Source organism: Mesorhizobium sp. M0800 (assembly GCF_040320095.1).
GTDB lineage: Bacteria > Pseudomonadota > Alphaproteobacteria > Rhizobiales > Rhizobiaceae > Mesorhizobium.
In genome coordinates, this window is sequence record NZ_JAMYOZ010000030.1 from 1 (window position 1) to 56,672 (window position 56,672).

General features: G+C 60.9%; 52 protein-coding genes and 6 pseudogenes (1 of these 58 running past the window's edge). 39 read left to right on the top strand and 19 right to left on the bottom strand.

Annotated features, from left to right (window positions below):
* Nucleotides 1-103 (top strand): annotated as a pseudogene (locus NKI18_RS26525) (IS481 family transposase); the annotation flags it as partial.
* 33 nt (nt 104-136) lie between these two features.
* On the opposite strand, the gene NKI18_RS26530 reads toward NKI18_RS26525, so the two are convergent.
* Together NKI18_RS26530 and NKI18_RS26535 are read right to left on the bottom strand one after the other, a co-directional pair.
* Complete coding sequence (locus NKI18_RS26530; protein WP_198023621.1) at nt 137-304, bottom strand: hypothetical protein; 168 nt, start codon at nt 302-304, stop codon at nt 137-139.
* 99 nt (nt 305-403) lie between these two features.
* The gene (locus tag NKI18_RS26535) at nt 404-1,549 is read right to left on the bottom strand and encodes a trans-sulfuration enzyme family protein (protein WP_023679121.1); all 1,146 of its coding nucleotides are present in this window, start codon (nt 1,547-1,549) and stop codon (nt 404-406) included.
* Between the two features lie 92 nt (nt 1,550-1,641).
* On the opposite strand from NKI18_RS26535, the gene NKI18_RS26540 reads away from it, so the two are divergent.
* Together NKI18_RS26540 and NKI18_RS26545 are read left to right on the top strand one after the other, a co-directional pair.
* Nucleotides 1,642-2,304 (top strand): helix-turn-helix domain-containing protein, encoded by a 663-nt coding sequence (locus NKI18_RS26540; RefSeq protein ID WP_352572066.1) that lies wholly within the window; start codon nt 1,642-1,644, stop codon nt 2,302-2,304.
* 31 nt (nt 2,305-2,335) lie between these two features.
* The gene (locus tag NKI18_RS26545; protein WP_023679119.1) at nt 2,336-2,974 is read left to right on the top strand and encodes an FMN-binding negative transcriptional regulator; all 639 of its coding nucleotides are present in this window, start codon (nt 2,336-2,338) and stop codon (nt 2,972-2,974) included.
* A 983-nt stretch (nt 2,975-3,957) separates the two neighbouring features.
* Here the strand turns inward: NKI18_RS26545 and NKI18_RS26550 are convergent.
* Together NKI18_RS26550 and NKI18_RS26555 are read right to left on the bottom strand one after the other, a co-directional pair.
* Nucleotides 3,958-4,467: a GNAT family N-acetyltransferase gene (locus NKI18_RS26550; protein WP_023679117.1), complete on the bottom strand. Its 510-nt coding sequence runs from the start codon at nt 4,465-4,467 to the stop codon at nt 3,958-3,960.
* On the bottom strand, nt 4,468-4,752 hold the full coding sequence (locus NKI18_RS26555; RefSeq protein WP_023679116.1) for a type II toxin-antitoxin system TacA family antitoxin: 285 nt from the start codon (nt 4,750-4,752) through the stop codon (nt 4,468-4,470).
* A 1,006-nt stretch (nt 4,753-5,758) separates the two neighbouring features.
* Here NKI18_RS26555 and NKI18_RS26560 point away from each other — a divergent pair.
* From NKI18_RS26560 to NKI18_RS26670, 22 genes and pseudogenes are all read left to right on the top strand, one after another.
* Nucleotides 5,759-6,835, top strand: a complete 1,077-nt coding sequence (locus tag NKI18_RS26560; RefSeq protein WP_023679115.1) for a hydrogenase small subunit — start codon at nt 5,759-5,761, stop codon at nt 6,833-6,835.
* Nucleotides 6,835-8,631, top strand: coding sequence for a nickel-dependent hydrogenase large subunit (locus tag NKI18_RS26565; RefSeq protein WP_353021179.1), 1,797 nt, complete (start codon nt 6,835-6,837; stop codon nt 8,629-8,631). The genes NKI18_RS26560 and NKI18_RS26565 overlap by 1 nt, the downstream gene beginning before the upstream one ends.
* A gap of 13 nt (nt 8,632-8,644) precedes the next feature.
* Complete coding sequence (locus NKI18_RS26570; protein WP_051406206.1) at nt 8,645-8,869, top strand: HupE/UreJ family protein; 225 nt, start codon at nt 8,645-8,647, stop codon at nt 8,867-8,869.
* Nucleotides 8,866-9,219: a HupE/UreJ family protein gene (locus NKI18_RS26575; RefSeq protein ID WP_280952126.1), complete on the top strand. Its 354-nt coding sequence runs from the start codon at nt 8,866-8,868 to the stop codon at nt 9,217-9,219. The genes NKI18_RS26570 and NKI18_RS26575 overlap by 4 nt, the downstream gene beginning before the upstream one ends.
* A 9-nt stretch (nt 9,220-9,228) precedes the next feature.
* Entirely contained in the window at nt 9,229-9,939 is a 711-nt protein-coding gene (gene cybH, locus NKI18_RS26580) for a Ni/Fe-hydrogenase, b-type cytochrome subunit (protein ID WP_023679113.1), read from the top strand.
* A gap of 519 nt (nt 9,940-10,458) precedes the next feature.
* Nucleotides 10,459-11,145 (top strand): HyaD/HybD family hydrogenase maturation endopeptidase, encoded by a 687-nt coding sequence (locus NKI18_RS26585; protein WP_352572506.1) that lies wholly within the window; start codon nt 10,459-10,461, stop codon nt 11,143-11,145.
* Nucleotides 11,145-11,477 (top strand): HypC/HybG/HupF family hydrogenase formation chaperone, encoded by a 333-nt coding sequence (locus tag NKI18_RS26590; protein WP_023679110.1) that lies wholly within the window; start codon nt 11,145-11,147, stop codon nt 11,475-11,477. The genes NKI18_RS26585 and NKI18_RS26590 overlap by 1 nt, the downstream gene beginning before the upstream one ends.
* Nucleotides 11,478-11,481: 4 nt before the next feature.
* Nucleotides 11,482-11,925: a thioredoxin domain-containing protein gene (locus NKI18_RS26595; RefSeq protein WP_023679109.1), complete on the top strand. Its 444-nt coding sequence runs from the start codon at nt 11,482-11,484 to the stop codon at nt 11,923-11,925.
* Nucleotides 11,926-11,950: 25 nt separating this feature from the next.
* Nucleotides 11,951-12,796, top strand: a complete 846-nt coding sequence (locus NKI18_RS26600; protein WP_023679108.1) for a hydrogenase expression/formation protein — start codon at nt 11,951-11,953, stop codon at nt 12,794-12,796.
* Nucleotides 12,793-13,014: a rubredoxin gene (locus NKI18_RS26605; protein WP_023679107.1), complete on the top strand. Its 222-nt coding sequence runs from the start codon at nt 12,793-12,795 to the stop codon at nt 13,012-13,014. The genes NKI18_RS26600 and NKI18_RS26605 overlap by 4 nt, the downstream gene beginning before the upstream one ends.
* 1 nt (nt 13,015) lies before the next feature.
* Entirely contained in the window at nt 13,016-13,594 is a 579-nt protein-coding gene (gene hybE, locus NKI18_RS26610) for a [NiFe]-hydrogenase assembly chaperone HybE (protein ID WP_023679106.1), read from the top strand.
* Nucleotides 13,591-14,724 (top strand): hypothetical protein, encoded by a 1,134-nt coding sequence (locus NKI18_RS26615; RefSeq protein WP_023679105.1) that lies wholly within the window; start codon nt 13,591-13,593, stop codon nt 14,722-14,724. The genes hybE and NKI18_RS26615 overlap by 4 nt, the downstream gene beginning before the upstream one ends.
* Nucleotides 14,724-15,065 (top strand): hydrogenase maturation nickel metallochaperone HypA, encoded by a 342-nt coding sequence (gene hypA, locus NKI18_RS26620; protein WP_023679104.1) that lies wholly within the window; start codon nt 14,724-14,726, stop codon nt 15,063-15,065. The genes NKI18_RS26615 and hypA overlap by 1 nt, the downstream gene beginning before the upstream one ends.
* Complete coding sequence (hypB, locus tag NKI18_RS26625) at nt 15,065-15,943, top strand: hydrogenase nickel incorporation protein HypB (protein ID WP_023679103.1); 879 nt, start codon at nt 15,065-15,067, stop codon at nt 15,941-15,943. The genes hypA and hypB overlap by 1 nt, the downstream gene beginning before the upstream one ends.
* Complete coding sequence (locus NKI18_RS26630; protein ID WP_023679102.1) at nt 15,943-16,188, top strand: HypC/HybG/HupF family hydrogenase formation chaperone; 246 nt, start codon at nt 15,943-15,945, stop codon at nt 16,186-16,188. Before hypB ends, NKI18_RS26630 begins: the two co-directional genes overlap by 1 nt.
* The gene (gene hypD, locus NKI18_RS26635; RefSeq protein ID WP_023679101.1) at nt 16,185-17,330 is read left to right on the top strand and encodes a hydrogenase formation protein HypD; all 1,146 of its coding nucleotides are present in this window, start codon (nt 16,185-16,187) and stop codon (nt 17,328-17,330) included. The genes NKI18_RS26630 and hypD overlap by 4 nt, the downstream gene beginning before the upstream one ends.
* On the top strand, nt 17,330-18,379 hold the full coding sequence (hypE, locus tag NKI18_RS26640; RefSeq protein ID WP_023679100.1) for a hydrogenase expression/formation protein HypE: 1,050 nt from the start codon (nt 17,330-17,332) through the stop codon (nt 18,377-18,379). Before hypD ends, hypE begins: the two co-directional genes overlap by 1 nt.
* Before the next feature lie 2 nt (nt 18,380-18,381).
* Nucleotides 18,382-20,145, top strand: coding sequence for an enoyl-CoA hydratase-related protein (locus tag NKI18_RS26645; protein WP_023679099.1), 1,764 nt, complete (start codon nt 18,382-18,384; stop codon nt 20,143-20,145).
* Nucleotides 20,142-20,720, top strand: coding sequence for a response regulator (locus NKI18_RS33450; RefSeq protein WP_023679098.1), 579 nt, complete (start codon nt 20,142-20,144; stop codon nt 20,718-20,720). Before NKI18_RS26645 ends, NKI18_RS33450 begins: the two co-directional genes overlap by 4 nt.
* The gene (gene hypF / locus NKI18_RS26660; protein WP_352842711.1) at nt 20,720-23,056 is read left to right on the top strand and encodes a carbamoyltransferase HypF; all 2,337 of its coding nucleotides are present in this window, start codon (nt 20,720-20,722) and stop codon (nt 23,054-23,056) included. The genes NKI18_RS33450 and hypF overlap by 1 nt, the downstream gene beginning before the upstream one ends.
* A 268-nt stretch (nt 23,057-23,324) precedes the next feature.
* Nucleotides 23,325-25,006, top strand: a pseudogene (locus NKI18_RS26665) (ISL3 family transposase).
* Between the two features lie 283 nt (nt 25,007-25,289).
* The gene (locus NKI18_RS26670) at nt 25,290-26,255 is read left to right on the top strand and encodes a glycosyltransferase family 10 domain-containing protein (protein ID WP_198023618.1); all 966 of its coding nucleotides are present in this window, start codon (nt 25,290-25,292) and stop codon (nt 26,253-26,255) included.
* 137 nt (nt 26,256-26,392) lie between these two features.
* Here the strand turns inward: NKI18_RS26670 and NKI18_RS26675 are convergent, their stop codons facing one another.
* The 4 genes from NKI18_RS26675 to NKI18_RS26690 form a co-directional block, all read right to left on the bottom strand.
* Entirely contained in the window at nt 26,393-26,746 is a 354-nt protein-coding gene (locus NKI18_RS26675) for a hypothetical protein (protein ID WP_023679095.1), read from the bottom strand.
* 200 nt (nt 26,747-26,946) lie between these two features.
* Entirely contained in the window at nt 26,947-27,312 is a 366-nt protein-coding gene (locus NKI18_RS26680) for an ATP-binding protein (protein WP_352579643.1), read from the bottom strand.
* On the bottom strand, nt 27,200-27,433 hold the full coding sequence (locus NKI18_RS26685) for an ATP-binding protein (RefSeq protein ID WP_348625942.1): 234 nt from the start codon (nt 27,431-27,433) through the stop codon (nt 27,200-27,202). Before NKI18_RS26685 ends, NKI18_RS26680 begins: the two co-directional genes overlap by 113 nt.
* Nucleotides 27,434-27,676: 243 nt before the next feature.
* Complete coding sequence (locus NKI18_RS26690; protein WP_353021096.1) at nt 27,677-28,861, bottom strand: glycosyltransferase family 9 protein; 1,185 nt, start codon at nt 28,859-28,861, stop codon at nt 27,677-27,679.
* Between the two features lie 318 nt (nt 28,862-29,179).
* On the opposite strand from NKI18_RS26690, the gene NKI18_RS26695 reads away from it, so the two are divergent.
* On the top strand, nt 29,180-29,452 hold the full coding sequence (locus NKI18_RS26695; protein ID WP_353021098.1) for a hypothetical protein: 273 nt from the start codon (nt 29,180-29,182) through the stop codon (nt 29,450-29,452).
* Here NKI18_RS26695 and NKI18_RS26700 read toward each other — a convergent pair.
* From NKI18_RS26700 to NKI18_RS26710, 3 genes are all read right to left on the bottom strand, one after another.
* On the bottom strand, nt 29,444-31,510 hold the full coding sequence (locus NKI18_RS26700; protein WP_023679092.1) for a carbamoyltransferase family protein: 2,067 nt from the start codon (nt 31,508-31,510) through the stop codon (nt 29,444-29,446). The genes NKI18_RS26695 and NKI18_RS26700 overlap by 9 nt on opposite strands.
* 921 nt (nt 31,511-32,431) lie before the next feature.
* Nucleotides 32,432-32,854 carry a type II toxin-antitoxin system VapC family toxin gene (locus NKI18_RS26705; RefSeq protein WP_352480554.1) on the bottom strand — a complete coding sequence of 141 codons (423 nt, stop codon included), beginning with the start codon at nt 32,852-32,854 and terminating at the stop codon, nt 32,432-32,434.
* Nucleotides 32,851-33,117 carry a type II toxin-antitoxin system prevent-host-death family antitoxin gene (locus NKI18_RS26710; protein ID WP_023679089.1) on the bottom strand — a complete coding sequence of 89 codons (267 nt, stop codon included), beginning with the start codon at nt 33,115-33,117 and terminating at the stop codon, nt 32,851-32,853. The genes NKI18_RS26705 and NKI18_RS26710 overlap by 4 nt, the downstream gene beginning before the upstream one ends.
* A gap of 387 nt (nt 33,118-33,504) precedes the next feature.
* Here NKI18_RS26710 and tyrS point away from each other — a divergent pair, with 387 nt between their 5' ends.
* Nucleotides 33,505-34,764 (top strand): tyrosine--tRNA ligase, encoded by a 1,260-nt coding sequence (tyrS, locus tag NKI18_RS26715; RefSeq protein WP_352842709.1) that lies wholly within the window; start codon nt 33,505-33,507, stop codon nt 34,762-34,764.
* Between the two features lie 50 nt (nt 34,765-34,814).
* Here tyrS and NKI18_RS26720 read toward each other — a convergent pair.
* A pseudogene (locus NKI18_RS26720) lies at nt 34,815-35,192 on the bottom strand (IS30 family transposase); the annotation flags it as partial.
* 5 nt (nt 35,193-35,197) lie between these two features.
* Here NKI18_RS26720 and NKI18_RS26725 point away from each other — a divergent pair.
* A pseudogene (locus NKI18_RS26725) lies at nt 35,198-35,515 on the top strand (integrase core domain-containing protein); the annotation flags it as partial.
* Nucleotides 35,516-36,492: 977 nt separating this feature from the next.
* On the opposite strand, the pseudogene NKI18_RS26735 reads toward NKI18_RS26725, so the two are convergent.
* Both NKI18_RS26735 and NKI18_RS26740 read right to left on the bottom strand, forming a co-directional pair.
* Nucleotides 36,493-36,880 (bottom strand): annotated as a pseudogene (locus NKI18_RS26735) (Tn3 family transposase); the annotation flags it as partial.
* Nucleotides 36,874-37,089 (bottom strand): annotated as a pseudogene (locus NKI18_RS26740) (leucine zipper domain-containing protein); the annotation flags it as partial. The pseudogenes NKI18_RS26740 and NKI18_RS26735, both read right to left, overlap by 7 nt.
* 140 nt (nt 37,090-37,229) lie before the next feature.
* On the opposite strand from NKI18_RS26740, the gene NKI18_RS26745 reads away from it, so the two are divergent.
* Nucleotides 37,230-38,891: a tannase/feruloyl esterase family alpha/beta hydrolase gene (locus tag NKI18_RS26745; RefSeq protein WP_352480551.1), complete on the top strand. Its 1,662-nt coding sequence runs from the start codon at nt 37,230-37,232 to the stop codon at nt 38,889-38,891.
* A gap of 254 nt (nt 38,892-39,145) precedes the next feature.
* On the opposite strand, the gene NKI18_RS26750 is transcribed toward NKI18_RS26745, so the two are convergent.
* From NKI18_RS26750 to NKI18_RS26760, 3 genes are read right to left on the bottom strand one after another with little or no spacing between them, the layout of a single operon-like run.
* Nucleotides 39,146-40,294, bottom strand: a complete 1,149-nt coding sequence (locus NKI18_RS26750) for a site-specific integrase (RefSeq protein WP_352480550.1) — start codon at nt 40,292-40,294, stop codon at nt 39,146-39,148.
* Between the two features lie 2 nt (nt 40,295-40,296).
* Nucleotides 40,297-40,683 (bottom strand): type II toxin-antitoxin system VapC family toxin, encoded by a 387-nt coding sequence (locus NKI18_RS26755; protein WP_352480549.1) that lies wholly within the window; start codon nt 40,681-40,683, stop codon nt 40,297-40,299.
* A complete protein-coding gene (locus NKI18_RS26760) occupies nt 40,683-40,940 on the bottom strand; it encodes a type II toxin-antitoxin system VapB family antitoxin (protein WP_352480547.1) in 258 nt (85 codons plus the stop codon). The genes NKI18_RS26755 and NKI18_RS26760 overlap by 1 nt, the downstream gene beginning before the upstream one ends.
* 168 nt (nt 40,941-41,108) lie before the next feature.
* On the opposite strand from NKI18_RS26760, the gene NKI18_RS26765 reads away from it, so the two are divergent.
* Nucleotides 41,109-42,059: a DUF1403 family protein gene (locus tag NKI18_RS26765; protein ID WP_353021102.1), complete on the top strand. Its 951-nt coding sequence runs from the start codon at nt 41,109-41,111 to the stop codon at nt 42,057-42,059.
* Nucleotides 42,060-42,061: 2 nt separating this feature from the next.
* Nucleotides 42,062-42,760, top strand: coding sequence for an SMC-Scp complex subunit ScpB (scpB, locus tag NKI18_RS26770; protein WP_353021105.1), 699 nt, complete (start codon nt 42,062-42,064; stop codon nt 42,758-42,760).
* Between the two features lie 145 nt (nt 42,761-42,905).
* Here scpB and NKI18_RS33455 read toward each other — a convergent pair whose 3' ends face one another.
* Nucleotides 42,906-43,436, bottom strand: a complete 531-nt coding sequence (locus NKI18_RS33455; protein ID WP_502900763.1) for a hypothetical protein — start codon at nt 43,434-43,436, stop codon at nt 42,906-42,908.
* Between the two features lie 90 nt (nt 43,437-43,526).
* Here NKI18_RS33455 and NKI18_RS26785 point away from each other — a divergent pair, with 90 nt between their 5' ends.
* From NKI18_RS26785 to NKI18_RS26815, 7 genes are all read left to right on the top strand, one after another.
* A complete protein-coding gene (locus tag NKI18_RS26785; RefSeq protein WP_353021114.1) occupies nt 43,527-44,609 on the top strand; it encodes an AAA family ATPase in 1,083 nt (360 codons plus the stop codon).
* A 61-nt stretch (nt 44,610-44,670) separates the two neighbouring features.
* A complete protein-coding gene (locus tag NKI18_RS26790) occupies nt 44,671-46,950 on the top strand; it encodes a S8 family peptidase (protein WP_353021117.1) in 2,280 nt (759 codons plus the stop codon).
* A gap of 969 nt (nt 46,951-47,919) precedes the next feature.
* Nucleotides 47,920-48,189: a hypothetical protein gene (locus tag NKI18_RS26795; protein WP_353021119.1), complete on the top strand. Its 270-nt coding sequence runs from the start codon at nt 47,920-47,922 to the stop codon at nt 48,187-48,189.
* Nucleotides 48,190-48,208: 19 nt separating this feature from the next.
* The gene (locus NKI18_RS26800; protein WP_192250267.1) at nt 48,209-48,562 is read left to right on the top strand and encodes a HigA family addiction module antitoxin; all 354 of its coding nucleotides are present in this window, start codon (nt 48,209-48,211) and stop codon (nt 48,560-48,562) included.
* A gap of 775 nt (nt 48,563-49,337) precedes the next feature.
* Nucleotides 49,338-50,708, top strand: a complete 1,371-nt coding sequence (locus tag NKI18_RS26805) for a serine/threonine protein kinase (protein WP_353021121.1) — start codon at nt 49,338-49,340, stop codon at nt 50,706-50,708.
* A gap of 10 nt (nt 50,709-50,718) precedes the next feature.
* On the top strand, nt 50,719-51,873 hold the full coding sequence (locus tag NKI18_RS26810) for an ATP-binding domain-containing protein (RefSeq protein WP_352981427.1): 1,155 nt from the start codon (nt 50,719-50,721) through the stop codon (nt 51,871-51,873).
* 9 nt (nt 51,874-51,882) lie between these two features.
* Nucleotides 51,883-53,253: a hypothetical protein gene (locus tag NKI18_RS26815; RefSeq protein ID WP_353021125.1), complete on the top strand. Its 1,371-nt coding sequence runs from the start codon at nt 51,883-51,885 to the stop codon at nt 53,251-53,253.
* A gap of 334 nt (nt 53,254-53,587) precedes the next feature.
* Here NKI18_RS26815 and NKI18_RS26825 read toward each other — a convergent pair whose 3' ends face one another.
* Nucleotides 53,588-55,459, bottom strand: a complete 1,872-nt coding sequence (locus NKI18_RS26825) for a UvrD-helicase domain-containing protein (RefSeq protein ID WP_353021128.1) — start codon at nt 55,457-55,459, stop codon at nt 53,588-53,590.
* Between the two features lie 546 nt (nt 55,460-56,005).
* On the opposite strand from NKI18_RS26825, the gene NKI18_RS26830 reads away from it, so the two are divergent.
* Nucleotides 56,006-56,672: the 5' portion of a TrlF family AAA-like ATPase gene (locus NKI18_RS26830; protein ID WP_353021131.1), read on the top strand. It continues 1,991 nt past the right edge of the window; the window shows 667 of its 2,658 coding nt (coding positions 1-667); its start codon is at nt 56,006-56,008; its stop codon lies beyond the right edge, outside the window.

A 56,672-nucleotide genomic window follows, 5' to 3' on the forward strand; every position in this document is an offset into this window, starting at 1 on the left:
CAAGGGCCTCACGCCCTACGAGTTCATCTGCAAGGCGTGGGTCTCACAACCGGAACGCTTCAGGCTAAATCCGCTCCAGCAAATGCCGGGACCAAACATCTAGGCGGTCTGGGGCGAGCTCGACGGTCTCGACCGTTTAGTCGCGCACAAGAAGATCGCCGAGCTGATGCAGACCGGCGGTTTCCTCGAAAAGGTCGAGCCGCATCGCCAGGCCTGAAGCGGCGGTTGCGGCGATCCTGAACAAGGTGCGGTCTCTCCGCGCCAACGCATCCGACACCGAGATTTTCGATCGAAATCTAAGCATCGTCGAAGATGCTTTGCCTGATCTAGGCGCCCAACCGTAGCAGGCCGCATTGCTGCGCCAGCCGCCACGTAAAGCGCTGCCAGAGTTCTTGCACCCGCGTCATTCGGCTGCCGCTTTGAAGGTTCCGCCTAGGGCCTGCATCAGATCATCGACAATGTCCTGAGGATGCTCAAGTCCCACTGAGATTCGCAGTAATCCGCCTGGCGCCTTGGACTTGGCACCCTCGACGGATGCGCGATGCTCAATCAGAGAGTGCGTCCCGCCAAGGCTTGTCGCCCGGGCAACAACCTCGAGGCGGCCGGCCACAGCCATCGCAGCATCGGCTCCGCCTTTGACGATAAAGGATAGCATCGCTCCGTAATGGCTCATTTGCCGCTTAGCGAGATCGTGTCCCGGATCAGTTTGCAGGCCAGGAAAAAGTACTTTTTCGACACGCGGATGAGACGCCAAAGCCTCAGCAACCTTCTGGGCGCCTTCGCAATGCGCGCGCACGCGTACCGACAATGTCTGCAGGCCCCGCAATGCCAGCCAACAGTCGAATGGCGCTGCGACGCTGCCCTTGTGTCTCTGGACCATCCGCAGTGGGCGACCGAGGGGTGACGAGTGCGGGACAATGACGACGCCCGCCATCAAGTCCGAGTGGCCGCCGATGTACTTTGTCGCCGAGTGCATGACCGCGTCCGCCCCAACTTCGAGGGGCCGTTGAAGCACTGGAGTTGCCCACGTGTTGTCCACTACGGCCAAGGCGCCAGCCTCGTGCGCGATTTTGCAGATGGCCGAAATGTCGACAACGCGGATCATCGGGTTTGACGGCGTCTCGACCCAGACGAGGCCAGTCCGCTTCGACGTGACCGCGGCGCGCACGGCATCCAGATCGCGCATGTCGACGGCCGCAAAGTCGAAGCGAGATCCAATGTCGGTCTCGTCAATCAGCGAACGAATGCCGAAATACATGTCATCCGGCAGAACGATCCGACCCGTCGACGGATGGCTCTCAAAGACTGCAGCGATTGCAGCCATGCCCGACGCGAAGGCAATGCCATCTTCTCCGCCCTCGAGCGCGGCCATGGCCATTTCGAACGCGTTGCGCGTCGGATTTCCATCCCGCGTGTATTCGAATCCGGAAGGAAACGAGCCGTCGACGCTACGTCGGAACGTCGTGCTGGTGTGCAGCGGCAGGGACACCGCCCCTGTGGAAGCGTCGACAGCTCGGCCGCAATGGATCGCCTTTGTTTCAAAACGCATCGGTCATTTCCTCGCTAACGGGGCAGTTGCACAATTTCAGGCCGGTCATTATATTGACCGTAATAAGTGAGCCGAGGCACTAAGTCAATATAATGACCGATGTTACGACAGCGTTGGACCCCGAGCGGGTGCTTGGCCAAGCGATAGCGGTTCGGATCCGACAATTGAGGCGCGACCAAAACCTGACCCTGGATCGACTGGCAAAACTGAGCGGCTTATCCAAGGGAACCGTCGTCACGCTGGAGCAAGGCAAGGCGAACCCCAGCATCGGCATACTTTGCCGACTGGCGGCGGCGTTTTCGCTTTCGGTGGCCGATTTGTTGAATGACCATCCTTCCACAGTTCGCCTTCCTATTGAGCGGACAGAGACGAGGACGCTTTGGACAAGCGCTAAAGGAAGCTTTGCACAACTTCATTCATCGATCTCGGGACGAACGATGTTCGAACTGTGGAGCTGGGCCATTATGCCGGGCGACGTGTTTTCCGCAGATGCTCATAGTCCGGATACGCGCGAGCTGATCTCGGTGACTCAGGGGTCCCTAAGTGTCGTGGTGGGTACCCACGCAGTAATTTTGAGCCAAGGCGAGAGTGTGCGGCTTGTCACTGACCAACCGCACTCATACGCGGCGGCATCTGATCTGCCTGCCCACTTCTCGATGGCAGTTCTTGAGCATGGTGGACAGCGAGATCCGGGGCCCTCTTCGCCGGCAACGAAGATGCCCGGGCCCGTTCCGCAAGACACCGCCGCTCGCTAACGACCGCCCATTCGCGACAGGAGATCCACCGTTGTACGTTCCGCCCCATTTTGCCGTCCCCGATCACAACACCCTGCTTGACCTAATCGGGAGACATCCGCTCGGTATCCTGGTCACCCACAGCAAAGGCACACTCGACGCGAACCACATTCCCTTCGAGCTTGACCGCTCGAAGGGAGACAAAGGCGTCCTCAATTGCCATGTTGCACGCAAAAATCCAGTCTGGGAGGAAGTTGCCAATGGCGATGAAGTCCTCGTTATCTTCCGTGCGGCCGACGCTTACATCTCGCCGAACTGGTATCCAAGCAAGCATGAATTCCATAAGCAGGTGCCCACATGGAACTATCTCGTCGTCCACGCCCACGGACGCATCACTGTCCGGGATGATGAGCGCTATGTGCGCCGTAACGTGGCGAAGCTCACTCACATGCATGAAGCCTCGCAGCCTGCCCCGTGGAAGATGGGCGACGCGCCGAAGGACTTCATTGACACGATGGTTAAGGGGATCGTCGCCCTGGAAATCGAGATCACCGGCCTGGTTGGTAAATCAAAACTCAGCCAGAACAAAGAGGTGCGCGACATTCAGAACGCTGGTGAAATGCTGAATGCCCGAGGCGTCAATGGGATGGGAGAAGCGATGCTCGCGGCTGCGGCGGCCAAATCCCGATAGCATCTATCTTGTCCCGACAAGCCGCTGGTGCTGGATTTCCAAGGGGTGACCTTGAGAGACAAATGCTTCGGCCAGCACCTGACCACCCGCTATGCGGCAGATGGACAAGAACTCAGGCCGCCATCGCCAGCCACATCCGCAATGCCGCCGGATCGATGGAAGCTGCTTACCCCGCCAGCCTTTCCGGTCATGTCGCCTGGGTCGTCAATACCTCGAACAGCAGCCTGGCGCTTAAACCGAGTTGCGTGTTCGGTATGGCGGCGCAGCGGTTTCGAGATCGGAGCCGACTGGCAGCGAACGCCACCCCCACGGTGGCGATGCCTCGCAGCCAGGTTGGATGACCAAGCAGCCGGAATGTTCGGCAGGCTTGCACCCGCTTCAGATGCGAGACGGGTCAAGACGATCATCCTGCAAACGTCACGCGGCGGTGGGCCGGTTTCGAAAAGGGCCGGCCCCGGCCGTTCATACAAGTGGAGTTGGGGGCGGGGCCGGATCAAGCCTATCGGGTCGAACCCGCCGGGACCGCGCGTACATCATCCCGGCAACGCCAGGCGCTCGTCCGGGGCCATGCGGGCTTCGGCTTGGCGCGCCGAATGTCTGGACCGGCATCGCGGAGCATGGCGCACCAGTCTCCCACATTGTACGTAGTCGCCATGCTGCCCCTGGCCAGATCGCAAATGACGCACGGCTTGTTCGCGATGGCGAGCTGAAGCACGTTGACGGCCGTGCCGGGCGATGCGCCGTCCCAGACTATCATCCCAAAGTCCGCGCGTCGCGCCATCTCCCGGTCTTTGGCGGCTGGATCCAGTATCCTCTAGCGCCTTCACGAGACGGGACCTGGTAGGCAGCCCAGTCGCCCAGATTATTGCTAGCTTCCTCGCTCTGACCGCCGTCTCCCTCTGGCCCTGCGTGAGGGATCGTCATCCGGCTGCAGGCCGGCGCGCCCGGACGCTGCCGCTACGGGAGGCGCTACGCGCGTGGAGCTAGTGGCCTTTGTCGGCCAGCCAGAGGCCCACGTCCTGGATCGAGCGCATGAGCACCGACGGATTGTCCCGCGCGGGAATGAAGCCCCAGCTCTGCCAGTAGCGCTCGGCCTCGGCGTCGATCGCCCGCACCACCACTGCGCGGCCGCCGACGATGTCGGCGCCGGCGACGCAGCGATGCAGCGCGTCCTTGACCAGGCCGCTGCCGATGCCTTGTCCGGCATAGCGATGGTCGACGGCGAGTTGTCCAATCAACAGGCAGGGGATCGGATCGGGCGGGCGTCCGGTGCGGATGGCGCGCGGTGCGCTGTTTGGCTGGATCACGCCCGGCGCGAGGCCGTAATAGCCGACGACTGTTCCCTCATCGTGAACGACCAGGACCCGGGTAAAGCCGCGGACCTGGTTCGTTCGCGCGAAGCCGGCCAGCCAAGCGTTCAGCGCCGGCTTGCCGCAATCGAAGCTGTCGAGGCGGTGCGCGTCGTCGAGGAGTTCGATGCCTGAAAGCGCCACCTAGCGGTCCCAGGGCGGGGACCGACGCAGCCGCTCGGCCGCCTTCGGCGGGGGCGCAGCGGCGGGGGCTGAGATCGCCTGCATGAAGGCGTCATAAGCTTCCGGGGACACGCGGATGACGGTTTCGTTGAGGATGGCCGTCTGCGCCTCGTGCAGCGCGGCGCGCCGCATGAACTCCGTGCGCGACAGGCCGAGCAGCTCCGCGCCGCGGTCGATGATGGTGAGATCATCGTCGCGAAACCGCATCGAGACGGGTGTTTCCTTCCTGGTGGCTGTGGTGGCCATGGCGCGCTCCTGTGCTGCGGACGTATATACGGTAGTGTAACGCGGAACGCAATACTTCGTTCCCTGGTGACGTCTCGTGGACGGATGGCCTCAGGACTCCTCGCGGCATCGGTTCTTCTCGGCTTCTCGCCTGCAATCGCCATTGCCGCAACCCAGAGCAAGGTGGCTTTGGTCAGCTCCGGCGGATCAATTACGGCTTAGGACGCGCATGTGTTCTTATCGGCCGGATGAGCGGCTCCAGAAGCGAAGTCGCTGCCATGACTGTCGCCGGACGAGCCCCGGCTATGCCGAACCCTGATGAACATCTGACGCGATGGCGACTTTCGGGCCGTCACGCCACAAAGGAGGAACGGCTATGAAGGCTGGGCGGCCGGCACTTTCATTCTCAGGCGCCGCTCTATGCCACCTGCCGGCCAAGCGCAGTTGGCACAAATCTTGAACCTCTCTTTGCGCGGCGGCAGGAGCTGCAATCGCACGTTCGGCCTCACGCAATGAAAGACCGGTCACGACCGCGGCACGTGCAGCCTCAGACAAACCAGTCTGCATTTTATTCAACGGCTTAGCTGCGAGTGCGGCGGCGCGCGGCCGAACATCACCGTGTCGCGGATGCGACAAACCCGACAACAGCGGTTTCAACGCAAGCGGCGACGAGTAGATGGTGCAAATCCCGCGATTCCCAGTCTGCTGTAGCCGCGCAGGCCAAGCGCGATCTGCTCGGCCGTCCTGACAAGCCGCGCGTGGCTCTGGGCGAGGTCGGTCGAGGCCCGCCGAAATCCCGTCGGCACCCGCCGCCAGGCCTCTTCGCTCGTCTCGCCGCATCGCGGAAACTTTGTTCGAAATCTGCCAGCCCGGTTTCCACTCCTTTGCCGGCGACCGGAACAAGTCAACGCCTCGAAGAGCATCTGAGTTTTGAATTTATTCGGCTTTTTAACTCTGGCATCGGACTTGCTCCGCCTTCGCATGTCCGCGGCACCAGGAGACGCCGCCGCCTGTGGAGGAAGGCCTGATGCAACAAACATTCTACGAGGTCATGCGCCGACAGGGGATCACCCGCCGAAGTTTCCTGAAATTCTGCAGCCTGACGGCGGCTTCCCTCGGCCTTGGACCGGCCTTTGCGCCGAAAATAGCTTACGCGATGGAGTCCAAGCCGCGCATTCCGGTGCTGTGGCTGCACGGGCTTGAATGCACTTGCTGCTCCGAAAGCTTCATCCGCTCGGCGCACCCGCTCGCCAAGGACGTCGTGCTGTCGATGCTTTCACTCGATTATGACGACACGCTCATGGCGGCCGCCGGCCATCAGGCCGAGGCGATCGTCGACGAGGTCGTCGAACAGTACAAGGGCAACTACATCCTCGCGGTCGAAGGCAATGCGCCGCTCAACGAGGACGGCATGTTCTGCATCATCGGCGGCAAGCCCTTCGTCGACCAGCTCAACCATGCCGCCTCCAACGCCAAGGCGATCATCTCCTGGGGCTCCTGCGCCTCCTGGGGCTGCGTGCAGGCCGCGCGGCCGAACCCGACGCGGGCCACGCCCGTCCATAAGGTTCCGGGCCTGCCGGACAAGCCGATCATCAAGGTTCCCGGCTGCCCGCCGATCCCAGAAGTGATGACGGCCGTCATCACCTACATCCTGACCTTTGAAAAATTCCCAGAGCTCGACCGGCAGGGCCGGCCGAAGATGTTCTACAGCCAGCGCATCCACGACAAATGCTATCGGCGCCCGCATTTCGACGCCGGCCAGTTCGTCGAGTCCTTCGATGACGAGGGCGCGCGCAAGGGCTATTGCCTCTACAAGGTCGGCTGCAAGGGACCGACCACTTACAACGCCTGCTCGACGGTGGGCTGGAACGGCGGCCTCTCCTTCCCGATCCAGGCCGGCCATCCCTGCATCGGCTGCTCCGAGGACGGCTTCTGGGACAAGGGCGATTTCTACAGCCGCCTGACCCGCGTCCACGGCTTCGGCATCGAGGCCGATGCCGACAGGATCGGCACGACGGCCGCGACCCTCATCGGCGCCGCCGCGGCCGCGCATGCGGCGGCGAGCGTGGTCAAGCGGATGCGCGAAAAGGGAGGGAACAAGTGATGGTCATCCAGACGCCGAACGGCTTCAATCTCGACACCTCCGGCCAGCGCGTGGTCGTCGATCCGGTCACGCGGATCGAAGGCCATATGCGCTGCGAGGTGAACATCGACGAGAACAACATCATCCGCAACGCGGTCTCGACCGGCACCATGTGGCGCGGGCTCGAGGTCATCCTCAAGGGCCGCGACCCGCGCGACGCCTGGGCCTTCACCCAGCGCATCTGCGGCGTGTGCACCGGCACGCACGCGCTCACCTCGGTGCGTGCGGTCGAGGACGCACTGGGCATCATAATCCCGGAGAACGCCAATTCGATCCGCAACATCATGCAGCTCTCGTTGCAGGTGCACGATCATCTGGTCCACTTCTACCACCTGCACGCGCTCGACTGGGTCAATCCGGTTAACGCATTGAGAGCCGACCCGAAGGCGACGTCGGAGCTGCAGCAGGCGGTTTCGCCGAGCCACCCGATGTCCTCGCCGGGCTATTTCCGTGACATCCAGAACCGGCTGAAGAAGTTCGTCGAGAGCGGCCAGCTCGGGCCGTTCAAGAACGGCTACTGGACCAACCCGGCCTATCTGCTGCCGCCGGAGGCCAATCTGATGGCGGTGACGCACTATCTGGAAGCGCTTGACTTCCAGAAGGAGATCATGACGACGCGCACGATCTTCGGCGGCAAGGACATCCATCCCAACTGGCTGGTGGGGGGCGTGCCTTGTGCGATCAACATCGACGGTGAGATGGCGGCCGGCGCGCCGATCAACATGGAGCGGCTGAACTACGTCCGCAGCGTCATCGAGCGCGCCATCGCCTTCATCGACAACGTCTACATCCCCGACATCATCGCGATCGGAAGTCTCTACAAGGGCTGGCTCTATGGCGGCGGGCTGTCGGGCAAGAGCGTTCTTGCCTATGGCGACATCCCCGACAAAGCCAACGACTATTCGGCAGCCAACCTGATGATGCCCCAGGGCGCGATCATCGATGGCAACCTCAAAGAGGTGCTGCCCGTTGACGTGCGCGATCCCGAGCAGATCCAGGAGTTTGTGCCCCACTCTTGGTACAAATACCCGGACGAGGCGAAGGGCCTGCATCCATGGGATGGTATCACGGAGCCGAACTATCAGCTCGGGCCGAATGCCAAGGGCACGCGCACCGACATCCGCGAAATCGACGAGAGCGCGAAATATTCCTGGATCAAGGCGCCGCGCTGGCGCGGCCATGCGATGGAGGTAGGGCCGCTCGCCCGCTATGTCGTCGGCTACGTCCAGGGCCACGAGGAGATCAAGGAGCAGGTCGACTCGACGCTGCGGGCACTCGGCGTACCGCTGACGGGGCTGTTCTCGACGCTCGGCCGCACCGCTGCGCGCGCGCTGGAAGCACAGTGGGCGGCCCGCAAGCAGGTCTACTTCATGGACAAGCTGATCGCCACCATCAAGGCTGGAGACAGCTCGACGGCCAATACCCAGAAATGGGATCCGAAGTCCTGGCCCGCCGAAGTCAAGGGGGTCGGCTTCACCGAAGCGCCGCGCGGGGCGTTGGGCCACTGGATACGCATCAAGAACGGCCGGATCGAAAACTACCAATGCGTCGTGCCGACCACCTGGAACGGCTCGCCACGCGACCATGCCGGCAATATCGGCGCCTTCGAAGCGTCGCTGATGGAGACCAAGGTGGAGCGGCCGGAGGAGCCGGTCGAGATCCTGCGGACGATCCACAGCTTCGATCCGTGCCTTGCCTGTTCGACCCATGTCATGGGTCCGGACGGACAGGAACTTGCCAATGTCAAAGTGCGCTAGGGGAGGAATCGAAATGAGACACGCTATCCTGAAACTTGGCGCCGCAGCTTCGCTCGCGGTCCTTGCCAGCCCGGCGCTCGCCCATGTCGGCGCAGGGCATGCCGACGGGTTCGCCGCCGGCATCGCCCATCCGCTGATGGGACTCGACCACCTTCTCGCCATGGCGGCGGTCGGGGTCTGGTCGGCGGTGGCCATGCCGTCGCGGGTCCTGGTGGCCCAGCAACCTTCGTGGCGATGATGATGACGGGTGCGGCGTTGGCCTTTGCCGGCATCCGCCTGCCAGCGGTCGAAGGCATGATCGCGCTATCCGTGCTTGCTCTCGGCATCATGATCGTCGCCGGTGCCGGCCTTCCCGGCATGCTCGGCATCGGCCTTGCCGGGTTCTTCGCCCTCTTCCATGGCCATGCCCATGCGAGCGAGACGACCGGCGCGGCACTTGCCTATATTGCCGGCTTCACGCTCTCGACCGCGGCGCTGCATCTGGCCGGCACCGGCATCGGCCTCAGGCTCGCGTCGTCGCCTTGGGCGCGCGCCGGGCTCGGCATGGTCATTGCCGGCTCGGGCGCTACGCTCGTGTTCGGCGGCTAGGGGGCGGCCATGAGCGCGAGCCAAACTCCGCATGGCGAAGAAGGGGTCTATGTCTACGAGGCGCCGCTGCGCCTCTGGCACTGGGTCAATGCCTTCGCCATCCTCATGCTTGCCGGCACCGGCTACCTGATCGGCTCGCCGCCGCCGGCGGTTGGCGGCGAGGCGAGTTCCAGTTTCCTCTTCGGCTGGATACGCTACCTGCATTTCGTTGCGGGCTATGTCCTGATCGTCGGCTTCGCATTCCGCATCTACTGGGTCTTCGCCGGCAACGAGCATTCCCGGCAGATATTCCTCCCGCCTGTCTGGAACGGACGGTTCTGGAAGGAGCTCTGGCACGAGGTGCTCTGGTACGCCATGCTGGTGAGCGAGCCGATGAAGTGTTCCGGGCACAACCCGCTCGCGACGCTCGCCATGCACTTCCTGTTCGTCTGGTTCACCATCTTCATGATCGTGACCGGACTGGCGCTCTACGGCGAGGGGGCCGGCATGGGGTCCTGGCAGTACGACCTGTTCTCGAGCTGGGTCATCCCACTTCTCGGTCAGAGTCAGGACGTGCATACCTGGCACCATCTCGGCATGTGGGTGATCATCTGCTTCGTGATCATCCATATCTATGCCGCGGTGCGCGAGGACATCATGTCGAAGCAGTCGATCATCTCCTCGATGTTCTCCGGCTGGCGGACCTTTCGCGGCAACGGCGCGCCTCGTGATTCCCACTAGGACTTTCGCGACCTCACCTGCCGGGGGGGGGGGCGGCGCGATGGCGCCGTCCGGCGCCCCTACTCTCGCCCTTTCCCGCTGCCCCCCCCCCCCGCGGCGGGGGGGCGGCCCCCCGCCCCCGGCTCTTTTCTTCAAGACGGGTTGCCTTCAAGTCGATCCACACTTCGTCTCGGCTTGCCTCGACACCTCTCCTCCGTTCGACGGGGAGAGGAAGTGCCAACCGCAACGCCCGGCGCCCTTCCTCTATCCCTTTCAGGGCAAAGGTGCGGAGCGAGGCGGAGTGGGGAGGGCGAGTGAACGCAAACTTTCCATCGGCCTGGAATTCGGTTCTCAGTCCGGCCGTTGCCGTATCCGTCAATGGAAGGATACTTTCCGTTTGTGCGGTAAAATCGTCATCGCGCTTTCCATACGCGTCGTTCGCTATCCAGAGATCAACCTATTTCGCAACCATTTGCCGGCCCCCGGCCAATTGGCCCGCCTCTTGCTGCTGGAAGAAAAAGGTCGAAAGGAGGCTTCCCAATGAACGACGCGCCACGGGTGCTCGTGCTCGGCATCGGAAATCTGCTATGGGCCGACGAGGGCTTCGGCATCCGCGTGGTGGAGGAGTTCCACCGGCTCTGCGAAACGGCGGACAACGTCCGGGCCATGGATGGCGGCACGCAGGGCATCTACCTCCTCCAACATATCCGCGAGGCCGACATCCTCGTGGTGTTCGACGCGGTCGACTACGGCTTGGCGCCCGGCACGCTGAAGCTCGTCGAAGGCAGCGAGGTGCCGGCCTTCCTCGGTGTGAAGAAGATTTCGCTCCACCAGACTGGCTTTCAGGAAGTTCTCGCCATGGCCGAGATGATGGGTGACTATCCCGCCCATCTCCTTCTCGTCGGCGTGCAACCGGTCGAGCTGGACGACTACGGCGGCAGTCTCCGGCCCGCGGTGAAGGCTCAGATCGAGCCTGCAATCGAGATCGCCATCGAGTGGCTCGCCTGGCTCGGCGCGACGATCGCCAAGCGCACCGAACCGCTGGCCGAAGAAGAGACGCTCGCCTCGCGCGAAATGCGCATCGGCATCTACGAGAGCGGTCGACCCCGACCGGAAGAGGCCTGTCGTCACGGCGCGCGGCTTCTCGAGAATGGTGCCTTCGCTGGTCCGGCGAATTTCGAGTGCGAGGTCGACGCGCTTTTGCAATCGTCTGGAAGGCAGGGCTGATGTGTGTCGGCGTTCCCTTCCAGGTGGTTGAATGCAGCGGCGGCATTGCCCTGTGCACCGGTCGCAGCGGCACGCGGCGCCTCGATATGACCCTGGTGGGCGACCAGCCAGCGGGTACGTGGATACTCGCCTTCCTCGACACCGCGCGCGAGACTGTCACTGCCGAGACGGCGCGCCTGATCGCCGACGCGATCGAAGCGACGGAGCGTGCGCTCGCCGGCGACACCGACCTCGACCACCTCTTCGCCGACCTGGTCGGCCGCGAGCCGCAACTGCCGGAGCATTTGCGGCCGGGGCAAGCCCTTTCACCGCAAGGCACGGAGGACGCCTGAGTCCATGTTTTCACCCGTTCTCACCATGATGATGGAGCGCCACCGCATCCCGGTGGTTGACGAGGCGAACATCGACGCATTCGCCGAGGCCCACGACCTCACCGCGCTGTTTTTTCCCGGTGACTGGTTGCGGCTCGCCGAGAGCAACGATGTGGCGGTGATCCTCCCGGAGCTGGTGCAGGCCTTCCAGGGCGTGTTCAAGCCCGCCGTGGTATCGCGCGAGAGCGAACGCGAGCTGCAAAGCCGCTATCGCTTCGACGCCTTCCCGGCGCTTGTCTTCCTGAGGAACGGCGAATATCTCGGCGCCATAAAGCGCGTGCTCGACTGGGAAGACTACCTCACTGAGATCGACGGCAAACTGAGGCGCGGGCCGAGCGCGCCGCCGCGTTTCGAGCTTCCCGAAGCCTGCGCGACCCACGACCGTCACGACCACGATCATTTCCAGTGAGCGAAAGCGGCCGGGAGGGCGCATCATGGCAGCATCGCTATTCGGCGGCATCGGGCCGGGTTCACAGCCGAGCGAAGGGGACGGCAGCGACTTGCAGTATATGGAAATGCCGAAGGGCATGGCGACCTCTGCGTCACCCATGTTGCCGGAGAAGGAAAATGTCGCCGGGCTCGAAGCTGCTTTGGCGGTGCTCTCCGCGCTGGCTGAAAGCCTCGGCCGGTCCTCGCCGGATTGCGAAAACGCGGTGCATGATCTTTCCGGCCTCGACGACGCCAATCTTGCGCTGATCGACCAGGCGCTGGGCGAGGGCGAGGTCTTGATCATCTGCGGCGACGACCTGAAGGCTCAGGAGTCGGTGCTCGCCGGTATCTGGCGCGTGCGCCAGACCGGAACGGATGGCAGGCTCGTGCGCGATTTCGTCGAGGTCGGCGCCTTTCCCTCGGCCGTGCTGGAGAGGGCCTTCGCCGGCTGCCGCAATACGCTCGCTGCGCCGGCGACCTATCCGACGGGCGTCTTCAACGCGCCGCCGCTGATTTCGGAGCTCAATGGCCGCATCCCGCTCGTCGGGCCCGACGTCGGGCCGCACGCCATAAACCTGTCGCTGCTGCCGCACACTGAAGAGGACTTGACCTTCCTCGACGGCCTGCTTGGCCACGGGCCGGTGGTCGTGCTGTCGCGTGGCTACGGCAATTGCCGCGTGACCACGACGGGGACGCGCGGCGTCTGGTGGGTGCGCTTCTTCAATTCGACCGACGATCTCATCCTCAACACGATCGAGGTCACGGCCTTGCCGGGGGTGGTCCGCGCTGCGCCCGAGGATATTGCGGACAGCCGCCAGCGGCTCCTCGAAATCCTGGAGGTCTACCGGTGAACGACTCCTTCTTTGCCGGTTCATATGGCGGCGACAATGCCAAGATCGGCCCGATGTCGCGGCTCGAATGCAGGATTTGCTGGCATGTCTACGACCCGGCTGAGGGCGACGACTACTGGCAGATCCCGCCCGGCACGCCCTTCGCCGAACTGCCGGCCAACTGGAGCTGCCCCACCTGTGACGGCTCCAAGCAGGGCTTCATGGTCGTGAGCGATTGACATGGATCATTCGCAAGCCGTCGCTGCCCATCTAGAGTTCGTGTTTCAGCGGATCGAACGGACGGCCATGGCAGGAATTCCGATCCTCAATCCGGCGCTTTGCGTCAGCGCGGTGGGCGTGCGGCAGTGGCAGGGCAAATGGCTCGCGGTTCTTGTCACGCCCTGGTTCATGAACCTCGTGCTTCTACCATTTGGCGACGGGCAAGCGCGCCCGCGCGTGCCTACGGGCACGAAGGAGCATGCATCATTCCCGGCGGGCCGGTTCGAGTTCTTCCGGGCCTATGAAGAGGAGCTCGGCTGCTACCGCATGTGCTCGCTGTTCTCGCCGATGTTCGAATTCGCCGACCAGGAGAGTGCGCAAGAGGCCGCGCGGCAGGTGCTTGCGGAACTGTTCAACCGTGAGGCGGAAGAAGACGAAGACGGCGAGATGATCCGTGTCTGGGAAGGCCGGCTACCTGAGGAAGAGGCAAGCGCGTTGGACGAGGTTGAGACAGCCGGAACACCCGCGAGCTCCCAGCCGGCGAAATTGACCCGCCGCTGGCTGTTCGGTTTGGGCGACAAGGAGGAGACCGCTGCATGAGCGTTGATGGCCGCGTCTCCATCGATCTCGTCTGCGATGGCGGTCGCGTTATGGAAGCCATCGTCACGCCGCCGCGCCCGGTTGCGCTTGGCCCGATCGTGCGAGCCCGGCCGGTGACGGAGGTCATCTCGGCGATCGGTTCGCTGTTCAGTGTCTGTAGTATTGCGCAGTCCGCGGCGAGCGTTGAGGCAGCCGAGGCGGCCCTGGAGATCGGGACGGACCGGCGCACGAAGCAAGCGCGGCGGCTTCTTGTGCTTACCGAAACGCTGCGCGAGCACCTGCTGCGCATTGGCTTGGATACTGCCAGTCTCGCGGGCGAGCCTGCCGACGGTAAAACCCTGCGCCGGTCTATGCGCCTGCCGCAGCGCCTCAAGCAGGCACTTTTTCCAGGCGGGAATGCGTTCGTTCCCGGCGTGTGCGTGGGGATTCCGGGCGCGGACGCTGCCGAAACGGCCGCCGAAGCGAGCCATCTAACGCAGTCCGTGGTCTACGAAGGCGAAAAGCCGCTTGGCGAGATGGATCGCGATGCCTTCGCGCAGTGGGCTATGGAGCGCGGCACGATTGCGGCCCGTCTCATCGCCCCGGTCTTGGCAAGGGGCTGGGCCATGATAGGCCACCCCGAAACGACAAACGGGGGAAACGAACATTTGCCGAAGGAAACGTCGGCCGACACGAGCTGCCTCGCCAGGCAGGCTGGTGCGCCGCTCGTTCGCGCTTTCCTTTCCGAAAACGGTGGAGCCGGCCTGGCCGCGCGGCTGGCTGCCCGCGTGGTCGAGGCATCGACGCTGCCGGCGCAGATCGCCGGAGGGCTCGCGGCCCTGCGGGATGTCGCGGAGGGGTCCGAAGTGCCTACGCGCGAAGTCTTTCGCGACGAGAACGGGGGCCGCTCTGCTACTGCCTTCGCCGAGGCAGCACGCGGCCGGCTGGAACATCGGATTGTTTTGAACGACGACCGAATCGCCGACTACGCCATCACGGCTCCGACCAGCATTCATTTCGCCGAGAGCGGCATTGCCGCGAGCTCGCTTTCGGCGCTCGCTGCATCCAGACGTGAAGATCTGGCGGTCCAGGCCGATCTCCTGGTCCGGGCCATCGACCCCTGCGTCGGCTACGATATCAGGCTCCGCTGATGCACGAGATGGCGATATGCGAGAGCGTCCGTGGCATCATCGAGGAAGAGGCCGCGAGACAGGATTTTCGGAAGGTGGGCCGCGTCTGCATGGAAATCGGGCGGCTATCCGCTGTCGAGGTCGAGGCGCTGAAGTTCGGCTTCGATGTCGTCATGCGTGGCTCTCTGGCGCAAGACGCAAGGCTGGAAATCGTCGAGACGGAAGGCAGGGCCTGGTGCATGCCTTGCGGCCAGAGCGTGCCGATCGCGGCACGCTTTGATCCATGCCCGGACTGCGGAAGCCATCAGCTGCAGGTGACCGGCGGCCAAGAAATGAAGATCAGGGAATTGGAGGTGAGCTGATGTGCACTATTTGCGGATGCGGCGAGGGCGCCGTCCGGATCGAGGGCAAGGCGCATGGCCATCACCATCATCACGGCCACGATCATGATCACCACCACGATCATGATCACGGCCCCCATCATGACGATCATGTGCACGATTGTGGCTCGGGCCCCGGTGGCACCCGTGCGCCGGGCATGAGCCAGGCGCGGATGGTCAAGCTGGAAAAGGATATCCATTCCAAGAACAACGAGTATGCCGATGCGAACAGGAAAATGTTCGCCGAGCGCGGCGTGCTTGCGCTCAACCTCGTCTCCAGCCCCGGCTCTGGCAAAACGACGCTGCTTTGCCGCACGATCGAGGCACTGAAGGGCAAGTTGCCGATCGCCGTGATCGAGGGCGACCAGCAGACTTCCAATGATGCCGACCGCATCCGCGCCACCGGCGCGCCCGCGATCCAGGTCAACACCGGCAAGGGCTGCCACCTCGACGCGCATATGGTCGGCCATGCCGCAGATCACCTCGACCTTGCCGAAGGAGGCCTGCTCCTCGTCGAAAACGTGGGAAACCTCGTCTGTCCGGCGGGCTTCGACCTAGGCGAGGCACACAAGGTGGTGGTGCTCTCAGTCACCGAGGGAGAGGACAAGCCATTGAAATATCACGACATGTTCGCCGCCGCCGATCTCATGATCCTCAACAAGACTGACCTGTTGCCGCATCTCGACTTCGACGTGGAGGCCTGCATCGCCAACGCCCGAAAGGTGAACCCGCGGATCAAGGTGCTGAGGGTTTCCGCGCGCACGGGCGAGGGGATGTCGGACTGGACGGCCTGGATCGGCGCGGTCCGCGCCATGGCGCTAGTCGGCCATCGGCGGGCGGCCGAGCTCGGAGCAGCCTGATGTGCCTGGCCATTCCCGCCCGCGTCGTTGAACTGCTCGATGACGACATGGCCGTGGTCGCGTTCGACAGGGTCACGAAGCGCATCTCATTGGCTTTGGTGGCAGACGTTTCGCTTGGCGATTTCGTGCTCGTCCATGTCGGTTATGCGCTCCACAAGGTGAGCCCCGAGGAGGCCGAGCGCACGCTGCAGCTGATGGCCGAAGCGGGCGTGCTGGAGGAGGGGCTGGAGGAGATTTCGGCGTGAAATATGTCGACGAATATCGCGACCAGGAGCTTGCGAAGACCATCGCCGGCGCCATCGCGATCGAGGCTGATCCGGAAAAGAGCTACCATTTCATGGAGTTCTGCGGTGGGCACACGCATGCGATTTTTCGCCACGGCGTGCAGGACCTGATGCCGCAGAACGTGCATTTCGTGCACGGACCCGGATGCCCCGTTTGCGTGCTTCCCATCTCTCGCCTCGACGATGCGGTGGAGCTCGCCGAGCGGCACGGGGTCATCCTTTGCACCTACGGCGACATGATGCGCGTGCCGGGCACCAAGCAACGCAGCCTGATCCGCGCCAAGGCGGACGGAGCGGATGTCCGCATGGTCTATTCAACGCTCGATGCCCTAAAGATCGCGCGTGAAAACCCCGAGCGGCAAGTCGTCTTCTTCGCCATCGGTTTCGAAACCACGACGCCGCCGACGGCCGTCGCGATCAAGACGGCGCAAGCCGAGGGGTTCAAGAATTTCAGCGTGTTCTGCAACCATGTGCTCACGCCGGCCGCGATCTCTCACATTCTTGAATCGCCGGAAGTGCGGGAACTGGGCATCGTCAAGATTGACGGGTTTCTGGGACCTTCGCACGTCTCCTCCGTGATCGGCTCGCAGCCATATGAATTCTTTGCCGAGGAATTCCAGAAGCCGGTTGTCATCGCCGGCTTCGAACCGCTGGACGTCATGCAGTCCATCCTGATGCTGATCCGGCAGGTCAATGAAGACCGGCACGAGGTCGAGAACGAATATACCCGCGTCGTGACCGAGGAGGGCAACCTCAAGGCGCAGGCACTGGTGAGCGAGGTCTTCGAGCTGCGCAAGACCTTTGACTGGCGCGGCCTCGGCACCGTGCCCTACAGCGCCCTGCGCATCCGCGACGCTTATGCCGATTTCGACGCCGAGAAGCGTTTCGAGCTGTCGGTCAAGGCTTCGCGCCAGGTGAAGTCCTGCGAATGCCCTTCGATCCTGCGCGGGGTGAAGAAGCCGACCGACTGCAAGCTGTTCGGCACCGTGTGCACGCCGCAGAACCCGATTGGCTCATGCATGGTCTCCTCCGAAGGCGCCTGCGCGGCCTACTGGACCTATGGCCGTTTCCGCGAGCCGAAGCTGTTGGAGGCGGCGGAATAATGAGCGCGAACGATCCCAGCCTAGCCGTCACCACCTCGTCGGTCCGCGGCGCGGTGGACATGACGCATGGCGCGGGCGGCCGCGCGATGGCCGAGCTGATTCGGGATATTTTTCAAAGACATCTGGCCAACGAGTTCCTGGCCCAGGCTAACGACGCGGCCCTGCTCGGCACCGTCTGCGGACGCCTGGTGATGGCAACGGACGCGCATGTCATCTCGCCTCTGTTCTTTCCGGGCGGGGATATCGGAGCACTGGCGGTCCACGGCACGATTAACGACGTCGCCATGATGGGCGCGCGGCCGCTCTGGTTGTCCGCGTCCTTCATCCTGGAGGAAGGTTTTCCGTTGGCCGAACTGGAAAGAATAGTTGTTTCAATGGCTTTTGCCGCCCGGGAAGCAGGCGTACCCGTGGTTACGGGCGACACCAAGGTGGTGGAGAAGGGCAAAGGCGACGGCGTTTTCATCTCCGCGACCGCTGTTGGCGTGCTGGCGGACGGCACAGACATCTCCGGAAGCAATGCCCGGCCGGGCGATGCAATCCTTGTCTCCGGCACCATGGGCGACCACGGAGTCGCAATCCTGTCGAAGCGCGAACACCTTGATTTTGAAACGGAAATTATCTCCGACAGCCAAGCTCTGCACGATCTGGTGGCGGCGATGCTTGGCTCCGTTCCTGGTATCCGGGTGTTGCGTGACCCCACGCGCGGCGGACTGTCGGCGACGCTGAACGAAATCGCGCAGCAGTCCAAGGTCGGAATGGTAATCCGGGAAGCGGCGGTTCCGGTGAAGCCGGAGGTCGCGGCGGCGTGCGAACTGCTCGGCCTCGACCCGCTGAATGTTGCCAACGAAGGCAAGCTGATCGCCATCTGCGTGGCGCAAGACGCGAAGACTTTGCTCGCCGAGATACGCGCTCATCCCATGGGCCGGGATGCCGCAATCATTGGCGAAGTCGTCACAGACCAGCATGCGCTGGTGCGGATGAAAACGAGACTTGGCGGTATGCGCGTGGTCGACTGGATCGCCGGGGAACAGCTCCCGAGGATCTGCTGAAGATGCGCATTCTGCTTCTCGTCACCGCCTTCAACGCCTTGAGTCAGAGGATTTTCGTGGCGCTTGGCGAGCACGCACACGAGGTCTCGGTCGAGATGGACGTCAACGACGAGCGGACCATGGAGGCGGTAGATTTGTTTCGGCCGGACCTCGTTATTGCCCCGTTTCTGAAGCGGGCAATCCCGAAAGAAGTCTATGAAAATCGATGCTGTATGATCGTTCACCCAGGCATCGTCGGCGACCGCGGCCCCTCCGCGCTGGACTGGGCGATGGTGGACGGGGCGACGCAGTGGGGTGTCACGGTGCTGGAAGCGGCGGCCCAAATGGATGCGGGGCCGGTCTGGGCGAGCGCCACCTTCGCGATGCGAAAGGCGACGAAATCGAGCCTCTACAGCAACGAGGTGACCGACGCGGCGGTGACGGCGGTGCTCGAAGCGATCGCGCGGTTCGAGCAGGGCGAAAAGCCGATTGCCCTGGAAGAACAATCTGTAGCGCCGCTGGGCCGGTGGCGGGACGCGATCAAACAGGCGGACCGGCGGATCGATTGGGCTGCCGACACGACCGAAACGGTGCTGAAGAATATCGCAGCAGCCGACGGCGCGCCCGGCGTGCGGGACGAACTTTTCGGCGAAACGGTCTTCCTTTTCGACGCGCGAGACGCACGTGAACCAGGGGGTGACTTGCCTCTCGCGCGGGGTGAACGGGGCAAGATATCGCTCCCCGAGCCGGGAGTGGTCGCCGCCAGAAGCGGGCCGGCGATCGCCATCGTCACCGGCGACGGCGCGTTGTGGATCGGCCATGTCCGGCATCCCAATTCGCCACACCCGTTCAAGCTGCCGGCGACCATGGTCTTCGCGAAGGAAGTTGCAGACCTGCCGGAGATCCCGCTCAATTCACCGGGCGGTTATCAGGACATCATCTACGAAGAAGAAGCTGCGGTCGGCTATCTGCACTTCCCCTTCTATAACGGTGCAATGGGAAAGGACGCCTGTCGAAGACTTTTGGACGCTTATACAAAAGCGACGGAGCGTCCGACCAGGGCGATCGTGCTGTGCGGAGGGCCGCAGTTCTGGTCCAACGGGCTCGACCTCAACCGGATCGAGGCGGCCGACAGCGCGGCCGACGATTCCTGGGTCAACATCAATGCCATCGACGACCTCGCCGATGCGATCATCCGCACGACAAGCCACATCACCGTAGCAGCGCTTGCCGGAAATGCGGCAGCGGGCGGCGTGTTTCTCGCCCGCAGCACCGACCAGCTCTGGATGCGCTCGAGCGTCATCCTCAACCCGCATTACAAGGACATGGGCAATCTCTACGGCTCGGAGTTCTGGACCTATCTCCTGCCGAGCTGCTGCGGGACTGAGAATGCCCGCCGGATCGCGGCAGCGCGCCTGCCGATGGGCGCGAAGGAGGCGCTGAATCTGAATCTGGCCAACCGGGTGTTCGCGGGGGCAAGCGAGCTGTTCACGGCGCAAGTGAGGGCGTCGGCTGCCGCGCTGGCCGGGAGCGAAGAGTTTCCGGGGTTGCTCGCCGAAAAACAAGCCCGGCGCGCAGCCGACGAGGCGGCCAAGCCGCTTTGCGCCTATCGCGAGGAGGAGCTTTCGCGGATGCGCCGCAATTTCTATGGCTTCGACCCAAGCTACCACGTCGCGCGGCATAATTTCGTGCACAAGGTGCCGAAGTCGCGCACCCCAGTGACGATCGCCCGCCACCGCGACGTCGCCTGGCAGGCCGGCCGGGAGGGAAGGAAAAAGGCATCGTGAGCGACCTGCCGGGCATATTGATCGTCGACGACGAAATCCGCTCGCTGGAGGCGCAACGGCGCGTCCTGAGCGAGGATTTCGATGTCCACGTAGCCAGCGACACCAAGGCCGCCAGCTCGATCCTGGAGATGGAATGGATCCAGATCATCCTGTGTGACCAGCGCATAGCCGGCACCTGCCGCACCGAGTTCCTGAAGCAGGCGCGCACCCGCTGGCCGGACATCGTGCGCATGATCATCTCGGGCTACACCGACGCGCATGACACCATCGACGGCATCAACGAGGCCGGCATCTACCAGTACATCACCAAGCTCTGTCATCCGGAAAACCTCACGCTCACGCTGAAGAACGGGGTGCAGCTCTTTCTCCAGATCGCGGTTCGTCGCCGCCACCACGCGCAGATCGACCTGCTCTACGCATTGCAGAACTTTTCGCCACGCGACTGGGCCGGCAATCGTGGCCCGCTGGAGCTGGCGCTCGAAGGTGCGCCGGTGCGGCTCGGCGAGACCGAGCCGGTTGCAGTCCAGCACATCGTGCGGTCGTTGGACCCGTGCATAGTGTGCACGGTGCGCTGATGGGCCCGCCGCTCGCCGAGCCCGCAGTGGAGGGACGCCTGGTCCGGGTGACGGGGCTGGTGCAAGGCGTCGGCTTCCGGCCGACAGTGTGGCGCATCGCGACCGCTATGGGGCTATCGGGTCACGTCCGCAACGATGCTGCAGGCGTGGAGATCGCGCTGTGGTGCAGCGATGCCGAGTTCGAGACCTTCGCGGACAGGCTAAAGGCGCAATGCCCGCCGTTGGCGCGGATCGACGGGATCGAGACGGCGACGCTTGAGGGGCCGCGGCCGGCGGGCGGCTTCGCCATAGCGGCGAGCGCGGGCGGGCGGGTGAAGACCGGCATCGTGCCCGATGCCGCCTGCTGCCTGGAATGTCTTGCGGAAGTGCTCGACCCCAAGGACCGGCGCTATTTCTACCCGTTCGCCAATTGCACGCATTGCGGGCCGCGTCTGTCAATCGTCAAGGCTATCCCCTATGACCGCCGCTCGACCGCTATGGCACGATTTTCGACCTGCGAGGAATGCCGGGCCGAGTATGAAAATCCGGGCGACCGCCGCTATCACGCCCAGCCGATCGCCTGCCCGGCCTGCGGCCCGCGCGTCTGGTTGGAAGGTCCAGACCACGTCGTGGTCGGCGGCGGCCCGCAGGCGGTGATCCGCGAGGCGGCGGCGCTGATCGGGGAAGGGCGGATCGTCGCGATCAAGGGCATCGGCGGGTTCCACCTCGCCTGCGACGCGACGGACGAAGCGGCGGTGGCGCAGCTGCGCGCCCGCAAGAAGCGCGACGGTAAGCCGTTCGCGCTGATGGCGCGCGACTTGGAGCAGCTTGCCGAATTCGCGGAGCTGTCGGGCGAGGAGCGCGTGGCGCTTGCCGCCCGAGCGGCGCCGATCGTGCTGGTGAAGCGCCGTGACAGCTGCGGCGTTGCGGCGGGCGTGGCGCCGCAGCACGAGCGGCTCGGTTTCATGCTGCCCTACACGCCGTTGCATCATCTCTTGCTGCGGGCGCTGGACGGTCCGGTGGTGATGACCTCCGGCAATCGTTCGGGCGAGCCGCAATGCACGGACAATGACGAGGCGCGGCAGGAGCTTGCCGGGATCGCCGACTTCTGGCTGATGCACGACCGCGAGATTGTCAACCGGCTCGACGACAGCGTGGTGCGATTCGACGGGCACGGCATTTCGGTGTTGCGGCGCGCGCGCGGCTTCGCGCCGGAGCCGCTGGCGCTGCCGGCGGGCTTCGATGGCCCGGTCAGGGCGCTGGCTGCGGGCGGCGACCTAAAGGCCGCGTTCTGCCTGGCGGGCGACGGCAACGCGCTGCTGTCGCAGCATCTCGGCGACCTCGACGAGCTGAAGAACCAGAACGCGTGGAGGCAGGCGTTGGGGCTGTATCGAAGCCTGTTCGACACGAAGCCGGACCTCATTGTGGCCGACCGGAATCCGGGCTACCGTTCGACCCAGCTTGCCATGGAGCTTGCCCGTGAGACCGCGGCGAGGTTTGTGCAGGTCCAGCACCATCACGCGCATCTCGCCTCGTGCCTTGCCCAGCACGGCCGCGCAATCGACGCACCGCCGGTGCTGGGCATTATCCTCGACGGTCTCGGATACGGCGATGACGGCACGATCTGGGGCGGCGAGTTCCTGCTCGGCGGCTATCGAGGGTTCCGGAGGCTGGCATACTTCGAGCCGGTCGCCATGCCCGGCGGCGACAAGGCCAGCCTCGAGCCGTGGCGCAATGCCTATGCGCATCTGCGGGCAGCTTTCGGTCCGGATTTCCTGGCCAAGCTTCCTGCCGATCGGCCCTTCGTCCCCGCCTTGGCCGAAAAGCCGCTTCGGGTGCTGGACCGGATGATCGAGAGGGGCGTCAATGCTCCGCTTGCCTCCTCGGCGGGGCGGCTTTTCGATGCCTGCGCGGCAGTCCTCGGCATCTGTTTGGAGCGCCAGAGCTACGAGGGGCAAGCCGGCATGGAGATGGAGGCGCTCGCCAGCCCGTTCATGGATGCGGCCGAGGCTTGGCCAGCAACCTCGCGGAAGGGACCGGTTATCTCCTGGAAAGGTCTGTGGGAAGCGCTTCTTTGTGATCAGGCTTTGGGCGCCGAAACCGGGCTGATTGCTGCGCGCTTCCACAGGACGCTGATAGAGATCATCTCGCGGAAGGCCATCGGACTCACTAACGAAAACGGCGTCGGCACGGTCGCACTGTCCGGTGGCGCTTTCCAGAATCGGCTGCTGCTCAAAGGCGTACTTGCCGAGCTCACAGTCGCAGGATTGGAGGGGCTGGCGCACGTAAGCATTCCCGCAAACGACGGCGGTCTGGCGCTCGGCCAGGCAACGATCGGCCTAGCCCTTTCGCATTGAGACCAATCGTTGAAGAAAAAATATCAGCATCGTCCAAATAAGGCGCTGCGCATTGTGACGTGCGGCGGCCAGCTTTGCGCATTTCGTCCGGGCCGTGAGTGGCTGATCGCGTATGGCCGGGTAAAAGGACTAGCCAGGAATGATGCTCCGAGGGAATCGTCGAGGACGGGTACGCAGCCAAGGATCGTGTCGCTTGGCAGTTAATGGGGCTCTGCCTCACTTTGTGTGGTTCATTCGCCGTTGGCGAGGGATGCCGCTATGTGCGGGCATGCGAACGAAAACAAAATGGTCCCCCGGCCCAGGGGCTAAAATACGGGGTGTCGCGCTCACTGATGATGACAGTTGGCTTGTTTCCGCTGCCGGACCGGCGTTCGGCATTTTGCCCAGATTGCGGACGACGGACCCGAAGTCGGCATGGCTGGTCCAACCGCAGTCTTCAGAATCTGCCGGTCCAGGGCAAGACCGTGACGGTGAAGCCTCGGTTGAGCCGCTGGCGGTGCGCACATCAGAAATGTGAACGACAAACATTCACCGACCGTCTGCCGACGATTGCTTCCCCTTGGAGGGTCGCGGAGATTGTCGGTCTGCTCGGCCATAGCACCGGCGGCCGTCCCGGCGAGCGCTTGATGCGACGGCTCGGCATGCCGGTCTGCGACGACACTATCCTGTGGCAGCTGAAGCGAGATGCCGCGGTCGCTCACAGCAACTCCACCATTCGGGTCGTTGGCATCGATGACTGGAGCTGGCGGCGATCATGGCGCTACGGCACGATGATCGTGGACCTGGAGCGCCATTCGGTTGTCGACATCCTGGATGACAGAAGCGTGGCGAGTGCGTCGCAATGGCTAGAGCGGCACCCTTCCGTCGAGATCGTGAGCCGAGACCGATGCGGGCTCTATGCGCAAGCTGTTCGCGAGGGTGCACCGCAAGCGCGCCAGGTGGCTGATCGGTTCCATCTCATGTAGAATCTGCGGGTCGCAATCGAGGAGCAGATGAGCCTTTCGGGCCGCGCCACGGGGCCTGCATTGCTGCCCGATAAGGGTATCGGGAGCGCGCAAGTCGATCTGATGCAGGATGATCCGCACGTTGACGCAACGCATCGGCGCCGGGTGCGCCACGCTCATCGACAATCGCGGCAGACGGTGTTCGAAATGGTTCACGCCTTGCGCAAGGAAAGGGCTGTCCTGTTCCGAGATCGCCCGTCGTACCGGCTACGGCCGGCGCAGCATCGCCAAATGGCTGAATTTCGACACGCCACCCGACCGACGCAGGGCCGCGTCGAGCCGACGTCCCCCTTATATTTCGAGGCGTTTCTTAGCCAGTCCTGGAGAGACGGCAATCGCTGCGGACGACACCTGTTCCACGATATCAAACAGCGCGGCTACACGGGCAGTTTCTCGAATCTGGAGCGGCTTCTCCCAAGCTGGCGCCGCGCCGAGAGGACGGGCGAGGACAGTGCGTCGCCTGCTTCGATCATACGCCATCAACCAGCCCGCGATGCTGTCCCCATCCAGGATCCGGCGACCGGCCATGTGATCTCGCCGGTAGTCGCCGCGGCCCTCTGCATGAAGGCCCGGGGTATGCTGACGATCAACCAGGCGAGAAAGGTCGACGTCCTGAAGCAAGGATCACATGAGTTTGCCACGATGCGCAGGCTTGCCATGCGCTTCCGCGGCATTTTGCGGGGCCTGTGAATTGGACAAGCTCGACACTTGGATCGAGGATGCCGTCAACTCCGGGCTCGTCGCCATCACGCGTTTCGCTCGGGTCCTACGCCGTGACGTTGACGCCGTTCGCAATGCCATTGAATTACGGTGGAGCAACGGCCAGGCGGAAGGGCAGATCAACCGCCTGAAGACGATCAAGCGTGCGATGTACGGCAGAGCGGGCTCCGAACTCCTTAGGGCACGCATGCTGCCACTCAACCGGCCTGATCACCACACAAAGTGAGGAAGAACCTGGTTAAGTGCAAAGCGACAATTGCCTCGACGGCGGGTCCCGGCAGGTTTATGCTGCCCAATGTTACCGCAATCCGGAATGGCGATTGAGTACCTTCACGAGTGAAGGGATTCCCGCGGTCTTAGAGATGAGTTGTCGAATGGCGCGAAGTCGCACAGAATCGTGTGTTTGATATCGATCAGGATCGCGAGCTATTTCAGGCGCAGAGAGGTGTTGCGCCCGATGCACAAGTTGCTCCCGGTCCAACGGAAGTGAATGGGGTGGAACTGCTTTGTTGGCCAAATTGTTGACGGAACGTCCGGCGCCCATTGTTGCTACATGTCTGGATTCTTGGGGCGTTTTGGATGATGCAATCCACCATCTCACTCCAAAGGGCAGTGGAATCTGGAACAATGTCGCTTTTGTACGCACGACATCCTTCGTGCCCGATTGGCATATCGTCTTTAACTCTGCTTCTCTTTTTGGGCTCCCTGTTGATATCGAGGCGAGCCCAAACAGGACAATTTTTGCAATCGGCGAACCGCCGACGAAAGCTCATCGCGCATTTCATGAAGGGCAGGGGAAAAATACTATCGTCCTGACGTCTGACGCAGAGCTGGCTGCTCGGCAGAATGCAGGGCGCCGATTCGTTTTGGCTCCACCTATCACTCGGTCTTGGTCTGTAAACAAGACATATGACCAACTTCTGGTCAGCGAAGTCGTGGACAAGCCGCTTCGGCTCTCATGGATTACCAGTAACATCGCCCTGCTTAAAGGGCATCGATATCGGCTGGCGTTTCTGGAACGGCTGAGAGAGGAGCTCGATTTTGACCTGTTCGGCCGAGGTTTTCGGCTGATTGGAGATAAATGGAACGCACTCGCACCTTACCGTTACAGTATAGCTTTCGAGAATACTCGTGCTGATTACTATTTCACAGAGAAGCTTATGGACTGCTTCGTTGCTGAAACAATGCCGATCTATTACGGCAGCCCGGCAATCACGAGGTTCTTCCCTTCGGACTCAATGGTTCTGATTGACCCAGAGGACAAGAACGTAATCCAAAAAATTCAAGAAATCATCAACTCGGACCTCTGGAAGGAGCGTCGCGGCGCAATACGAGAGGCGAAGCGGTTGGTCCTCGAGAAATACAATACGTTTGCTTATCTCGCGGGCTTCATCGAAAGCGTTCAGGATAAACCCTTACCGCCAGAAATTATACACATCGATTCGCCTGAGGTCGATTTTGGAATAGACGAATGAAGTACTCCAACGCTCGCTTCGCGTGCCCGGCGGTTGGTGGTCTGGCGAGATCGGTACGGAAAGCTCGGCGGAGAATGCCTACTGCGCAGAACGGCCGGTACGGGCGCACGAGGTCATGCGCCCCCGGCTGCCGCTGATTAGACGAACTGGGGAAGGCCAGGAACTGAATTGAGGACCTCGTCCACGAGTTCGTCGCCGACACGTTCCTTGGTGAAGGCGATCGTCTCGTTGGCGAGGCCGGCGATCTTTGCCATGCTGAGACCCTCACTCATCAATTGCTGGCCGAGCCCCATAAGGCCGCCACCCTCTGGGTCGTCGCCATGATACTTCGCTACTAATTCCGAAGCTCCCGGAATGGCCTCGATCATGCGGGCAACGGGACCGTCGGCCGCGTGGCTTTGCAGGAAACCCAGCATTAACCCAACGGCCTTCTCTGCGAGAGCCGGGCCGATGCCGGCACCAGTGGCGATGCGCGGTAAGAATTCTTCCATGCAGGGTCTCTCTCTCTCTTTACACGGGGCCGGTCCGGCGCCCAGCGCCCTTGGCCGAACCACAATTGAACTCCACAAAAATAGGCCGAGCGGAAGTGCTATTGCGCGTAAAACCGCCTCTGTCAACGCAAGCTGCGTCGGACGTGCGTATTTCGCAAAAACGAGACAGTCGTTCCGCTAAATCGGGGACAGCAGTTTCACTAATTCGCGGACAGCAGGATGGGGTCGGCGCTCGGTTGCCTGGTTGAAGTCATTTGCGATTGATTTCGCCGTTTTCGGCGCCGGTCAAGGGCGGCGGTGTTTTTTGCTTTCTCATGCTCGCCGATCATGGCGTGCCACTGGGCGATCGGCAGTTGGGCGGTGATCAGCGTTGATTTCCGGCGATAGCGCTCCTCGAAGATTTCCAGCAGATCGAGACGCTGCTGGTCGGTCAGGCTGTGGGTGCCCCAGTCGTCAAGGATGAGCAGTTGCACCCGAGCCAGCTTGTCGATGAGACGGGGAAAGCGGCCGTCGCGACGCGCCAGGGCGAGATCTTCGAACAGACGCGGCATGCGCAGGTAGAGCACGGAATGATTCGAGCCGGGCGGCCTGACGTCCGAAGGCGCAGGCCAGCCAAGTCTTTCCGGTGCCGGTCTGCCCGGTGATGACGAGGTTTTCATGCGCCTTCAGCCAGGCGCCTTGGGCCAGCTGTCGCTTGGCACTTAATTGGGGTCTCCCTCACTTTGTGTGGTTCATCTGCTGTTAGTGGCGCTGTCGCTATGGACGGGCATGCGAACGAAAACGAAATGGTCGCCCGGCCCAGGGGGTGACATCGCCACTGCGGTCCTTCGACCAAGTCGATTCAATTCTGAATTTCGGCCTTTAGATGTTTGTAGCGATTGAATCAGCGACCAAGATCCGGGCAATCGCGGTTATGGTGACCGCGAGCCACTAAGCTTGTGCCGTACCCTTACAATGATTCATCAAGGCGTTTACCTCGGCAATCACGAGATCCGGCGTGATGTCGAACTTGCATCGGACTTTGACCGGACAATGCCGCACTTGGTCCAGACCACACCCGCGACATTCAATAACACTCATAAGCATGCTGACCAGGGGACCTCGAAACCCCCAAATCTCCGGTAGATGTGACGCCGTGAAAATGCCGATAGTAGGGCGGCCAAGCTGGGCAGCGACATGCCCGGTGCCTGAATTGTTCGAAACGACGAGCGCGGCCGAATTCACGAGATAATTGAATTCCAATTCCGACAAGTCGACAGCCGTCCGAATGTTCGCGGCTCCACGATCCCGAGCTATGTTCGCAACCTCCTCAAGCGCTTCCAGGCATTCGCCACGGGCAACGAGGACCACCTCACCACGGGTCGAAAGAGCAGCGACAACTTTGCCAAAACTTTCAATCGGCCAATCTCGCAGGCTGGAATTGGAGAACGGAGCCACGACAATCGGGGCATTGCCTGTAGTCGAATTCTGTGGGTGACCCGCTCCGCTTTCGAAATAGGCAGCTGCCTTTGCGACCAGAAAGAGGAGGATTTCTGACACATGCTGGAGACGCACCTGCTTGCGGTCAATGAACCAATCAAGCCATCTACGAGGGATTTTGTTAGCAAGCCCTATTTTTTGGACCAGCTTGTAGAGGATGGTTCTGCGCAGTTTCAGATTGAATGGCGCTATCGCAATATCGATCTGATGCATGCTGTACGGATCAACTATCGCCGCACGGTGCCTGGCGGGGACTTCAAGCAAGATGGGCCTTGTTTCTTCCGGAACACGCATATCAATGGCAAGATCAAACTCGCCGGTCAGCAGCGGCCTTATGTCGGCGGCTTTTTTGCGCGTTTTGACTGTTGGGTTGCGAGGAAAAAAGTCAAAAGCAATGTGATCGTCGGCGAGGTCGAACTGTTTTGCAGTAGCGATGTTCCAGCTTCCCACCACCAGCGTAATGTGGGCATGCGCAAAACGCTGACGAAGGTCCTTTAGGGGCCCTAGAGACATCCAAAAGTCGCCGACATGATCAAGCTTGAGGACCAAAATTCTCATCCTTGCGCTTGACTGTTCCGGCTCTTCCCAGCTGCGGTATATAATTTGATTGCGGTCGTGCTTTGTAAAATATGCCATTGCCATTCCGAAGATTATACGGTCAACACTGATAGCCAGTGACGCGTGTGTAGGGTTGGAGTGCTCCCCACTTGTCCGCGTCTCCGCAAGAATTCTGCCATCAGATCCAAGCCGCGCTCCAGCAGGAGCTGTCGGGCGAAGTCTGCATCTCTAGCGGTGGTAGCGCGCCAAGAAGCCAGCTATGTCCCGACCCGCAATGTGAAGGGCTTCGTCACGGTCTTGCATGCAGTGAGTTCGAGAAACGCCGAGTAGACGGCGATCGCCAAGCCGCCGTCCCCAGATCTCGAGCATAACGGCAGTGGCCTCGCTCTTTGGTCGATGCTGATCCTGAATGAGACCGTCGCCGCCGGCGACGACATCGCCGGCCGGATTGACCGTCTCCGGCACGCCCTGTCGCTGTGGTCCCGCATCATGGTGGTTAACAAAGGACCCGCCGCAGGCGCTTTTTTCTGCGCGTCCGGGTCGTCCAACATGAAGTGGACGAATCAACCCTGTGATGAAGTCGACCGCCAGCCCCCAGTGAGCTGGCAGGCGGCGTCGATGAACACGTTTATTCGCCGAGCTTGGATAGCGGCATCGCTATCACGCTGAGAGCCTGTTATGCTGGTCCAGCGTTTGATCGCAGTCTTGATCCGTGCGAGCAGCTTGTGAGGGATGCAACCGAACGAGGCGCTGCTCCCACAGTCGTCGCAGGCCCTCCATCACAGCGTCACGCTTAGCCTGATCCGGCGCAATTGTATTGAGGAGATCTCCCAACATGGCTTCGCCCTCAATCCGCATCAGCAGATTAAACAAGTCGTGTGAAATTCGCACACTGTCACTGTTGAAGTGGGTCGTGCTGATCTCGCAGTGAGTTTCCCGACGATCTGGCGCTTTGTAAGCGCGGGTTTGATGGAGGGACACATAGGGCGGCAACGAAACCGCAAGCGCAGTCCAATCCTGCAGCGTTGCAGCCCGCTTTTTTACCAGGAAGGGCCCGACCACAAGTCCATCCAGCTCTGTCGTCAGAAAGGTGGCAATCGCGTCTGCAACCGAATCCACGATCGGTTCGGCATTGTTGTTAAAGGACGTATTGAGCAGAATTGGAGTGCCTGTGCGCTTCTTGAACGCATTGATGACCTCCCAGTACGCGGGATTGGCGTTGTGCGATACTGTTTGCAGGCGAGCGGTACCGTCGACGTGCGTGATGGCACCGAGCAAGGCGCGCTTTGAGTCACGCACGCGAACGACGAAATTCATGAATGGAAATTCGTGCCTACCGTCCGGGAGGTCGAAAAATTCGCTCGCATCCTCCTCCAGCACAGATGGCGCGAAGGGCCGATAGCCTTCGCGCTTCTTGACCATCGCATTGATCCGGTCCTTGTTTGCGGCGGGCCGAGGGTCGGCAAGAATGCTGCGGTTGCCCAGCGCACGTGGCCCAAACTCCGAACGACCCTGCACCCAGCCGATCACGGCGCCGTTGGCGATCCAGTCGGCTGCACTGCTTGCCACGTCATCAGAGCGTTCAACCTCGAGATGTCCGGCCCATGCATTCAGTTCCTGTTGCACGGCGCGCTCGCTCCCGAGATCAGGACCCCAATAGACCTCCTGCAGTCGCTCACACGGCGCGGGGCGGCCCATCTCGTTAGAGACTATCAGCGCAGCTCCCAATGCGCAGCCAGCGTCGTGAGACGCGGGTTGCACGAAGATGTCTTCGAAAAGCCCTGAATACAGCAGCTTACCGTTCATCGTACAGTTGTGGGCCACCCCCCCCGCCAGGCACAACCGCTTCATGCCGGTGGCCTCACGGTGATGCCGGAGAATGTGGAACACGATCCGCTCAAGCGCTTCCTGCAGTGACGCACTCACATCTCGATGCTGCTGGGTGAAGGGCATTCCCTTTCGCCTGACCTCGATATTGCGGAGCAACGCCGGACCGATGCGGTCGAGGTGAACACGGTAGCCACCGCCGTTGGCGGAGAGCTCGTAGAACTGCTCGAAGAGCTCGCGATAGGGAGCGGGGTCGCCGTAGGGCGCGAGTCCCATTACCTTATACTCGTCGAACAAGCCGTAGCCGAGATAGCGGATCGTCTCGAGATAAAACAGCCCAAGAGAATTGTTCTCGGGGAAAGCCTCGAGTTGCGTAATTTCTGTGCCAGACCCTACCGCCAAGAGGCCCGATAGGAAATCACCAGAGCCATCAATCGCTAGAATGAGACTTTGTTCGAAGCCCGACATTGCAAAGGCGCTCACGGCGTGCGCCTGATGATGACTTACGAATGAAATACGCGAACTGTCCAACTTAGTGCCGAACTCACGCGTTAACAGATCCTGCACCAACGTTTTAGCATCCAACGGAATGGAGAGAATGTCCGGGTGGGATGCGGACATACCTTCAAGCATGGCGTTGGCATAGGGCTCGCTGGCGTAGAGCGCGACACGATCAATGTCGTTGAGCTGAACCCCCGCCGCTGACAGACAGTATTGAATCGAACGAATTGGGAGCTTGTTGGAGTGTTTCATCCGATTGAGGCGTTCCTCTTCGACGGCTGCTATCACCCGTCCGTCTCGGACGAGCACCGCGGCGCCATCGTGCATAAAGGCGTTCCGAAGCTCGAATCGGTTTTCATGGACTTGGTCAAGTCCGCCGCTAATTCCTAGACACAGCATTTCTTTCTCCACATAGTGACGGGCAAGCCAAATTGGCCTGCCTCCGTTTCCAACTAAATAGGCCGCATTGTCGCTTGCAGCTGCAACCGCCTGTCAGGCATCACCGGCATCAAAGAACGCCTCATAAGGGGTCCGCCTGAATCAACATGAGATGCTTCGATCGTGGCGCCTGCCGTTCCATGACGCCGAGAGCTTGGCTGGATCACCGCGCCGTGAACTGGCCCGATTTCATTCCCCGAAAGACCGTCGCACAGCGAGTGACACGTGCTGCACTGTCCACCTGCTTCCCGGTCGCACATCCGATAACGCCTTCGGCTGTGCAGGAGGCCGCATCGCGTCATGCGTCGGCCAAACATGGCACCGACTGGAAGCACGGCAATACCGCGTAGATGTAAAGTGCGCTGATGTTGTATGGTAGCGCTGCCGGCCGGGTCTCCAATCCGCTGCCCAGACGAGCCGACCGGATCTGCCTGCGGCAATAAGCCCGCCCACAAGCAGAATCGCGCTGGGCAGCGGGCTCGCCTGCAAGACTTCGCAGCTCAGGAACATTGGGGACGACTAGCGTCGAACCGCCGACATGGTCGGCCAGTTGCAACTCACTTCTCGGCACGACCTCCACTGCACGTCAGGGCGCATGGAAGATTTTCTCCTTGGATGGGTGATCGGTGCGGACGTGCTTTTGTCCATGCAAGATTTCCGAAGAGTTATGAAATCGTTTGTTTCGATCAAAGTCATCCACGCTATGAATAGCTGACGGACATGCGCTTCAAAGGGCTTCAGGCTTCCTGGATGGCTACTCCGATTTGAAGCGCGTGGCATTCCATGCGCTCTGTCACAACATTTCAGCAAAGGGTATGAGAGCAAACCCACACTTGTTTTTCGAAATTCGCTTCGAGCATTCGGGATGAGGTGCTGGGCGATTCACGCAGTCCACGGATCGAAGAGCTCTATTCCGAAGCCTTCGAAATCCTTCATATTACGCGTTGCCAGAGTGAGCTCCTGGGCAATCGCTGTGGCTGCGATCAATCCGTCCATTGACGTCAGCCCGCGGCCGCGGCGCTTCGCAAGACCCATCAGATCGCCCCAGGCCAGAGCAACCGGCTCGTCGACGGGGAGGACTCTCTGCTCGAAACGCTGAGGCAGGTCTCGGGCAAGCCATTCGGCCAGCGCCTCACGCTTCCGACCCTCGCCCATGAGAGCAACGCCGCGCCGGATTTCCGCGATCGACACCACGCTGATGAACGAGCGATCCTCGTCGAGCTTGTCCAGCCATTCCAGAACGCGTGCGTCCGGCGCCGGCCTTGTCACCTCGGACAGGACATTCGTGTCCAGCAGTAGCCTCACAGCGGCAGATCACGCGGTTCATCGCGTTGACGCTCAAGGTCGAGTTCCGCGCCGCGTAGCGGCGACTCCAGCAGAAACTCCGCAAGCGTACCCTTGCGCACCGTCTTGCGTTGCCATTCCTCGGCGGAGACGACAACGACGCTTGGCCTACCGTTGCGCGTGATCGTTTGCGGCGCCGCCTGCGCACGCTCGATGACTTCCGACAGCCGCGCCTTGGCCCGAGCGACGGTCCAGTTGGCATCCTCTTTTGGAGCAGACTGCATTCTGGCCTCCGTGACCATTGTGACTACGGTGACTATATAAAAATGCATAGTGACCGCAACAGGGGAGGGGGACTTTTTTCTAGAGCCCGGACGCCTTGGTGAGATGTTGTCGCAAAAGTTGAGTTCTGCGACGGTGCAAAAGTCAGTTGCAAAATCGTCGCGACAAAGGCTCGGCAGCTCCCCGAAGTAGCCATTTCAGATTGCTTGCAGGTGCGGATAAAGTCCTTTATGCATCGGCACATGATCAAGTCCGCGCCCATCGCTGCAATCTATTATGCGACGCTTCCATAAGGAGCGGCGCGTTTCGATCATGCCTTGAAACAAGCCGCCGTCAGGCGGCTTGTTCATTGAGAGGACCCCCTGGCGGCAATACCAGGAGGATTCCCTATGGCACTTCCCGATTTATCAACCGGTCATTCCGAACCATGTTCGGCCGCTTTGAAGACGCTCATTGAGCGCGGCTATGTAAATCAAGGGACCGACCTGCCGGGTGTCGATGCCGCCTTTGAAGCAGGCGTCGTACCCGCTTACGCTGGTTTCGATGCGACGGCTGACAGTCTTCATGTCGGCCATCTTCTTCTGATCATGGCGCTTCGTCATCTTCAGCAGACTGGCCATAAACCCATCGTTCTCATTGGGGGTGGGACCACCCGCATCGGCGATCCCAGCTTCCGTTCGGACGCGCGGCCGATGCTGACGGACGAGCGGATCGCCGCCAACATTGAAGGGATCAGAAAGGTCTTTGGCCGTCTCCTTGTCTTCGGAGACGGCCCGACGGATGCCGTGATGGTGAACAATGCCGACTGGCTGGACAGCATTCGTTGGATCGACATGCTGAGAGACGTCGGCAGGCATTTCTCCGTCAATCGGATGCTCTCTTTCGACAGTGTGAAGTCGCGGCTGGAAAAGCAGGAGAACCTGAGCTTCTTAGAATTCAACTACATGATCCTCCAAGCGTTCGACTTCCTTGAGCTATCCCGCCGGACCGGTTGCCGTCTGCAGATGGGTGGAGCCGACCAGTGGGGGAACATCATCAATGGCATCGACTTGATACGGCGGACGGATGGAAAGGAAGTCTTCGGAGTGACTACGCCGCTTCTGACGACTTCTTCAGGTGTCAAGATGGGTAAGACGGCTGCCGGAGCTGTGTGGCTCAACGAAGATCGCCTTTCGCCATACGATTACTGGCAATTCTGGCGTAACACGGAAGACGCTGATGTCGTTCGGTTCCTGAAGCTTTTCACCGATCTGCCGATGGACGAGATCGAGCGATTTGGACAGGCTGAAGGAACCGAGCTAAACGCCGTCAAAGAACGTCTGGCCAACGAAGCTACGGCCCTGGCACATGGAACTAACGCCGCCAAACAGGCGGAGGCCACGGCTAGCCAAGCATTTGGGCAGGGCGAAGCCGCAGAGGGGCTACCGACGCTTCATCTAAATGACGCCGAGGGCTTGGCCGGAGTAGCCCTTGTGGATTTGCTGGTACGCGCCGGATTGACCTCCTCCAAAGGGGAAGCGCGAAGGGCGATCTCGGGACGAGGTGTGCGGATCAACGGCAACTTCGTCGAGATTGATACAATGATATCGTCCCAAGACCTCCCGATCCGGCTTTCGCTCGGCCGGAAGCGCCACACTGTTGTAAAGTAGGGTTTCAGCAAATGCTGTCGCAGAAATTCTGCCCGCTTAGCGGGGTGGGTTCAACTGATCCCTGCAACACACTCCGCGAACTTTTCAGCTGGGGTTTGATAAAGCAAGGTCTTTCGCGGCCTCTCATTGAGCTGCCGTGCGATCGCGCTGAGCTTAGTCTGGCTGTGCAGGGATAGATCGGTTCCGCGCGGCAGATATTGGCGCAGTAATCGGTTGGTGTTTTCGTTGGAGCCGCGCTGCCACGGCGACCGCGGATCACAGAAGTAGACCTCGACGTCGGAGGCCAAGGTCAGGCGCTGGTGATCGGCGAGCTCTTTACCTCGGTCCCAGGTCAACGACTGGTACAGTTCGCCGGGGAGTTTCCGTGCCTGTTTGATCAGTGCCGAGACGACGCTTTCGGTATCCTTGTTGGCGACCTTGACCAGCATCCCTTCAGCACATCTTCGACGGCATCTGCGACGAACATGGCATCGAGCACCGGCTCACAAAGATCAACCATCCCTGGGCGAACGGCCAGGTCGAGCGGATGAATCGGACCATCAAGGACGCCACCGTCAAGCGCTTCCACTATGACGATCACGATCAACTGCGCCGGCATCTCGCCGACTTCATCTTAGCTTACAATTTCGCGCGCCGGCTTAAGACCTTCAAGGGCCTAACACCCTACGAGTTCATCTGCAAAATCTGGGCAAAAGAGCCCGAACGGTTCCGACTCGATCCCACCCATCAAATGCCGGGACTAAACACCTAGCCTCCACCTTCGTTGCTTCATTGCTAATGAGCTTAGCAGGTGTTCGATGGTAAGCTCGCTGGTTTCTGCGGGTATCGCCCCGAGCGGCTTGAACGCACACGCCACAGAGCAGAGATCGGTCCATTTTGTTACGAACGAACATCTTGCTTCCGGTAGAGCTTTCTCGAACCAAGGTCCGAAAAGGGTCGCGAGCTGTCCGGTTCCCATCTGTCTCAGTAGGGTGGACAACCGACATGCAGCGGTTACCCGCCCATGCTCGTGTGTTGTTGGTTTGAAGGCTGAGGGTCTGTCACTATCCACTTTCCAATCATACGAATCGGATCACTGTCTTCGTGGTCGATATGGCAGGGCTGCTCGTGTCGTCCTGCACACTCGCGATCGTTCCCAACTTGTCCCGGGGAGCCCGTCTTTACGGGGTAATCGAAAACGTCGTGACAGATGCCAACCATCGCCGGACTGGGCTACTGGGCTGGGCCGCGCCGTCCTTCATGCCGCGCTCGACAAAGCATGGAACGCCGATTGCTACAAGGTTCTGTTGGCGACTGGATCTCGGAGGGAGTCCACTCTGCGCTTCTATGAAGGTGCAGGGTTCCAGCAAGGCGGAAAACTTACTTCGAAATTCGCCGCTTGGAGGACGCTTTGGGTCGATTTTCCACCTTCCCTGACGGCCCGGAGGGGTGGGAATCGGCCGCTCGCGTCGTCCCGGCTGCCTAGCGTGGCGGATGAATTAACAGCCAGCGATTTGGCTCTTGCTCGACGAACTCTTTCTGGACGTGCCTGAGCACGTTCCGCTGCCCGGCAAACGGAACCATGTTGACCGCTTGATCGAAGGGGACCCACTGAAACTCGCTGTGTTCGGCATTCAGTCGCACCGTCTCTGTCGACCCCGCGAAACCCACGAAAACCGGCAGGAGGCTAATGGCGTCGCGGTCCGCTTCATAGAATTGCTCGCATATGTCGGCCGAATAGAGCCTCTGCAGCGTCAAGCTCGTTTCCTCCTTAGTCTCTCGCCAGGTCTTCCTTACGATCCGGTCATGGGTCTCGACCACGGCATCGGCGACCGCCGCCTCCCATTCCACGGCGCAAACGGCAAGGATCGCCCAGCGTCGATCCGAGCTGATATCGCGCAAGCCATCGGTGAACATAGCGCTCACCCTGCCGACGCAGGCGAGCGATGCGGTGTTGCGGATGCCGGCGAGCACTTGCGGATCAAGACCCACCGCGCAGGAACTCCAGTCGGTCAAGCAGCCGGTTTGCCGCCGCGGAATTGTTGCCGAGCTCGAACTTGCGAAGCAAGATGAAGCGGCTTATGTTACAGGCCAACATTTCGGTCAGAAGCCCATCCAACCGCTCGCGCGCACCAGCGTCGGCCGGCGCAGCCGATGAGGGCGAGATGAGCGATCCCGCAATCCTGGCATTTCCTCGGCGCGATACCGGTCGAGCCATTTGCGAACCGTCCGCGGGCAGACGCCTGCGGCTTTGGCGACGGCCTCAGGCGTCTGTCCGCTCTCGACCTGCATTACAATTCGCTCTCGACCGAGCGGCGTCAGACGGGTACTCTTATGGATGTTCATCCGGTCCCACTGGAATCACTGAAGCTTCGACAACCTCAGCTTTCCCGGTTCGGACCGGATGGATAACCTTCTGAAAGCTCACAACTAGCTACCAATGCGATCAGCTTTCGGGCTATCGGGGGCATCCAGGGAGGATGGGTATGTTCTTGGCTAACGGGCTCAAGCTGCGGGACCGCGGGTGCACCCTGGCACTGATTTTGGCGATCATATGTGTATGTGCGCCTGCACTGGCGGCAAACGCGTCGGATCAGGCGTGCCGGTCCATCGCCAAGCTCACAATTCCAAGCGTGATCTTTACCGAGGCTAGCCTTCAAAAGCCGCAGGAGATCCCCGCAGATCCCTTCACTGCATTCACCGGCGCCTCGCCTCAGGCGGTAAAAGTGGGCGGGCACTGCCTTGTCCGAGGTGTTATCGGGAAACGCCAGGGGGTCGATGGTCAATCATATGGCACCCGGTTTGAGGTGCGTCTTCCGACGACCTGGAACGACATGTTCCTTTTCCAGGGCGGCGGCGCAGTTGATGGCTTCCTGGCGCCGGCCGTCGGGACCATTCCTTGCCGGAACTCGACCGCGGCTCCCGGGCTCTTGCGCGGCTACGCTGTTGTAAGCATGGATGGCGGGCACCCAAGCCCCGATCCGGCTTTCGGGGTCGATCAAGCCGCACGCATTGATTTTGCGTACGCCTCCATTGGCAAAGTCACTTCGGTCTCGAAGCAGGTGGTGGCCAAGTTCTATGGGGCGGCTCCGAAAAAGTCGGTGTTCATGGGATGCTCGAATGGCGGTCGTGAGGCGTTGATAGCGGCTCAGCGATATCCGCTCGAGTTCGACGGGATTGTTGCAGGTAGCCCGGGTTTTCGTCTCAGTGCCGCCAACATTGCCCAAGCCTGGGATACTCGCGAGTACATGAGCTTCGCTCCCAAGGATGAGGCCGGCCATCCCATTCTATCCCGCGCCTTCTCCCAGCAGGATCTGAACCTCGTCGCCAACGCGGTTCTCGCTGCCTGTGATGCCCGCGATGGCATTGAGGATGGCGTCATCAACGCCTGGCAGCAGTGCCGGTTCGACCCAAAGGTCCTGTCCTGCCAAGGCGATAAGACGGACAGCTGCCTCACGGCTGGTCAAGTGCAGGCCATGAGCCGCGCGTTCGCGGGTCCGGAAAGCTCCGATGGCGAAAAGCTTTACAGCGATTGGCCATATGATACGGGCGTTGCGGGCGCGGACTGGAGAATGTGGAAGCTGGGCAAATCCCCCACTTCCCAATCGGATGCAAACAACATCGTTCTGGGAGCCCGCTCGCTACAATACTACTTCATGACGCCCCCGGCGCCGAATTTTGACCCCCTGAAGTTCGACTTCGACAAGGATCCGGCACGCGTTGCGGATACGGCCAAGCTCAATGATGCGACCGGCACGTATCTCGCCAGCTTCGCTGCCCACGGTGGAAAGCTGCTCTTGTTTCAGGGACTTTCCGATCCGGTCTTCTCGGCCAACGATCTGGTGCGCTGGTATAAGCAAGTCGTCGAGGTCACAGGCGGCGGCGATTTGGAAGCGACTCGCCGTTTCGTGCGCATGTTCATAATCCCGGGGATGACCCACTGCGGCGATGGCCAAGCCTTCGACGACTTTGATCCTTTGGCCGCCATCGAGGGCTGGATAAACCAAGACAAGGCTCCGGACTCTCTCGCGGCTGGCAGCAAGGCATTCCCTGGCAAGCACCAGCCGATCTGCGCTTATCCCACTCAAGCTGCCTATGACGGTAAGGGAAATCCCGATGAGATCGCGAGCTATTCGTGTCGGGGATAAGAGACCTCGTCATTTGTTCGCTTCAATCTGCGCGCATTCCCGGAACAGGTCTCCCGGACCAAGGATCGGTTGGAAAAGCTAAACCCGGAATTTGTGGGCCGTGCCATAACGCAGTTGATGATCATGCCTGACTACGAAGCGTCGGCCGCCGATAGTCTGGATACAGCGCTCGCTGTGCTCGATGAGGTATTGTTATCGCCTGAGATCTGACCGCCTCATCCCAGCGGACAAAACGGGGCAGGGGAGGGGGCTTTTCAGAGCCCGGACGCCTTGGTGAGATTGACGCGGAAACGATCGCGCCGGCGCTGATACTTTCGAGTCATCTCGGCCGAGGCGTGACCGAGCTGCTGTTGCACATAGCGCTCATCGACCTCGGCCGAGGACGCGAGGCCGGCGCGCAGCGAATGGCCAGCAAACTTTTGACCGCGTTCGCCCTCCGACAGATCGCCACGCAAGCCGGCTGCGAGCGCCGTGCGCTTGACCAAGCGTGCGACCTCCTGGTCGTTCAAGCGATGGACACCGACCGCTCTGCCTTGACCAGCAACGCGCCGGAACAGAGGTCCGTGCGCAATGTGCGCCAGTCTTAGCCACGTCTGCAGAGCGGCCACCGGGCAGGTGGCGTCGGAGGAGCCGCGGCCGACCTCGACCTCGCGCCAACCGGTTTTGCCGCGCAGGGTCACCAGCACGCCCTTGTCAGGAAAAAACTCAATCCAGCCCGAAGAATCCTCCGTCTGGTCGCGACCAATGTCGAGCCCGACGATTTCCGAGCGCCGCAGCCCACCGGCAAAACCCAGAAGCAGCATGGCGCGGTCGCGCAGACCACGCAGCGTGCCGCGGTCGAGGGTCTCGAGCATGGCCATCAGATCCTCGGGCAGGATCGCTTCCTTCTGCCGGGGAGGGGAGGCGTGGGTGTTGCGGATGCCGGCCATGACCGTTGCGATGTGGCGGTCCTTGCGGTCCAGCGGTTCGCCTCGCTGCGAAAAGTTCCAGGACAGTGACGAAAGCCGACGCTCGATCGTCGCCACAGAGTTTGGTTTTTTCTCCCCTGTTACCTTTCCGGACGCGCAGGCGGTGATGTAGAGCCCGAGGGTCTGCGGATCAGGTGGGAGCACTTCCAGACCCTGCCGGCGCGCCCAGGCGCAAAAATGCTTCCAGTCGGCGGCGTAGGCGCGCCGTGTATTGGCCGAGCTGGCCGCCTTGACATAGTCGCGGGCGTGGCCGGCAAGCTCTTCCAGATGGCCGGGAAGGCTACCATGTCCCCGTGAGTGCATAGGCGGCAGGGGAGGGGAGGGGGATTTTTCGCCCTCCTGTGGATGCTGTCCCATTTCCATCACGACATCGATGATGTCGGGAAGATCGTCCCCTCGGGGCGCTGCAGTTGATCCCGCACCGTCGCCAACCATCGTTATGCTGCCTCGATATCCGTCTGGGAAAAGTCATTGCCGATAAAGAGCAAGGGCTCATCCGCCCGTTTGGCCAACGCGTAGGAAAGGCAATCGGCAAAATTCAGGGCGGCCGGGTGGCGGCCTTTGCCGTAGGTGAGCCAAGCCTGCGTTGCCACATCGACGAGATCGGCATCCACGGCGATGATGTCGGCCTCCATCTTGCGCAGCCACAGATCGATCTCGGCCAACGCATGCTCACCGCGCCGGCTGACCAGCACCATGCGCGCCTGGAGCACGCAGGTTGCAGGGACCAGGCGGATTTGGTTGGTGACGAGCGCCTTCTCAAGCCTCAAGGCTTCTGGTTCGTTGCGCAGGATCGCGACGATGGCGGAGGTGTCGATCACCATCAGTTCGGGATTCCATGCTCGTCGTACCCGATGATCTCCTCGTCGCTGCGATTATCCAGTTCCGGCAATCGCGCCACTCTTTCCCGGATCGCCCGCAACTCGCCGAGCAGGCGCTCCTGGGCCACGTCACCGTAACCCATTCGATGCAGCCGCTCGCTCAGGGCCTGGTGAATGGCTGCCGTCTTGCTGATGCCCTGGCGGCGCGCGAGTTCGTCGGCGAGAGCCACGGTGGCCGGATTTTTGATGTTCAGGGACACGAAAGACTCCAAAAGTCTACCATTCTGGCGTATTCTACCATGGTTCCCTCGCCTCGTAAACAACGAACGATAATGCAAGATTATCAATCGTTATGCATAAGCGACAGGCTGTGCGTTTTGACGTGAAATTTATGGCAAAAAGCGCACGGGCACTTTACCCTCGAATTCATGATTCGCCTCGATCCCGCGACCGCCAGCCCCACCGCGCCGCCGACCGTCCCGGCCTGGGCGCTCGCCGCTGGCGGCGCGCCGAGCGACGCCGGCGCCGCCTTCCAGGCCGGCGCCGCCCTGAGCGCGCTCGACAGCCTCGCCCGGGGACAGCCTGCCTGGGCCGGGGCCTGGCGGCAGCGGCTGGCGCTTCGCTGTGCCGCCGCCAGCATGCGGCTCGCCGGCCGCTCAGAAGATGAGGCCGCCCTGCGCGACGCCTGGTACCTGCGCCCGGCCGGCGCCGAACCCGGCCCCGCCGGCGCCATCTTTGGCGCCTGGCGGCAGTTTTCCGTGCAGCCGCTCGTTGCCACCGCCGATCGTTTGGCCAAGATCGTCGAGATGCTCGGACTCCACTTGGATGGCGCGGCGCTGGCCACGCTTTGCGTGGAGGTCAATACCCTAGCGGAGTCGCAGCGGCCGGCGCCATTCGCCGCCGCGGCGATCGCCACTTACGTGGTCACCGTGCGACCGGATTGCGAGCTTCTTGCGTGGTGGCTGGCCGACCTGGTGCTGGCGCAAAGCCTGCGCTGGCCGCGGCCGCTGCCGCTGCTGATGGCGCAGGCCTTTGGTCCGGCTTTTCGCCGCGAGGCCGGCGGCCGCATCCGACCCGGGGACGAGAATTTTGAGCGGGCGGTTTGCGTCGCGCTCGTTGCGGCCGCGGCCGGCGCCTGCCGGTTGGCCGCCGATGTGTCGCGTCGTGCGGAGCGGCTCATCGCCGTCACACCGCAGCTCAGGGCAAAGGGGGCGGGCGATGTGATCCAAACACTGCTCAATGAAGACGCCGTCTCCGGCTCGCTGTCGACAAAAAACCTGTCGCGCTTTGCGGCGCGGCGCCTGTTCGACCGGCTGCAACAACTGGATGCCGTGCGCGAGCTCTCCGGCCGCCCCACATTCCGGCTGTTCGGGCTGTAGAGATGAGCGAAGCGTCTGCCCGCCGGAAGCCAAACGTTCAGCCGGCTTTGCTGGATACCGAGCTGGAACATCTGCCGGCCGAGCTGCGCTGGCGCGAGTGGATGGGCCGCGTCGAAGCGGTGATTTTTTCCGCCAGCGAACCGGTGACACGCAGTGTCCTCGCGCGGGTGGTGGGAAAAAACTGCAATATCGAGCTGATCATCGACGACATCCGCGCCCAGCTCGCCGGCCGCCCCTACGAGCTGGTCGCGGTCGCCGGCGGCTGGCAGCACCGGACCAAAAAGGTTTTTGGCGACGCCATCCGCGCCGCCTTCGGTACCGCGGCGAGCGAGGGGGCAAAAGAACTGTCGCAGGCGGAGGCGCTGGTTTTGATGTGTATCGCCTATTTTCAGCCGATCACCCGTGGCGAGCTGTCGGGCTTCTTCGGCAAGGAGGTGTCGCGCGACCTGATCGGCGTGCTGCGCGCGCAGGAGCTGATCGCCTCGGGGCCGCGCAGCCCGCAGCCGGGAGCGCCCTATACCTATGTGACGACCAAAAATTTTCTGTCGCAGTTCGGGCTCGACACGCTGCGCCAGCTGCCGGATTTCGAGGCGCTCGAGGACGCCGGGCTGCTGTCGAAGGAGAAGCTGCTCGCCGGTAACATCATCCCAGGGTTCGCAGATATCGACGATGATGGCGCCAGCGCCGCGCTCGACGAATAGAGGACCCCATCACGGCGGGACAATCCACGCGATCTCGCCGCTCGTCGGATAACAGATTGCGCCACGCACGGCGTCCGGTCTCGCCGCCTGGGGTCCTTCGCTAGACGGAAGGGAGGGGCGGCACGCGTCCGCATGTCGATGAAGGTCACGCAAGATTGCAGTTTTTTGGAAAACTGACGGTATTGGAGCTGGCAAGGCTGGATCGCTCGGTGGTTGCGACCATGCGCGACGTCCCAGAAATAGCGGAGTCAAAGGAGAGCTCATCGAAGCTGCGAAGGCTGAAGGGCATGCGCTGCAGGTCCTTGAAATGGGCGTCGCCGACGAGGCATCGGTCAATTCGGCGATCGACTATGTGATCAAGCAGCACAAGCGCCCTCGGTACGTTGAATATGATCCGATAGGGGACGAGATGATGAGCATACTGTACCAGTGTCACCGCAATTGGCGGCCGCAGCGGAACCGCATGGCGCGCCCCGTAGGCAGGGCGCGCTCGACCTGATCGGCGCGTTTGGGCTGCGCGAAACGACGGGCAGGGGACGATATAAGGGCTGAGGGATCGCATAATTGGACTCAATCTCAGCGCATTGATCGTCCAGAGCGCGATTGCGATACTGTCGGGAACCGGCAGCATAATGTGCAAATTATAAGTGGACCATTTGTCGATGAGGCTCGGCATGCTGGTCTGTTAAGGAAATCTGCCTATAAACTGGCCGCGGGCGCTGATTTGCCATGGTCGTGTCGGTGGGGGTACGGGAAGGTAATTGCGATGGCATCGGCACAACAATTGATAGGGCTTGTGAAGAGCCACGCCGAGGGCGACGAGAAGCGCTTCTTCGACCTTGCGATGCAGCTAGCGGTCGCCGAGGAACAGAAAGGGCATGGGCGATTGGCTGAGCAATTGCGGCAATGGGCCGAGGCGGGTCAGCAGCCGGAAAAGCCAACGCGCGTTGTACCCACCCCGATCGTTGCACCGCGCGGCGACCTGGCCGGATTTCTTAGCGCCAGCTATCCGACGACACGGCTCAACGACCTGATTTTGCCGGTCCACATCGCCGATGAGCTGACCCACATCGTTACCGAAACCCGCATGACCGAGAGGCTTGAGGAAAAGGGCCTGCGACCACGCCGTCGGCTGCTCCTCGCCGGTCCACCCGGAACGGGAAAGACCCTGACTGCCGAGGCGCTCGCCGGGGAACTGAATTTTCCGCTGTTCACGGTCCTCCTTCACGGCCTGATCACGAAGTTTATGGGTGAGACCGCTCAGAAGCTGCGGTTGATTTTCGACGCGATCCGTACCAATCGTGGCGTTTATCTGTTCGACGAAATCGACGCACTGGCCGCATCACGCGGATCTGACAACGACATTGGGGAGGCTCGGCGAATCCTGAACTCGTTCCTGCAATTCCTGGACGAAAACACGGGGCCATCGATCGTCGTGGCAACGACAAACCTGCCGGAAATCCTGGACCGAGCGATCCTGCGCCGCTTCGACCTGGTGCTCCCTTACCAATTGCCAGATGCCGAAGCGATCGGAAAGGCGATGCGCAGGCGGCTGCGCGGGTTCGGCGTCGAAGCTGTAAACTGGAACGATGTAGTGCAACATGCGGACGGACTGTCGACGGCCGATGTGGTGGCTGCAGGGGAGGATGCCGCAAGACGGGCGGTCCTGGGAAATTCGAACGAGATCAGGACGGCTGCCATCGTCGCGTCCCTAGAGCGCCGCCGGTCGCTGCACAGCATAGGGGCCGGAACGCATGCCCAGGGACCGAAGGCACTTCATACTCAACGAAATCTCCGCCGCAAACCCGTTCAGGCCAAAGGGCGGCGGGTCGGCAAAGCATCCAAGTAACGTCGCCAACAGGGCAGCGCACGCCCAGTCGCTTCTCAATGCTCTGGATCATCTGCCCGACGTGAGCGCCGCTTCGCTTCCAGGTGTCTATCTGGAGGTCGAGGGCAGGGCGGGCGAACCGATGGTCACGTCAGGCCTCAACGCCAGCGATCTGACGCTTCTCCGCAGCGAGCCGCCGTGGCCCGCAGCAAATCAACCCGGGCGCGCGACCGTCTTCGCAACAGAAGACGGCGTCGCAAAACTACGGCGGAAGGTCGAGGATTTCGCTGCGAAGGACAGGAAATCCGGCCGGCCATACAATGCCGACCTGATTCAAAGCATCGGCGCCATCGTCGAGGCCGGCTTGCGAGCCTTGTGGCGCAGTCCGCCTCAACGATTTCCAGATCAGAATGGAGCTGTGCCGTGGGAGGTCTGGCTCGACAAGACGCAGGCGGAATCGTTCATCGCCGACGCGCCGGAGCTCGGTGTTGCGATCGGCGGCGATCGGCTCGAATTTCCAGAAGACCTGGTGGTCATAACCACAGCCACACGTGACGCGCTCGCGTTGGCGGTGCGGCGTCTTGCCGGCGTACGCGCTCTGGCCGCGCCCACCGTCACGGCCGACTATTTTGATGCGATGGACCCGGACGAGCAGGCCGAGTGGGTCGACAGTCTGCTGGGCCGGACGACCTATGAGGCAATCGATGACCCGAATTATGTGACCCTGCTCGATCGAGGTGTCAGCCGCTCACATCCGCTGATCGAACCAGCCCTTGCCGCAGCGGATAGGCACGCCGCAAATCCCGCTTGGGGGATCGAGGATATAATCGGCCATGGCACACAGCTGGGCGGGCTATCCCTGTTCGGCGATCTGACGCCGGCGCTTCAGTCCATGCTGCCGATCCAGCTTCGCCATCGCCTGGAATCGGCAAAGATCATCCCCGATGCAGGTCACAATCCTCATCACCTTCTCGGGGCAATGACGCGGGCCGGCGTTAACGCTGCTGAGACGGCAGGCGTTCGACGCCGGACATTTGCTCTTGCCAGCACGACCGAGGACGACTCCCCACATGACGGTGCCCCGACATCGTGGTCGAGCGAACTGGATCAGCTTACGGCTGGCGTGTCGGGACACGTCGCGACGCCTCGTCTGCTTCTCGTGTCGGCTGGAAACAGCGACCAGAACAGATTTGGTAACAACGACTATCTCGCTGCCTCCGATCATCCCGACAATGAGGTCGAGTCGCCGGCGCAGGCATGGAATCCGATCTGCATCGGCGCCTACACGGAAAAGGACGTCCTCCCGGGTGGTGAGCCCGGTACTCCCCTTGCGGTGGTGGGTGACCTTGCGCCATCTTCGAGAACCGCAAGCTGGTCCTCGCACTGGCCGATAAAGCCGGACGTGGTGATGGAAGGCGGCAACTGGGTCGTCAACGGTCCGCCGCCCCCGATGAAGCATTCCGCTCTTTCATTGCTCACAACCGATCATCGATACCCGCTGCGGGCCTTCACGACTGTGGGCGAGACGAGCGCCGCGACTGCACTTGCTGCCAGGGCAATTACCGAATTGTGGTCGGACTATCCAGAGCTCTGGCCGGAGACGATCCGTGCCCTCTTCGTTTCCTCGGCAAGATGGAATGCCCAGATGCGGTCGCATCTGCCTGTAAATCCCGGCAAAGGCCACTACGGTCCGCTCTTCAAACGCTATGGCTACGGCGTGCCGGACATGGAGCGCGCCCGGCGCAGCGCCTCCAACGCCCTGACGTTGATCGTCCAAGACTGGATCACGCCCTATCGTGAGAGCGATTCAGGCGGCGCGGATCACGTGCACAACGAGATGCGGTTGTTCGAGCTGCCGTGGCCGGTCGAGGCCTTGCGTGCGTTGATCGCTCATCCCGTTACCTTGAGAGTCGCCCTCAGCACCTTCATCGCGCCGAACCCATCCGAGCCGGCCCGAGGCTCCAAGTTTCGCTACGCATCTCACAATCTGCGTTTCAAGCTGAACCGGCCCAATGAGGACAGGGCCGCGTTCATTGCTCGTATCAGCAAGGTCGAAGAGGAACCCGAGGGGCCGGCCATCGACGAAAATGATGGCTGGACGTTCGGTCGCAATCGCCGCGACGTCGGCTCGCTGCAGATCGACGAGCTGACCTGTCCGGCTTCCGATCTCGCCCGTCGCAACTTGCTAGCCGTCCACCCAGTGGCGGGATGGTGGAAGACGCGAGCTATCCCGGATCCCAATGAGAGGTCGGTTCGATTCGCTTTGATCGTCGAAATCGATGCGAGCGAGATCAACGCCGAACTTTATGCCGAGGTACAGGCTGCGATAGAAGCTTCCAACGTCGCCCAGGCCGCTGTGTAGTCGGACGCCTGTTCCGCGATGGACGCCGGTGTCTCCAAAAGGTGAAGATTGCCCGCGGACGTCGGATTGTCACCATTGCCGCCAGCGCGGTGATGGCCAACCGGCCCTCACAGCTTTTGGCAAACGGGTGGCTTGCATTGTGTAATGATGCGCATTACACCATGACAATGGATAGAGCGATCAGACAGTGGGCCGACCAGCTAGCCCCCCACATCTACCCCGGCCTTCCGAACGCGGGACCGCTTTCAGTGGAGCATCGCGTTCGTTCAGCCCTCCAACCGGACGAACCGGCCACGTCTGCGCTCATCCTGGACGCTTCTGCCCGCCGTGCCCAGATCGACTGGATTGGCACCGATATCGTCTCGTCACTCCGGGGCAATCTAACGTCCTGGCTTGATCGGGACGCCCCAGCACCGTCGCAGCGACAGTTCTGGAAGCTCTTCGACATCATTCGACAAACGGACGACCTCAGGTCGGCCGGACCGTCGTTCTGTTTCACACAATTCGTCCAGTCGTCCATCGATAGCGCCAAGCCCGAGGACTCGTTCCCGAGCGCCGCGGAAATCCTGACACGCATCGCTGCGATCGACATCGACAGGCTGTTTGTAATCGATGGACAACACCGGTCGCGCACATCCGTCGGGCTGGTGGAAGAAGCGCTTTCCCAACGTGCCATTCGCGAGATCTTTCAAACGCTGCTCACGAGAATCGATGAGTTCCCTGAGTATCCGAGCACTTCCCTGCTCACCGACATACGCTGTTCCCTGACACAGGAAATTGCGAGCCGGATCCGGATCAAATGGAAGTACAGACCGGCCGGTGTGCTCCTCTTGGCATCGCCTCAAACTCGCGAATGGGTGCTGACGTTTCAGCTGCGTACCGGCACACCTCCTCCAGCCTCCATCGATCGACGCCCGGGCGCCGATCGGGTGCCCGCGGCTTTTGTCACGGCCCCCCGGAGGTTGGAACATGGAACGCTTCGCAGACGAAGTTACGGAAGAAATCTACTGGACGCGGTTCGCACCGCATCTCGATCAGCATCTTTCAGTGAAGGCGCACAAGATTCTGGGGCCGCTCGTGGCCGCACGCGGCTTGCAGGACGTTGGAATCTTCGGACCTATCCTGCGCTTCAAGAATGCGCCCGGGCGGCTGGGTGTCGAGGTCGAAGGCAAATGGCATCTTACTTTTGTTTGGGTCGAGGGGGAGGGGCCATTCGAAATCAAATTCGAGAGGCACTGACCGAATGGAGGGTCGGTGCATGACGATCCAGCAGAGTCGCTACGTGCCAGCGCCTCCGGTAGCACCGGGCGAGGTTCTTCGTGACCAACTTCTTGGTCCGCTTGGCATTACCCAAGACAAACTGGCGTCGGCACTCCAGGTCTCGCGGTTTTCAGTGAACCAGATCATCAACGGACGCAGGGCGATAACGGCTGAGATGGCGTTGCGTCTGGCCCAGGTAACCAGCACCACCGCGCAGTTCTGGCTGAATTTGCAACGTGATGTGGATGTCTATCAAGCGCATTCGAAGCTCCGGAAGGTGCTTCCGACCCTGAATGTTTTGCGCAAACCGCAGTCTGAAAGTGAACTCATTGTCGACTTTCAAGGCGAGTAGCCACCCCTCGGGGGATCCGCCGGCGGATCTGATTTGTACAGGCCTGTTTTCGGTGAACTTGAGTAAGAGAGGTGACCGGGCGCGGGAATGTTCTGACCACCTGGCCCGGCGCGCTGTCGGAAGAAGAGCGGCTACAGTGGTTCCGGCGCGCTTGATGCAACTCCCCGGCGAAACTCCGGTAGCGTTGCCTTGGCCAGGGCATAGATGGCCCCCATACCGATAAGTGCGTTCATTCCCCGGTCGGCCCAGTCTACTAGGGCCTCGAGCACCAGCATGTTTACGGGCGCCTCGTCTCCAGCCAGGTCGATGATGTCGAAATCCGGCAGGATACATTCTCGCTTAGATGCGGCTGAATCGCCTCTGCCAGCTGCCGATAACTCTCATCGCCTTGGTTGGGCGCCACGGCGACGACAGCGCCGGCGATCTCAGCGCTGTGTTTCGATAGCGGACACTTGACGCATAAGACGAGATGCCCGTGTGCGTCAACGGCGATCGCCGCAAAGGCAACTGGCACGTCAAGGTCATTCTGCTCTTTTCGGAACTCTCGTACTGACGCAGAAATCCGGAAAGCAAGTTGTAGGTGAAGCACCTCCTTGCCAATCCTAGATTGATTCATCAATGAAATGACGACATCGAGCGGATTTCGCACGACGGAAACGACAAAGGACGGGCGAACAACTTTTCATCGTGTCGTCTCTAGATTTCAGGTGCAGACGCTCATTGACAACTATCGGTAGAGATGACGTATTTCCTCGATCCGAATCGGGACAAATACATGGACTTTGTCAGGGCACGTCTACTCGAAGATCAGTTAAAGGACACGATGATCGGCGAGTGGACGATCGTAAGATTGATCGATCACGGCAAGTCGGCAGCAGTATTCGAGGCCACTAATGCTGCGAAGCAAGCGGCTGTGAAGGTATTCGACAAAGAACTGATCGAGCGCTTTGGCGACAAGACACAGCTTGCCCGGATCAAGCGGGAGGTCTCCCTCAAGGGGCGGGGCCACCCAAGCATGGTTGAGATCCTTGATGGAGGATACGATGAGGGTACGAAGAACCACTTCATCGTGATGGCGTTTCTTCGGGGCAGCAATCTCAAGAAGCGGCTCAAGGACATTTCCATTGAGGCGATTGGAGGATTCATCGCCGACATTGCGGCCTGTGCGGAATATCTTGAAAGCCTGGATCTGGTCCATCGGGACATTAAGCCGGAGAATATCCAGGTCAGCGAGGATATGAAGAAAGTAACTTTACTCGACTTCGGGGTCCTGAAGCCCGTCAAAGAGCCCGGGATCACTGACATGGAGGGTGTTCACCCCTTCATAGGCACCCTTCAATATAGTTCGCCCGAGTTTCTACTACGCGAAGAGGACGGAACAATTGAGGGCTGGCGCGCCCTTACCTTCTATCAAATTGGAGCGGTGCTGCACGATCTCATAATGCGCGAGGCTCTCTTCAGCGAATATGCCGAACCGTTTGCCCGTTTGGTCAACGCAGTGCAGGAAGTCACTCCGAATATTCAGAATTCCTCAGTGCCTTCATACCTAGTGGACCTAGCGAAGATGTGCCTCTTGAAGGACCCCAAGGACCGGCTGCGGATGGTCTCGTGGGAATCCTTCAGGCGTCCGAAGGCCACTGCGAGCGGGATCGCTGGCCTCAAGGAAAGGGTAATCAAGCGAGTTCTCGTCGAACAGGCGGGATCAGGTGCGGCGACGGAAAAGAAGCCGGATTTCGGCAAGGCGCTTCTCGAGGAGATCATAACCTCCACGAAGGATTCGGTGCGCCGTGTAAGCTCGGAAAACGATCAATTCCCGCCTTATGCCACGATAGTTCGATACCCTCGCAAGGCTCCGTCAGTCAAGATGACCTTCGAGAAGTCAGAAGCGCACCTAATGCCCGAGCTGTCGGTGGTATTCTGCATTGAGATAGTCGATGCGGAAGCAAAGGCACTTGCCGTAGACGTCTGTGTACACACCTCCGCGACACCACCTGAACCTTTTGAGCGCCGCATTCTCTTTTTCTCGGGGATATATGACCCCTCGCGGTTTCATACATCGCTCGAGGACATCCTTTATAAGATCATAGACTTTGTTCAACGCCAGGGGCCTCAGAAGGATAGCTGGCTGACCCTTGAGTTCAAGTGAAGGCACGCGAATGAGCACCTGGTGGAAAAAAACAAGCGATCTCGACGATGACCAGAAGAAGGTGATCAGTCTCCCGAAGGAGGGCGACCATCTCATCCTTGGCCCCGCCGGGTGCGGAAAGACAAACCTCTTGCTTCTCCGTGCGACGTTCCTCGTAAAGGCAGGTGTTACGAATATCACCGTGCTCACGTTCGGTCGCGTCCTGAAGGAATTTCTGGTAGCAGGCTCTACGCACTATCCGTTCTCATCGGACAAGATCCAGACATACCTGCAGTGGGGTGCTTCGCTCGTGGCATCGAATGGAATTGCGTTCGATGACTTCGGCGAATTCGCGGAGGTTCGCGCACGTCTTCTGAAAGGGCTAAAGGAAGTCGCGGCGCTGAAGAAGAACATAAACGTACTGGACTGCATTCTTCTGGACGAGGCTCAGGATTATTCCGCCGACGAGATCGGAGTGATTTCCTGTTTCGCCGACCAGATCTACGCTGTTGGCGATGACAGACAGCGAGTGACAAGCGCCATAGGTGGCTTGGATGCTCTGGAAGCGAAATGTGGCGAGCCCGTTGTCCTCAAGAAGCACTATCGGAATGGCATCAAGATCTGCCGCGTCGCGGACGGCATCCGCAACGAAATCGACTCCGAGGAGGGGATGGAGGCGACGTCGAAGTACAACGAGCAGGATTTTGAGTCGTCTGTGATACCGCATTCGGGTCTTTCGCTCGCGGATCAGGTCGCGACCGCAATCCCGGAAATCGAAACGCAGCTCTTCGCCTATCCGGACGAGACTATAGGCGTCCTTTGCCCTAAGCAGGAAGATGCCACCGCGGTCGCCGCCCTTCTTCTGTCCTCCAAAGTCAAGCATCACGTGCAGATGCAGAACTTCGCGGGTGGGTACAGCGCCTTCGAACCGAATAAGCGTGTGATCGTGACCACTATCATCAGCGCGAAGGGGCTCGAGTTCCGGGCAGTCCACCTTCTCGGTATGGAGAAAATCAGTCGATTCCGGAACTTGCAAAAGAATCTCGCCTTTACGGGCGTGACCCGCGCAAAGACCTCGCTGCGCATCTATTATGATAAGTCTATTCCGGGATATCTGGAAAAAGGTATCCTCGCGCTCGATGAAGCCTCGACGAGTGATCCGACACTCGATGATCTGTTTGCTTAGGTAGGGAAAATGCTGAACATTGCTGTACTGGACACTGAGGAGTTCTTGGCCTGGGTAGGCCAGAAGTTGCCTCTGAAGCCCAGCAACCTCGGCGTGGCCGCTGTCCGCAAGCAGCTTTCATCCAAGTTCTGCGCTATCGCTGTTCCAGACCCGCAAAGGAATGATCCCGACGAGCGTGCCGTGGTTGTGGTGGATGAGCGAAAGGCGCGCGATTTCTTTGCCTTCGTTTCGACCTACGTCAGCGACTACGCTCCCTTCACTGCATTCTTCCGGGTTGTGACGACGGACCAGCTCGATCTGCTGGCCGAAGAGCCTAGCCTGACCGTGGGTAGCACAACATCAGTGGTCGAAAAGCTTGTAGGAACGGCGATCCTCGAGGCGGCGCTCTATCTTAGATCGCCGAGGTCAAATGAAACCGGGCGGCCCATCACTCTTGCTGCGGCGGGCGCCACCTACTCCGCAGCGGCATTTCAGGGACTCGCACTCGGTCCCCAAGCTGATGTTCTGGCCATTGGCCGGGCGTGGCAATCCCTGCGATCAACGCTTGGCGGCGAGCAGCTACCTCTCGATATCGATGAACTCGGAAGCTTTTGGCAAGTGATTCGGCTGGCAGTGCATGGCGGTGGTCCCTCCGACCGTCCCGACAGTGAATCGGTGATGATCAGATCGATGCGGCAGGTAATCGAGAGTGGCCGGGTCGATGATTCAGTTTTGGAAGACCTACTCTCTTCACTTCCCGAATTGAGGGGTGACCTTTCCCGTTTCCGCGGAACCCGGGAAGGGCGTGCTCGGGCGATCCAGGAAGCAATCTCGCTGCTGAGCAATTCCACGGGCACCGGAGGGCAGTTGAGAGACTGCGCCGCAGGGTGCCTTCTGAGCCTTCTTGGCGGTGGTTCCTTTCGATTCATTCCCGCAGCGCTGTCGACCGGATTAAGCCTGCGGATGGCACCTCTTTGGTTCGCGGTGTGGTCGGGTCTGCAGGCAAGCAGCGATATCATGACTGAGTTCAATTGTATGGGCAGACGCATGGCTCGGGATTTGTGCGCACGGCCAGGCCTTTATAGCCCTCCTACCGACGACATCTCGGTCCTTGAGCTTGCAGGCATGGGAGCGGATGTTGACCAACTGCCACGAGGGCAGACCGGTTCGATTTCGGTCGAGATCTACCCCGGGGTTTCGACCAGGCAAAGCATTGCCAGGGTCGGTGCCCCCTCATTGAACTCGCGAGCGGAGTACCAGCGAGACATCAAAGAACTGAAAATTTTGATGGCGCAGTCATCCGCGATCCTTTCAAGGATGGACAGCAGTTCCACATCAGAATCCGATCCAAAGTATGAACGACCGTCAGGACGTAACGCGTATTCCCGCCGGAAATCTTAGAAGCCAATCACCTGCGCTTCGGCAAACGAAGGCTTCATTCATCATTCATCTACAAGGTTACGGTCAATCTCCTTGCAGTTCAGATCCTGCTCGACCACACCAAGATCGAGAACACAGTGCGGTATCTCGGTGTCGATGTAGAAGATGCCTTGGATCTAGCCGAGGCAACGGAAGCCGGAACATCGTGGCTTTTCGTCACTGACTGAAAGCCGCCATAGGCTCGCCGACCTGGTCTTTACGCGCGGCAAGTCGGTCGCTGATGGGTAGGCAGCCCCATCAGGCGGATTGGCATGTTGGCTCTCAAGCCTCGGGCGGATCCCGTCTGGCTCGCACCTTACCTACCAAATAGACGGGAGAAGAAACCACGCTTCGCTGGTTTTTGTGTGATATGGCGCGATTGGACCTGACTACTTTGCTTAACGGGCTCTTGCCAATCGACCGGTTGCGCGACAGTCTTGGCCAACGCTTGCGCCGCGGGCCTTGATGAGATTGCCGCCGCTCGCGGTGGCTCACCTTTGCCACCCATAATGGGTATCTCGATCGCCTCCTTGGCGCGTGTAACGGCGACGTAGAACAGCCTTAGTTCCGCTGCGTCCTCCCGCTCTTGTTTGGCCTTTTCCGCAGGAGCGCGTGCTTCGCGGATCTTCATGAAGTCGTCCATCAGTCGAACATTTTTCCATTCCCGCCCCTTGGCCTTGTGTGCTGTCGAGATGACGATCTCGGCCTCCTCCTCGCTGACGGATTGGTTGATTGCCCACAGGAGGCGTTTCTCGCCCTTGCTCTGCACCAGATTGACGAACATCGTCAGGTGCTCCCCCTCGGTGGTTTTGGCGAAGTCGACCACGGACTCCCAACTGGTGAAACCGAAAAAGTCGGCCACGTCGGTTGGACGCCCGTCCTTCAAGTCCCGCACTCCCCACAGCAGCTCCTTGAGGTCTTTGTTGTCGCCAACGAGATGCGGCTTGCGACCCACGTCTAGGCACTGGATCAGCGCCGTCATGACGTTCGCATTGGTCCTCGCAAGAATGGCGTCGGGATTGCAGGTGCCGACCCGACTCCGCATGGCAGGATTGCCGATCAGCGGTACGCTCTCACCAAGCCGCCGCAGGATGCGAGACGCTTCGCTGGCGATCTCGGGGCCGAACCGGAACGACTGGGTCAGGCTAACGGTGGCATCGGTCTCGATTGCTTCCATCGCATTAACCGCGCCACGCCATTCGTATATCTGCTGGTAGCGGTCACCAACGTAGACAAGCTGGGCGCTTTGCCGCCGTAGCACGTCGAGCACGACAGGATTGGTGTCCTGCGCTTCATCGAGGAGGATGTAGTCGGCTGCAATCTGTGGCTTAGATAGTCCCCAGAGCTTAAGAAAACCGTCAAAACCCAGCGGGATCGCGTCCCTTGGGTCGCACATGCGTTGCCATACGTGCTTGGCATTGTTGCACGCAAAATCGTTCACTGCCTTCAGAGTATCTTCGCTGGCAGTAAGCAGCGATCCATGACGAGGCACGTGTGCGTCAGAAATTTCTTCGTCGCCGCTGTGGGCGAACCGCCTAACTGTATGCTGGACTAAATGGGCTTGAGACACCGCCTGCAGCGAATGATCACGGTCGACCCGCCAGGTCTTCTTGAATCCAAGTATCTCTGCGAGCTGCTTCGTGCTGACCTTCCCAGCAAACTTGTCTTTTGTTTTTTTGTAGTCAGAGTGCAGCGACTTCAGCGCTAGGCTGTGAGTCGTCGAGCAATCTACTGTCGAAGGAAACTTCTCACGGGCGTCTCCGACAATCGCCTTGTTGAAGGCTATGTATTGGCCTCGGCTGCGAGTCCTATGGGCAAGGAACTGGAGCGCCGAGGTCTTGCCTGTGCCCGCATAGGCATTGATTCGCAGCGAGCCGCCGGACAGGAAAGCGTCAATTGCCTGTTGCTGCTCCTCGGTAGGTTTGCGAGCCTCCGAAATCGCCGCTACCTTCCTTTGCACTATGGTGGGCCGCTTCCTGGAAGTCTGGGGGCTTCGGTCGAAGAGGTCCGCCTGCTTGACATCCAACGCGGATTTGGCTCGGACCAGAAGCCTCCCGGCCCGAGCTGTGGTTCTAACTCCGGCTTCACCCACTACAGCTTTGATGGCTTTGGTATCACCACTTGCGGAGGCCTTATCCAGTATCGCCTCAAGCTGATCGATACTCAATGAACTAAAAGGTCGCCTCATTCCAAATCCCCCAGTTCGATTTCGCGCCTATAAGCTGATCGGAGTCAAGCGCAGGACTCGGGCCCAGTCGTGCCATTCAGCGGCGTACCTCAGATCAGCCGAAGAAGCAGTCGTGGCCTCTCCCACAATCGGACGCCAGAAAGTGGCTCTGCCGATGCTTGGTTATGGCGCAGATGGCACGCCTCGAAGGAGGCCGTTCACAACCGGCCGGCCGTCTTGAGCCGAGTCCCGGATGCTTCTCGATTTTCTGTCCAACCATCGAGGATCCCGTTCGGCAGCGGATCCGCATCCATCTTAGATTGGCTTTGTCGAGAGGGAAACGCAAAGCGCGCACGGCCGGCCTCCCTGAGGCCTTGGCTCGCCCGCATACACGTGTCGCCCATCAAGAAGACCTTCCTAGGCACCTGAGCATCTGGCCCAGTTATCGGTCGGCTGAAGACACTCTCATAACGCCATGGCAGTCTCCCGCAGGCGCGCCAAACATGCTGGCGTTGTGAAAATAACGATCCATATCGCGCGGCGCTTGTGGGTGTGATACTTGTGCGAATGCTTCCCGATCAACAGAAGGCAAATAGCTTCGAAACATTCTTCCCCAACGGTTCCGCCTGGGTCCGGGTAGACTTCCATCTGCACACCAAGGCCGACAAGGAATTCGTCTACAATGGGCAACACACCGATTTCGTCAGCGCATACATCGCTGGCCTGAAAGCCTCAGGCATTCGGCTTGGCGTGATCACCAACCACAACAAGTTCGACCTCCAAGAATTCAGAGCTCTCAGAAGAGCTGCTAGGCAAGAAGGCATCGGCCTGCTCCCGGGTGTCGAACTCTCTGTCAACGACGGAGCAAATGGTGTCCATGCCCTCATTGTGTTTTCCGACGAGTGGCTCGAAAAAGGCCACGACTTCATCAACGCGTTTCTCGGAAACACCTTCAGTGGCCGCACGCCAGCGCAGTACGAAAACGAGAATGCCCGCTCGAACGAAGACATCGTTTCAACTCTAAAGACCCTTGAGCAGTTCAACCGCGATTTCCTCGTTGTCTTCGCTCATGTTGAGGCATCCAGCGGGCTCTGGAACGAAGTCAAAGGCGGGCGCATGCAGGAGCTGGCCGCCAATCCGCTCGTGCAGAAATACTGCCTCGGCTTCCAGAAGGTCCGCACGCACGATGTGCCGGATCGCGTCGGCCGGACGAAGGTCAAACAATGGTGGCCGC

What these genes read in the sequence shown, in the direction of transcription:
- NKI18_RS26615 (WP_023679105.1), top strand. Translation starts at nt 13,591, where the DNA reads ATGAGCGTTGATGGCCGCGTCTCCATCGATCTCGTCTGCGATGGCGGT.
- NKI18_RS26805 (WP_353021121.1), top strand. Translation starts at nt 49,338, where the DNA reads ATGGACTTTGTCAGGGCACGTCTACTCGAAGATCAGTTAAAGGACACG.
- NKI18_RS26755 (WP_352480549.1), bottom strand. Translation starts at nt 40,683, where the DNA reads ATGGTGATCGACACCTCCGCCATCGTCGCGATCCTGCGCAACGAACCA.
- hypE (WP_023679100.1), top strand. Translation starts at nt 17,330, where the DNA reads ATGAGCGCGAACGATCCCAGCCTAGCCGTCACCACCTCGTCGGTCCGC.
- hypB (WP_023679103.1), top strand. Translation starts at nt 15,065, where the DNA reads ATGTGCACTATTTGCGGATGCGGCGAGGGCGCCGTCCGGATCGAGGGC.
- NKI18_RS26745 (WP_352480551.1), top strand. Translation starts at nt 37,230, where the DNA reads ATGTTCTTGGCTAACGGGCTCAAGCTGCGGGACCGCGGGTGCACCCTG.
- NKI18_RS26795 (WP_353021119.1), top strand. Translation starts at nt 47,920, where the DNA reads ATGGAACGCTTCGCAGACGAAGTTACGGAAGAAATCTACTGGACGCGG.
- NKI18_RS26530 (WP_198023621.1), bottom strand. Translation starts at nt 304, where the DNA reads ATGCTTAGATTTCGATCGAAAATCTCGGTGTCGGATGCGTTGGCGCGG.
- hypF (WP_352842711.1), top strand. Translation starts at nt 20,720, where the DNA reads ATGGGCCCGCCGCTCGCCGAGCCCGCAGTGGAGGGACGCCTGGTCCGG.
- NKI18_RS26675 (WP_023679095.1), bottom strand. Translation starts at nt 26,746, where the DNA reads ATGGAAGAATTCTTACCGCGCATCGCCACTGGTGCCGGCATCGGCCCG.
- NKI18_RS26800 (WP_192250267.1), top strand. Translation starts at nt 48,209, where the DNA reads ATGACGATCCAGCAGAGTCGCTACGTGCCAGCGCCTCCGGTAGCACCG.
- NKI18_RS26645 (WP_023679099.1), top strand. Translation starts at nt 18,382, where the DNA reads ATGCGCATTCTGCTTCTCGTCACCGCCTTCAACGCCTTGAGTCAGAGG.
- NKI18_RS26630 (WP_023679102.1), top strand. Translation starts at nt 15,943, where the DNA reads ATGTGCCTGGCCATTCCCGCCCGCGTCGTTGAACTGCTCGATGACGAC.
- NKI18_RS26710 (WP_023679089.1), bottom strand. Translation starts at nt 33,117, where the DNA reads ATGCAGTCTGCTCCAAAAGAGGATGCCAACTGGACCGTCGCTCGGGCC.
- NKI18_RS26750 (WP_352480550.1), bottom strand. Translation starts at nt 40,294, where the DNA reads ATGGTTGGCGACGGTGCGGGATCAACTGCAGCGCCCCGAGGGGACGAT.
- NKI18_RS26535 (WP_023679121.1), bottom strand. Translation starts at nt 1,549, where the DNA reads ATGCGTTTTGAAACAAAGGCGATCCATTGCGGCCGAGCTGTCGACGCT.
- NKI18_RS26540 (WP_352572066.1), top strand. Translation starts at nt 1,642, where the DNA reads ATGACCGATGTTACGACAGCGTTGGACCCCGAGCGGGTGCTTGGCCAA.
- NKI18_RS26700 (WP_023679092.1), bottom strand. Translation starts at nt 31,510, where the DNA reads ATGCTGTGTCTAGGAATTAGCGGCGGACTTGACCAAGTCCATGAAAAC.
- NKI18_RS26595 (WP_023679109.1), top strand. Translation starts at nt 11,482, where the DNA reads ATGTTTTCACCCGTTCTCACCATGATGATGGAGCGCCACCGCATCCCG.
- hybE (WP_023679106.1), top strand. Translation starts at nt 13,016, where the DNA reads ATGGATCATTCGCAAGCCGTCGCTGCCCATCTAGAGTTCGTGTTTCAG.
- hypA (WP_023679104.1), top strand. Translation starts at nt 14,724, where the DNA reads ATGCACGAGATGGCGATATGCGAGAGCGTCCGTGGCATCATCGAGGAA.
- NKI18_RS26575 (WP_280952126.1), top strand. Translation starts at nt 8,866, where the DNA reads ATGATGATGACGGGTGCGGCGTTGGCCTTTGCCGGCATCCGCCTGCCA.
- NKI18_RS26815 (WP_353021125.1), top strand. Translation starts at nt 51,883, where the DNA reads ATGCTGAACATTGCTGTACTGGACACTGAGGAGTTCTTGGCCTGGGTA.
- NKI18_RS26600 (WP_023679108.1), top strand. Translation starts at nt 11,951, where the DNA reads ATGGCAGCATCGCTATTCGGCGGCATCGGGCCGGGTTCACAGCCGAGC.
- NKI18_RS26785 (WP_353021114.1), top strand. Translation starts at nt 43,527, where the DNA reads ATGGCATCGGCACAACAATTGATAGGGCTTGTGAAGAGCCACGCCGAG.
- NKI18_RS26570 (WP_051406206.1), top strand. Translation starts at nt 8,645, where the DNA reads ATGAGACACGCTATCCTGAAACTTGGCGCCGCAGCTTCGCTCGCGGTC.
- scpB (WP_353021105.1), top strand. Translation starts at nt 42,062, where the DNA reads ATGAGCGAAGCGTCTGCCCGCCGGAAGCCAAACGTTCAGCCGGCTTTG.
- NKI18_RS26560 (WP_023679115.1), top strand. Translation starts at nt 5,759, where the DNA reads ATGCAACAAACATTCTACGAGGTCATGCGCCGACAGGGGATCACCCGC.
- NKI18_RS26555 (WP_023679116.1), bottom strand. Translation starts at nt 4,752, where the DNA reads ATGGCCACCACAGCCACCAGGAAGGAAACACCCGTCTCGATGCGGTTT.
- NKI18_RS26565 (WP_353021179.1), top strand. Translation starts at nt 6,835, where the DNA reads ATGGTCATCCAGACGCCGAACGGCTTCAATCTCGACACCTCCGGCCAG.
- NKI18_RS26765 (WP_353021102.1), top strand. Translation starts at nt 41,109, where the DNA reads ATGATTCGCCTCGATCCCGCGACCGCCAGCCCCACCGCGCCGCCGACC.
- NKI18_RS26590 (WP_023679110.1), top strand. Translation starts at nt 11,145, where the DNA reads ATGTGTGTCGGCGTTCCCTTCCAGGTGGTTGAATGCAGCGGCGGCATT.
- NKI18_RS26825 (WP_353021128.1), bottom strand. Translation starts at nt 55,459, where the DNA reads ATGAGGCGACCTTTTAGTTCATTGAGTATCGATCAGCTTGAGGCGATA.
- NKI18_RS26585 (WP_352572506.1), top strand. Translation starts at nt 10,459, where the DNA reads ATGAACGACGCGCCACGGGTGCTCGTGCTCGGCATCGGAAATCTGCTA.
- tyrS (WP_352842709.1), top strand. Translation starts at nt 33,505, where the DNA reads ATGGCACTTCCCGATTTATCAACCGGTCATTCCGAACCATGTTCGGCC.
- NKI18_RS33455 (WP_502900763.1), bottom strand. Translation starts at nt 43,436, where the DNA reads ATGCCGAGCCTCATCGACAAATGGTCCACTTATAATTTGCACATTATG.
- NKI18_RS26690 (WP_353021096.1), bottom strand. Translation starts at nt 28,861, where the DNA reads ATGGCATATTTTACAAAGCACGACCGCAATCAAATTATATACCGCAGC.
- cybH (WP_023679113.1), top strand. Translation starts at nt 9,229, where the DNA reads ATGAGCGCGAGCCAAACTCCGCATGGCGAAGAAGGGGTCTATGTCTAC.
- NKI18_RS26695 (WP_353021098.1), top strand. Translation starts at nt 29,180, where the DNA reads ATGCTGATCCTGAATGAGACCGTCGCCGCCGGCGACGACATCGCCGGC.
- NKI18_RS26810 (WP_352981427.1), top strand. Translation starts at nt 50,719, where the DNA reads ATGAGCACCTGGTGGAAAAAAACAAGCGATCTCGACGATGACCAGAAG.